52 protein-coding genes and 1 pseudogene (1 of these 53 running past the window's edge) are annotated in these 56,540 nt (G+C 74.7%); 30 read left to right on the top strand and 23 right to left on the bottom strand.

Annotation, left to right across the window (positions count from 1 at the left end):
* Positions 1–193: 193 nt before the first annotated feature.
* Entirely contained in the window at positions 194–541 is a 348-nt protein-coding gene (locus QOZ88_RS20105) for a HesB/IscA family protein (protein ID WP_091931329.1), read from the bottom strand.
* A 150-nt stretch (positions 542–691) separates the two neighbouring features.
* On the opposite strand from QOZ88_RS20105, the gene QOZ88_RS20110 reads away from it, so the two are divergent.
* Genes QOZ88_RS20110 through QOZ88_RS20120 form a run of 3 tightly spaced genes read left to right on the top strand, consistent with a single transcriptional unit; the run spans position 692 to position 3,145 of the window.
* A complete protein-coding gene (locus QOZ88_RS20110; protein WP_306001482.1) occupies positions 692–1,306 on the top strand; it encodes a DUF3043 domain-containing protein in 615 nt (204 codons plus the stop codon).
* Positions 1,307–1,340: 34 nt separating this feature from the next.
* The gene (locus QOZ88_RS20115; RefSeq protein WP_306001483.1) at positions 1,341–2,150 is read left to right on the top strand and encodes an MBL fold metallo-hydrolase; all 810 of its coding nucleotides are present in this window, start codon (positions 1,341–1,343) and stop codon (positions 2,148–2,150) included.
* Positions 2,151–2,161: 11 nt separating this feature from the next.
* The gene (locus QOZ88_RS20120; RefSeq protein ID WP_306001484.1) at positions 2,162–3,145 is read left to right on the top strand and encodes an aldo/keto reductase family protein; all 984 of its coding nucleotides are present in this window, start codon (positions 2,162–2,164) and stop codon (positions 3,143–3,145) included.
* A gap of 37 nt (positions 3,146–3,182) precedes the next feature.
* Here the strand turns inward: QOZ88_RS20120 and QOZ88_RS20125 are convergent, their stop codons facing one another.
* Entirely contained in the window at positions 3,183–3,395 is a 213-nt protein-coding gene (locus tag QOZ88_RS20125; protein WP_091931325.1) for a hypothetical protein, read from the bottom strand.
* A 123-nt stretch (positions 3,396–3,518) separates the two neighbouring features.
* Between QOZ88_RS20125 and QOZ88_RS20130 the strand changes: the two genes are divergently transcribed.
* The 4 genes from QOZ88_RS20130 to QOZ88_RS20145 all read left to right on the top strand — a co-directional run bounded on the left by QOZ88_RS20130 (position 3,519) and on the right by QOZ88_RS20145 (position 5,915).
* Positions 3,519–3,965 (top strand): phage holin family protein, encoded by a 447-nt coding sequence (locus QOZ88_RS20130; protein WP_306001485.1) that lies wholly within the window; start codon positions 3,519–3,521, stop codon positions 3,963–3,965.
* On the top strand, positions 3,962–4,420 hold the full coding sequence (locus tag QOZ88_RS20135; RefSeq protein WP_306001486.1) for a DUF3618 domain-containing protein: 459 nt from the start codon (positions 3,962–3,964) through the stop codon (positions 4,418–4,420). The genes QOZ88_RS20130 and QOZ88_RS20135 overlap by 4 nt, the downstream gene beginning before the upstream one ends.
* Positions 4,417–4,689 carry a DUF4235 domain-containing protein gene (locus QOZ88_RS20140; RefSeq protein ID WP_091931322.1) on the top strand — a complete coding sequence of 91 codons (273 nt, stop codon included), beginning with the start codon at positions 4,417–4,419 and terminating at the stop codon, positions 4,687–4,689. The genes QOZ88_RS20135 and QOZ88_RS20140 overlap by 4 nt, the downstream gene beginning before the upstream one ends.
* 83 nt (positions 4,690–4,772) lie before the next feature.
* Positions 4,773–5,915, top strand: a complete 1,143-nt coding sequence (locus QOZ88_RS20145) for a YihY/virulence factor BrkB family protein (protein ID WP_306001487.1) — start codon at positions 4,773–4,775, stop codon at positions 5,913–5,915.
* Positions 5,916–5,936: 21 nt separating this feature from the next.
* Here the strand turns inward: QOZ88_RS20145 and gcvT are convergent, their stop codons facing one another.
* A complete protein-coding gene (gene gcvT, locus QOZ88_RS20150) occupies positions 5,937–7,055 on the bottom strand; it encodes a glycine cleavage system aminomethyltransferase GcvT (protein ID WP_306001488.1) in 1,119 nt (372 codons plus the stop codon).
* A 208-nt stretch (positions 7,056–7,263) separates the two neighbouring features.
* Between gcvT and QOZ88_RS20155 the strand changes: the two genes are divergently transcribed.
* Complete coding sequence (locus QOZ88_RS20155) at positions 7,264–8,775, top strand: leucyl aminopeptidase (RefSeq protein WP_306001489.1); 1,512 nt, start codon at positions 7,264–7,266, stop codon at positions 8,773–8,775.
* A gap of 123 nt (positions 8,776–8,898) precedes the next feature.
* Here the strand turns inward: QOZ88_RS20155 and QOZ88_RS20160 are convergent, their stop codons facing one another.
* Positions 8,899–9,243 carry an oxidoreductase gene (locus tag QOZ88_RS20160; protein ID WP_306001490.1) on the bottom strand — a complete coding sequence of 115 codons (345 nt, stop codon included), beginning with the start codon at positions 9,241–9,243 and terminating at the stop codon, positions 8,899–8,901.
* Between the two features lie 151 nt (positions 9,244–9,394).
* Here QOZ88_RS20160 and lpdA point away from each other — a divergent pair, with 151 nt between their 5' ends.
* The 3 genes from lpdA to QOZ88_RS20175 all read left to right on the top strand — a co-directional run bounded on the left by lpdA (position 9,395) and on the right by QOZ88_RS20175 (position 13,683).
* Positions 9,395–10,774 (top strand): dihydrolipoyl dehydrogenase, encoded by a 1,380-nt coding sequence (gene lpdA, locus QOZ88_RS20165; RefSeq protein WP_306001491.1) that lies wholly within the window; start codon positions 9,395–9,397, stop codon positions 10,772–10,774.
* A gap of 47 nt (positions 10,775–10,821) precedes the next feature.
* Entirely contained in the window at positions 10,822–12,693 is a 1,872-nt protein-coding gene (gene sucB / locus QOZ88_RS20170; protein WP_306001492.1) for a 2-oxoglutarate dehydrogenase, E2 component, dihydrolipoamide succinyltransferase, read from the top strand.
* Between the two features lie 84 nt (positions 12,694–12,777).
* Entirely contained in the window at positions 12,778–13,683 is a 906-nt protein-coding gene (locus QOZ88_RS20175) for a TIGR01777 family oxidoreductase (protein WP_306001493.1), read from the top strand.
* A 10-nt stretch (positions 13,684–13,693) separates the two neighbouring features.
* Here QOZ88_RS20175 and QOZ88_RS20180 read toward each other — a convergent pair whose 3' ends face one another.
* On the bottom strand, positions 13,694–15,325 hold the full coding sequence (locus tag QOZ88_RS20180) for a serine/threonine-protein kinase (RefSeq protein WP_306001494.1): 1,632 nt from the start codon (positions 15,323–15,325) through the stop codon (positions 13,694–13,696).
* Positions 15,326–15,418: 93 nt separating this feature from the next.
* On the opposite strand from QOZ88_RS20180, the gene QOZ88_RS20185 reads away from it, so the two are divergent.
* From QOZ88_RS20185 to QOZ88_RS20200, 4 genes are read left to right on the top strand one after another with little or no spacing between them, the layout of a single operon-like run.
* A complete protein-coding gene (locus QOZ88_RS20185; RefSeq protein WP_306001495.1) occupies positions 15,419–16,663 on the top strand; it encodes an FAD-dependent oxidoreductase in 1,245 nt (414 codons plus the stop codon).
* Positions 16,650–17,033, top strand: coding sequence for a hypothetical protein (locus QOZ88_RS20190; protein ID WP_306001496.1), 384 nt, complete (start codon positions 16,650–16,652; stop codon positions 17,031–17,033). The genes QOZ88_RS20185 and QOZ88_RS20190 overlap by 14 nt, the downstream gene beginning before the upstream one ends.
* A gap of 21 nt (positions 17,034–17,054) precedes the next feature.
* Entirely contained in the window at positions 17,055–17,759 is a 705-nt protein-coding gene (lipB, locus tag QOZ88_RS20195; RefSeq protein ID WP_306001497.1) for a lipoyl(octanoyl) transferase LipB, read from the top strand.
* A gap of 27 nt (positions 17,760–17,786) precedes the next feature.
* Positions 17,787–18,380, top strand: a complete 594-nt coding sequence (locus QOZ88_RS20200) for a carboxymuconolactone decarboxylase family protein (protein WP_306001498.1) — start codon at positions 17,787–17,789, stop codon at positions 18,378–18,380.
* Between the two features lie 57 nt (positions 18,381–18,437).
* On the opposite strand, the gene leuS is transcribed toward QOZ88_RS20200, so the two are convergent.
* Complete coding sequence (gene leuS, locus QOZ88_RS20205; RefSeq protein WP_306001499.1) at positions 18,438–21,335, bottom strand: leucine--tRNA ligase; 2,898 nt, start codon at positions 21,333–21,335, stop codon at positions 18,438–18,440.
* 301 nt (positions 21,336–21,636) lie between these two features.
* Here leuS and QOZ88_RS20210 point away from each other — a divergent pair, with 301 nt between their 5' ends.
* Positions 21,637–23,958 (top strand): putative bifunctional diguanylate cyclase/phosphodiesterase, encoded by a 2,322-nt coding sequence (locus QOZ88_RS20210; RefSeq protein WP_306001500.1) that lies wholly within the window; start codon positions 21,637–21,639, stop codon positions 23,956–23,958.
* Between the two features lie 60 nt (positions 23,959–24,018).
* Positions 24,019–25,572 (top strand): GGDEF domain-containing protein, encoded by a 1,554-nt coding sequence (locus tag QOZ88_RS20215; protein ID WP_306001501.1) that lies wholly within the window; start codon positions 24,019–24,021, stop codon positions 25,570–25,572.
* 4 nt (positions 25,573–25,576) lie between these two features.
* Here the strand turns inward: QOZ88_RS20215 and QOZ88_RS20220 are convergent, their stop codons facing one another.
* Complete coding sequence (locus tag QOZ88_RS20220; protein WP_306001502.1) at positions 25,577–26,278, bottom strand: winged helix-turn-helix transcriptional regulator; 702 nt, start codon at positions 26,276–26,278, stop codon at positions 25,577–25,579.
* A 182-nt stretch (positions 26,279–26,460) separates the two neighbouring features.
* Here QOZ88_RS20220 and QOZ88_RS20225 point away from each other — a divergent pair, with 182 nt between their 5' ends.
* A complete protein-coding gene (locus QOZ88_RS20225; protein ID WP_306001503.1) occupies positions 26,461–27,528 on the top strand; it encodes a class I SAM-dependent methyltransferase in 1,068 nt (355 codons plus the stop codon).
* Between the two features lie 16 nt (positions 27,529–27,544).
* Here the strand turns inward: QOZ88_RS20225 and QOZ88_RS20230 are convergent, their stop codons facing one another.
* On the bottom strand, positions 27,545–28,474 hold the full coding sequence (locus QOZ88_RS20230; protein WP_306001504.1) for an LLM class F420-dependent oxidoreductase: 930 nt from the start codon (positions 28,472–28,474) through the stop codon (positions 27,545–27,547).
* Positions 28,475–28,589: 115 nt separating this feature from the next.
* On the opposite strand from QOZ88_RS20230, the gene QOZ88_RS20235 reads away from it, so the two are divergent.
* From QOZ88_RS20235 to QOZ88_RS20245, 3 genes are all read left to right on the top strand, one after another.
* Positions 28,590–29,726, top strand: a complete 1,137-nt coding sequence (locus tag QOZ88_RS20235) for a hypothetical protein (RefSeq protein WP_306001505.1) — start codon at positions 28,590–28,592, stop codon at positions 29,724–29,726.
* 84 nt (positions 29,727–29,810) lie between these two features.
* Complete coding sequence (gene lipA / locus QOZ88_RS20240; RefSeq protein WP_306001506.1) at positions 29,811–30,797, top strand: lipoyl synthase; 987 nt, start codon at positions 29,811–29,813, stop codon at positions 30,795–30,797.
* Positions 30,798–30,884: 87 nt separating this feature from the next.
* The gene (locus QOZ88_RS20245) at positions 30,885–31,730 is read left to right on the top strand and encodes a DUF4191 domain-containing protein (protein WP_306001507.1); all 846 of its coding nucleotides are present in this window, start codon (positions 30,885–30,887) and stop codon (positions 31,728–31,730) included.
* A 482-nt stretch (positions 31,731–32,212) separates the two neighbouring features.
* On the opposite strand, the gene QOZ88_RS20250 is transcribed toward QOZ88_RS20245, so the two are convergent.
* Entirely contained in the window at positions 32,213–32,632 is a 420-nt protein-coding gene (locus tag QOZ88_RS20250) for an RDD family protein (RefSeq protein WP_306001508.1), read from the bottom strand.
* A gap of 188 nt (positions 32,633–32,820) precedes the next feature.
* Between QOZ88_RS20250 and glnA (QOZ88_RS20255) the strand changes: the two genes are divergently transcribed.
* Entirely contained in the window at positions 32,821–34,254 is a 1,434-nt protein-coding gene (gene glnA / locus QOZ88_RS20255; protein ID WP_306001509.1) for a type I glutamate--ammonia ligase, read from the top strand.
* A gap of 243 nt (positions 34,255–34,497) precedes the next feature.
* Here glnA (QOZ88_RS20255) and QOZ88_RS20260 read toward each other — a convergent pair.
* Both QOZ88_RS20260 and QOZ88_RS20265 read right to left on the bottom strand, forming a co-directional pair.
* Positions 34,498–34,731 (bottom strand): annotated as a pseudogene (locus QOZ88_RS20260) (OsmC family protein); the annotation flags it as partial.
* A 21-nt stretch (positions 34,732–34,752) separates the two neighbouring features.
* Positions 34,753–34,953, bottom strand: coding sequence for a hypothetical protein (locus QOZ88_RS20265; protein WP_306001510.1), 201 nt, complete (start codon positions 34,951–34,953; stop codon positions 34,753–34,755).
* A 477-nt stretch (positions 34,954–35,430) separates the two neighbouring features.
* On the opposite strand from QOZ88_RS20265, the gene QOZ88_RS20270 reads away from it, so the two are divergent.
* On the top strand, positions 35,431–37,509 hold the full coding sequence (locus QOZ88_RS20270) for a GDSL-type esterase/lipase family protein (RefSeq protein WP_306001511.1): 2,079 nt from the start codon (positions 35,431–35,433) through the stop codon (positions 37,507–37,509).
* 12 nt (positions 37,510–37,521) lie between these two features.
* Here the strand turns inward: QOZ88_RS20270 and QOZ88_RS20275 are convergent, their stop codons facing one another.
* The gene (locus QOZ88_RS20275) at positions 37,522–38,061 is read right to left on the bottom strand and encodes a DUF1353 domain-containing protein (RefSeq protein WP_306001512.1); all 540 of its coding nucleotides are present in this window, start codon (positions 38,059–38,061) and stop codon (positions 37,522–37,524) included.
* A gap of 100 nt (positions 38,062–38,161) precedes the next feature.
* Here QOZ88_RS20275 and QOZ88_RS20280 point away from each other — a divergent pair, with 100 nt between their 5' ends.
* Entirely contained in the window at positions 38,162–39,175 is a 1,014-nt protein-coding gene (locus QOZ88_RS20280) for an iron-containing redox enzyme family protein (protein ID WP_306001513.1), read from the top strand.
* Positions 39,176–39,184: 9 nt separating this feature from the next.
* Here the strand turns inward: QOZ88_RS20280 and QOZ88_RS20285 are convergent, their stop codons facing one another.
* Positions 39,185–40,078 (bottom strand): bile acid:sodium symporter family protein, encoded by an 894-nt coding sequence (locus tag QOZ88_RS20285; RefSeq protein WP_306001514.1) that lies wholly within the window; start codon positions 40,076–40,078, stop codon positions 39,185–39,187.
* 236 nt (positions 40,079–40,314) lie between these two features.
* Between QOZ88_RS20285 and QOZ88_RS20290 the strand changes: the two genes are divergently transcribed.
* Positions 40,315–41,862, top strand: coding sequence for a methyl-accepting chemotaxis protein (locus QOZ88_RS20290; RefSeq protein WP_306001515.1), 1,548 nt, complete (start codon positions 40,315–40,317; stop codon positions 41,860–41,862).
* A gap of 18 nt (positions 41,863–41,880) precedes the next feature.
* On the opposite strand, the gene QOZ88_RS20295 is transcribed toward QOZ88_RS20290, so the two are convergent.
* From QOZ88_RS20295 to QOZ88_RS20320, 6 genes are all read right to left on the bottom strand, one after another.
* Positions 41,881–42,186, bottom strand: a complete 306-nt coding sequence (locus tag QOZ88_RS20295) for a CDGSH iron-sulfur domain-containing protein (protein ID WP_306001516.1) — start codon at positions 42,184–42,186, stop codon at positions 41,881–41,883.
* 75 nt (positions 42,187–42,261) lie between these two features.
* Positions 42,262–43,323: an AMIN-like domain-containing (lipo)protein gene (locus QOZ88_RS20300; RefSeq protein ID WP_306001517.1), complete on the bottom strand. Its 1,062-nt coding sequence runs from the start codon at positions 43,321–43,323 to the stop codon at positions 42,262–42,264.
* A 114-nt stretch (positions 43,324–43,437) separates the two neighbouring features.
* Positions 43,438–46,533, bottom strand: a complete 3,096-nt coding sequence (locus tag QOZ88_RS20305) for a bifunctional [glutamine synthetase] adenylyltransferase/[glutamine synthetase]-adenylyl-L-tyrosine phosphorylase (RefSeq protein ID WP_306001518.1) — start codon at positions 46,531–46,533, stop codon at positions 43,438–43,440.
* Positions 46,530–47,261, bottom strand: a complete 732-nt coding sequence (locus QOZ88_RS20310; RefSeq protein WP_306001519.1) for a type 1 glutamine amidotransferase — start codon at positions 47,259–47,261, stop codon at positions 46,530–46,532. The genes QOZ88_RS20305 and QOZ88_RS20310 overlap by 4 nt, the downstream gene beginning before the upstream one ends.
* 93 nt (positions 47,262–47,354) lie before the next feature.
* Complete coding sequence (gene glnA, locus QOZ88_RS20315) at positions 47,355–48,695, bottom strand: type I glutamate--ammonia ligase (protein ID WP_306001520.1); 1,341 nt, start codon at positions 48,693–48,695, stop codon at positions 47,355–47,357.
* Positions 48,696–48,816: 121 nt separating this feature from the next.
* Entirely contained in the window at positions 48,817–49,248 is a 432-nt protein-coding gene (locus tag QOZ88_RS20320; RefSeq protein WP_306001521.1) for a MarR family winged helix-turn-helix transcriptional regulator, read from the bottom strand.
* A gap of 86 nt (positions 49,249–49,334) precedes the next feature.
* Here QOZ88_RS20320 and QOZ88_RS20325 point away from each other — a divergent pair, with 86 nt between their 5' ends.
* The 3 genes from QOZ88_RS20325 to panB are packed head-to-tail and all read left to right on the top strand — an operon-like array spanning position 49,335 to position 53,015.
* Complete coding sequence (locus tag QOZ88_RS20325; protein ID WP_306001522.1) at positions 49,335–50,303, top strand: universal stress protein; 969 nt, start codon at positions 49,335–49,337, stop codon at positions 50,301–50,303.
* Positions 50,304–50,352: 49 nt separating this feature from the next.
* Positions 50,353–52,188: an NAD+ synthase gene (locus QOZ88_RS20330; RefSeq protein WP_306001523.1), complete on the top strand. Its 1,836-nt coding sequence runs from the start codon at positions 50,353–50,355 to the stop codon at positions 52,186–52,188.
* Positions 52,185–53,015, top strand: a complete 831-nt coding sequence (panB, locus tag QOZ88_RS20335; protein ID WP_306001524.1) for a 3-methyl-2-oxobutanoate hydroxymethyltransferase — start codon at positions 52,185–52,187, stop codon at positions 53,013–53,015. The genes QOZ88_RS20330 and panB overlap by 4 nt, the downstream gene beginning before the upstream one ends.
* Here the strand turns inward: panB and QOZ88_RS20340 are convergent.
* Positions 52,972–53,364 (bottom strand): DUF2784 domain-containing protein, encoded by a 393-nt coding sequence (locus tag QOZ88_RS20340; protein WP_306001525.1) that lies wholly within the window; start codon positions 53,362–53,364, stop codon positions 52,972–52,974. The two genes, panB and QOZ88_RS20340, sit on opposite strands and share 44 nt — an antisense overlap.
* A gap of 63 nt (positions 53,365–53,427) precedes the next feature.
* On the opposite strand from QOZ88_RS20340, the gene QOZ88_RS20345 reads away from it, so the two are divergent.
* A complete protein-coding gene (locus QOZ88_RS20345) occupies positions 53,428–54,033 on the top strand; it encodes a hypothetical protein (RefSeq protein WP_306001526.1) in 606 nt (201 codons plus the stop codon).
* A 7-nt stretch (positions 54,034–54,040) separates the two neighbouring features.
* Here QOZ88_RS20345 and QOZ88_RS20350 read toward each other — a convergent pair whose 3' ends face one another.
* From QOZ88_RS20350 to QOZ88_RS20360, 3 genes are all read right to left on the bottom strand, one after another.
* Positions 54,041–54,730 (bottom strand): helical backbone metal receptor, encoded by a 690-nt coding sequence (locus QOZ88_RS20350; protein ID WP_306001531.1) that lies wholly within the window; start codon positions 54,728–54,730, stop codon positions 54,041–54,043.
* Positions 54,731–54,788: 58 nt separating this feature from the next.
* The gene (npdG, locus tag QOZ88_RS20355) at positions 54,789–55,484 is read right to left on the bottom strand and encodes an NADPH-dependent F420 reductase (protein ID WP_306001527.1); all 696 of its coding nucleotides are present in this window, start codon (positions 55,482–55,484) and stop codon (positions 54,789–54,791) included.
* Positions 55,485–55,554: 70 nt separating this feature from the next.
* Positions 55,555–55,737: a hypothetical protein gene (locus QOZ88_RS20360; RefSeq protein WP_306001528.1), complete on the bottom strand. Its 183-nt coding sequence runs from the start codon at positions 55,735–55,737 to the stop codon at positions 55,555–55,557.
* A gap of 174 nt (positions 55,738–55,911) precedes the next feature.
* Between QOZ88_RS20360 and QOZ88_RS20365 the strand changes: the two genes are divergently transcribed.
* Positions 55,912–56,540, top strand: partial view of a GGDEF domain-containing protein gene (locus tag QOZ88_RS20365; RefSeq protein ID WP_306001529.1) — the 5' portion only. Its footprint extends 493 nt past the window's final position; only the first 629 of its 1,122 coding nucleotides appear in the window; it begins with the start codon at positions 55,912–55,914; its stop codon lies beyond the right edge, outside the window.

Consider the following 56,540-nt stretch of genomic DNA (forward strand, 5'->3'; position numbering starts at 1 on the left):
TGGTGAGTGCAGCGAGCCCCGCAGCGACCGAACCGACAAATCCGGATAAAGACCCGAGGCCAGTCACCTGAAGGGTCAGGAACGGCTGCTGCGGGGCTCGCCTACATCCTCACTGTCACCTGATCATCAGAGAGCCCGCAGACGACCGAGGCCCGGCCCCCCGCGGGGGAACCGGGCCTCGGTCGGCTGGGACTCAGTTGAAGGAGTCACCGCACGCGCAGGAACCCTGCGCGTTGGGGTTGTCGATCGTGAAGCCCTGCTTCTCGATGCTGTCGACGAAGTCGATGACCGCGCCACCGAGATACGGGCCGCTCATCCGGTCCACGATGACCTCGACGCCACCGAAGTCGTAGGTCTGGTCACCGTCGAGGAACCGCTCGTCGAAGAAGAGCTGGTACCGCAGGCCGGAGCAACCACCGGGCTGGACGGCGATGCGCAGCCGCAGGTCGTCCCGACCCTCCTGGTCCAGCAGAGCCTTGACCTTGGCGGCCGCGGGGTCGCTGAGCACGACGCCGGTGGCCGCGGTGTCCTGCACCGTCATATTCCTGTCCTCTCCCTCCGAGGTGTCCGCGCGCACGCGTTCCGTGACGGACCAACGCCGCCGGAACGGCCCCTCTTCCCGTGCGTCCACTGTACGGCTCCCCGCGCGAGGTCCGTGGCCTCGTTGCTCACACACGTAGACTTCCTGGCCGTGAAGCTCCGCCTGCCCGGCCGCCGTGACCCCGCCGAGACGACCACCGCCTCCAGCGAGGACGGCGAGCCGACCGCGCAGCTGGTCAAGTCCGGCGGCAAGGGCCGGCCGACGCCGCGGCGGAACGAGGCGCAGGGCCGGCGCCAGGGCCCTCCCCCGCCGCCGCCGACCACGCGCAAGGAGGCCTACAAGCGCATGCGCGAGCAGCAGGCGCTGCGCCGCGCGGAAGCGCGTCAGGGCATCTCCCGCGGTGATGCGGACTACCTTCCCGCCCGCGACCGCGGGCCGGAGCGCAAGCTCGTGCGCGACCTCGTCGACAGCCGCCGCAACGTCGGCAGCTTCTTCCTCGCCATCGCCGCCCTGGCCCTGATCGGCACGTTCGTGCCCAGCATGGCGGTGAAGAGCTACACGAGCTTCCTGCTCCTCGGCTTCTTCCTGCTGCTGATCATGGATTCGGTGGTGCTTGGGCGGAAGATCAAGAGCACCGTCCGCGCGCGGTTCCCCGACGGGAAGCACAAGATGAAGGGCCTGGTCTGGTACGGCATCAGCCGCTCGACCATGATCCGCCGGTGGCGCTTCCCGAAGCCGGAGATCCCGCTGGGCGCCGACGTCTGACCCGGGGCGCCGGCAGCGATGGCGGGAGCGGCCCGTGCGCATCACCCTGCTCGGCACCGGCGCCGCCGACGGCTGGCCGAACCCCTGGTGCACCTGCGGCTCCTGCACCGAGTCACGCAGCCGGGGTGAGCTCCGCCGGCCGACGTCGGCACTCGTCGACGGCACGCTGCTGCTCGACCTCGCCCCGGCCCCGCCCCCGGACGGCATCTCCCTCGCCGGCGTGCGCACCGTCCTGGTCACCCACGACCACGCCGACCACTGCGCACCGCTCACGCTGCTCGCCCGGCAGTGGGTGCGCCGCGCCGAGCCGCTCACGGTCATCGGCCCCTCCCCCGTCCTGACGACGCTGCGCCCCTGGCTCGGCCCGGACGACCCGGTCGAGCTGGTCGCGGTGGAACCGGGCAGCACGCTGCACCGCGCGGGCTACCGGATCCGGGCGCTGGCCGCCGAGCACGAGGTGCCGACGGTGCTCTACGACGTCACCGGGCTCGACGGCGCCCGGCTCCTCTACGCCACCGACACCGGGCCGCTGCCCGCCGGCACCGTCGAGGCGACCCGCGGCGCCGCGTACGACGTCGTGCTCCTGGAGGAGACGTTCGGCGATGTCCTGGACCACGGCACCGGCCACCTGGACCTGCGAACGTTCCCCGACCAGCTGGCGCGGCTGCGCGCCGCCGGGGGCGTCACCGGGGACACCGACGTCGTCGCCGTCCACCTGGGGCACCACAACCCGCCGGCCGCGGTGCTGGCCGAGCGCCTGGCCGGGCTCGGTGCGCGGCTGGTCGCCGACGGCGCCACCGTGGAGGCCCGGGCCGGGCGGGCGGCGCTCCGCACGGGCGCCTAACGTCGCCCTCCGTGGAATTCAGACGCCTCGGCCGCTCCGGCCTGACCATCTCCGAGATCGCGTACGGCAACTGGCTGACCCACGGCGGCCAGGTGGAGGAGGACGCCGCGCACGCCTGCGTCCGCGCCGCCCTGGACGCCGGCATCACCACGTTCGACACCGCCGACGTCTACGCCGGCACCCGCGCCGAGACCGTGCTCGGCGCCGCGCTCGCGGGTCACCGCCGCGAGTCGATCGAGCTGTTCACGAAGGTCTACTGGCCCACCGGACCGGGCCGGAACGATCGCGGACTGGGCCGCAAGCACGTCATCGAGAGCTGCCACGCCTCGCTGCGCCGGCTGCAGACCGACTACGTCGACCTCTACCAGGCCCACCGCTACGACCCCACCGTGCCGCTCGAGGAGACGATGACCGCCTTCGCGGACCTCGTCCGGGCGGGCAAGGCCCTCTACATCGGCGTCTCGGAGTGGAACGCCGAGCAGATCGCGTCCGGCGCCGCGCTGGCCCGCGAGCTCGGAATCCAGCTGATCAGCAACCAGCCGCAGTACTCGATGCTGTGGCGGGTCATCGAGGCCGAGGTCGTGCCCACGTCGGAGAAGGAAGGGCTGTCCCAGATCGTCTGGTCGCCGCTGGCCCAGGGCATCCTGACCGGCAAGTACCGGCCGGGCGAGCAGCCGCCGGCCGACAGCCGGGCCGGCCACCCCGAGGCCGGCCGGTCGATGCAGGGCTTCATGACCGACGACATCCTCGCCCGGGTGCAGCAGCTGCGGCCGATCGCCGGCGACCTCGGCCTCTCGATGGCGCAGCTCGCGGTGGCCTGGGTGCTGCAGAACGGCAACGTCGCCGCGGCGATCATCGGTGCGACCCGCCCCGAGCAGGTGCACGACAACGTCGCCGCCGCCGGCGTCCGCCTGGACGACGACGTGCTCACGCGGATCGACACGATCCTCGGGGACGTCGTCGAGCGCGATCCCTCGAAGACCGCCCGCGGGTGAGCGTCCCGCCACCTGACCCTCGACCTCGAGTAGAGGGTCAGGTGGCGGCGAGCCCCATGGGCCCGTAGGCCTTCTGGTCGCCGTCGAACAGGGTCACCGTGGCGACGCCGCGGTCGAGCAGCTCCCGCCAGTTCTCGCCCAGCCACGACTCCGCGTCGCCCTGGTTGTCGTGCGCCGGCACCTCCACCCCCACCGCCGCGGGGTCGAGGGTCGATCCGGACGGGTCCTCGAGACGCCAGTGCCAGCTCATGCAGGCAGGTTAGCGGCGGGGTGCACAGCGGGCGCACCGTTCCCCGGCTGTGATCACGGCACCGGTTACGGCCCGGCCGCAGGGGGCATGGACCTCCATCGACGCCGTCCACCCGGAGGACCGATGAGCACACCCCGTCCCGACACCACGGCGGGCGCGACCCGCGCAGCCGTGGGCGCCGAGCCCGAGAACGCATCCACCGGCGAGCTGATCAGCCGGCTCACCGAGCAGCTGAGCACCCTCGTCCGCGACGAGGCCCGGCTCGCCCAGGCCGAGATGACCCAGAAGGCCAAGAAGCTCGGCCTCGGCGCCGGCCTCTTCGGGGCCGCCGGCCTGGTCGCCTTCTTCGGCCTTGCCGCCCTGATCACCACCGCCATCCTCGCCCTGGCGCTGGTGCTGCCCGCCTGGCTCTCCGCGCTGATCGTCACCGTGGTCCTCTTCGCCATCGCGGGCGTCCTCGCCCTCGTCGGGAAGAAGGACGTCCAGCAGGGGGCACCGCCGGTGCCGACCGAGGCCATGGCCGGTGTCAAGACCGACATCGCCACCGTGAAGGAGAGTGCGCGCCGGTGACCACGCCCAAGGACGACGGCCAGGCCTCGAGCGGTCCGACCGACCCCGACGCCATCCGCGCCGAGATCGAGGAGACCCGCGACCAGCTCGGGCGCACCGTCGACGAGCTGAGCCAGCGGCTCGACGTCCCCGCCCGGGCGAAGGAGGGCGCCGCCCGCGCCAAGGACACCGCCGTGGAGACCTACCGCGAGAGCCCACCGGCGTTCGCGGGTGCCGGCGCGGCGCTGGCCGGCCTGGTGGGGCTGGTGCTGTGGCGCCGGCGGCGGGCCCGGCGTCGGGCCAGCACCGAGGAGCTCATCGTCGGGGCGCGCGTGGGCCGCAAGCGCGAGGCCAAGCGGGCGCGCAAGGAGCTGGCCGCCCGGCGGAAGGCCACCCAGAAGGCCGTCAAGGACGTGCGGAAGTCCACCGAGCGGGCCGAGAAGAAGGCCCGGCGCAGCAGGAGGAGGAAGCGTTGAGCAAGGGAGCCAAGCTCGCCTACCGGCCGATCGGCCTGACGGCGGGCATCCTGGCCGGTGCCGTGTCGGGGGCGGTCTTCAAGCAGGTGTGGAAGCGCATCAGCGGCGAGGACGACGCACCTGACGCGCTCCAGACCGAGTACCCGATGTGGGAGATCATGGTCTCCGCCGCACTCCAGGGCGCCATCTTCGCGGCCACGAAGGCAGCCATCGACCGCCTGGGCGCGCAGGGCTTCACCAAGCTCACCGGGGCCTGGCCGGGCGACTGACGCCCGTCCGGTGGCCGGGACGCCGGTCCCGGCCACCGGCACCCCCCGATCCTCAGACGACGGCCCAGCACCAGGGAGACCCCGTGACCGGCACCCGCCCCCGCGAGAGCGCCGCCGACCGCATCCGGCAGCGCGTCGAGGAGAAGGCTGCGCGCCGAGCGGCAGCGGCCCGGGCGGCGGCCGAGGGCGGGCCGGCGCGCGACCCCCACCGGCTCCCCCCGGACGCTCCCGCCCCGGAGCAGCTGCCGGGGATCGGCGCAGGTTCCCCCACGCAGATCCCGGCGCGCGGCTGGAAGCAGGTGCTCAAGCGCGCGTGGGCGGAGAACAACGCCGATAACATGCCGATCATCGCCGGTGGGGTGGCGTTCTTCGGCTTCCTGGCGATCTTCCCGGCGCTGCTGGCGCTGATCTCCATCTACGGCCTCATCGCCTCCCCCGACGAGGCCGCCGCCCAGGTCGAGGAGTTCACCACCGGTCTGCCCGAGACCGCGCAGGCGCTGATCCGCGACCAGGTCACCGCCATCACCGAGAACGCCGGAGGGGCCCTCACCCTCAGCCTGGTGCTCTCGATCCTCGCGGCGCTGTGGAGCGCTTCGGGCGGGGTGAACAACCTGGTCAAAGCGGTGAACATCGCCTACGACGAGGTCGAGACGCGCAACTTCGTCAAGCTCCGGGCGCTCTCCCTGGCCCTGACGCTCGGCGCCATCGTCTTCATCGTCCTGACCATCGGCCTGGTCGCCGTGCTGCCGATCGTCATCGACCTGCTGCCGCTGGGCTCGGTCGGCACCGTGCTCGCCGAGATCGGCCGCTGGGTCGCGCTGCTCGCCGTCGTCGCGGGCTCGCTGGCGGTGCTCTACCGCGTGGCCCCCGACCGGGATGCGCCGAGGATCCGCTGGGTCAGCCTCGGCTCGATCGTCGTCACCGTCGTCTGGGCGCTGGTCAGCCTCGGGTTCACCGTCTACGTGAACAACTTCGGCAGCTACGACAAGACCTACGGCGCGATCGCCGGCGTCATCGTGCTGATGCTGTGGCTGTACCTCACCTGCTACCTGGTCCTCCTCGGGGCGGAGATCAACTCCGAGGCCGAGCACCAGACCGGCCACGACACCACCGACGGCGACCCCCTGCCGATGGGCGAGCGCGACGCCGTGAAGGCGGACACGCTCCCGGCCAAGGCCGAGCCCGAGAAGGGCGACAGCGACCCGACCCGGAAGAACGCGCCCTGACCGGCTCCCCGGCGCGCTGCCTCAGCGCACGTGCGAGGGGACGAAGGGCGGCCGCACGACCTCGACGGGCTCGCGGCGGCCCCGGACGTCGAGCGTCAGCGGAGCACCCTCCTCCACGCCGGCGGCGACGTCGAGCAGCGCCAGGCCGATGCCGGTCCGCAGCGTGGGCGAGAAGGTCCCGCTGGTCACCTCGCCCACCTGTGCGCCGTCGCCGTCCAGGACGGCCATGCCCGGCCGGGGGATGCCGCGGCCGGACGCCCGCAGCCCCCACAGCAGGCGCACCGGCCCGGCCTCCTTCTCCGCCAGGAGCGCCTCGCGCCCCCAGAACGCCGGCTTGCGCCAGCCGACCGCCCAGCCCGCCCGGGCCTGGACGGGGCTGATCTCCCGGGAGAGCTCGTGCCCGTGCAGCGGGTAGCCCATCTCGGTGCGCAGCGTGTCACGGGCGCCCAGCCCGCACGGCCGGATGCCCAGGTCCTGCCCGGCCTCCAGGACGGCGTCCCACATCTCGCCGGCCCGGTCGGCGCCCACCAGCAGCTCGTAGCCGTGCTCGCCGGTGTAGCCGGTGCGGCACACCGTCACCTCGGCGCCGGCTCCCCCGGTCCCCGTCACGAACGACATGTAGCCGATCTCGCCGGGCACCCCCAGCAGCTCCAGGACCTGCAGCGACCGCGGCCCCTGCACGGCGAGGACGGCGACCTCGGTGTGCCGGTCGGCCACCTCGACTCCGGGCGGGGCCGCGTCGGCCAGCCGCGCCAGCACCTCGGCGGCGTTCGCGGCGTTGGGCACCAGCAGGACGTCGTCGGGCCCGTGCAGGTAGACGATCAGGTCGTCGACCACACCCCCGGCACCGGCCTCCCCGTCGGGCAGGCAGCACATCGTGTACTGCGCCTGCCCCGGCCCGATGCGGGAGAGGTCGTTGGTGAGGCAGGAGTCGACGAAGGCGGCTGCCCCGGCGCCCCGGACCGTCCCGGTGCCCAGGTGGGAGACGTCGAACAGGCCCACTCCGTCGCGCACCGCGGCGTGCTCGGCCAGCACGCCACCACCGGCGTACTCGATCGGCATGGACCAGCCGCTGAAGTCGGCGAGCTTGGCCCCGGCCCCGAGGTGCCGGTCGTGGAGGGGCGAGGTGCGCGAGGTCACGCGGCCACGCTAACGGGTCCCGCACCAGGTGGAAGAACCTGCTGGACCGGCCCGCCCGGAGCCCTGCCCCGGCGTGGCGACATCCTGGAACGACCCCGCTGCGGGAGCCCGGCGCGAGCCCGGTGACGTGCTGGAACGGCCCCGTCGCAGGGACCCGCCGCGAGCCTGCGAGCGGTGGGGGGTGACGGGGTCCTTCTAGGATCGTCCGGTGCCGCCGACGATCTCCGCCACCGACCACCCGCTCGAGAAGCTGACCGGCGACGCCGTCGTCGTCGCCGTCGGCAAGGGGCCTGACGGCCCCCTCCCCACCCCCGGCGCGGAGGCCCTCGACCGTCTCCTCGGCGGCCGGCTCCTCCCCGCGCTGACCGACCTCGGCGCCCGCGGGGCCGAGGACGAGGTGACCCGCCTGCCGTCCTTCGGCCAGGGCCCCTTCCCGGTCGTCGCCGTCGTGGGGCTGGGCGTCCCGGAGCCGTCCGGCGGGTACCGCCCCGAGAGCCTGCGGCGCGCCGCGGGGGCCGCCAGCCGCGCGCTCCGCGGCCGCCGCTCCGTGGTCAGCCTGCTCGCCGCCGTGGGCGGCACGCCCGACGCCGAACGGCTGCACGCCGTCGGCGAGGGGTCGCTCCTGGGCGCCTACGAGTTCACGGCCTACAAGTCCCACCTGCCCGCCGACCGCCCGGCCCCCCCGAGCGAGTTCACGATCGTCGTGCCCGGTGCGGGTGCGGCCGAGACGGCCCTGCGCCGGGTGCGGGCGGTCGCCGACGCCGTCGCCCTGGTGCGCGACCTCGTCAACACCCCGCCGAACGACCTCCACCCCGCCGAGTTCGCCGCCCGCGGTGCGGCCGCCGGCGAGAAGCTCGGCCTGACCGCGGAGATCCTCGACGAGGACGCGCTCGCGGCCGGTGGCTACGGCGGCATCCTCGCGGTCGGCGGCGGCTCCACCCGCAAGCCGCGGCTGCTGCGCCTCAGCTACGCCGGCACGGGCGCGCGCAAGAAGGTCGCGCTGGTCGGCAAGGGCATCACCTTCGACAGCGGCGGCATCTCGATCAAGCCCGCCGCGAAGATGGAGGACATGAAGAGCGACATGGCCGGCGCCGCGGCCGTGATCGCCACCGTGTGCCTCGTGGCCCAGCTCGGGCTGCCGGTCGAGGTCGTCGCGACCGTGCCGATGGCCGAGAACCTCCCCAGCGGCACCGCCTACCGGCCGGCCGACGTGGTCACCTTCCGCAACGGCAAGAAGGCGGAGATCACCAACACCGACGCCGAGGGGCGCGTCGTGCTCGCCGACGCCATCGCCCGCGCGGCCGAGGACTCCCCCGACGTGCTGCTGGAGACCTCCACGCTCACCGGCGCCCAGATGGTCGCGCTCGGCGCTCGCACCGCGGGTGTGATGGGCAGCGACGACCTGCGCGACGCCGTGATCGCCGCCGCCGGGCGCAGCGGCGAGCTCATGTGGCCGATGCCGCTGCCCCCCGAGCTGCGCAAGGGGATCGACTCGACGGTCGCGGACTTCGTGAACGCCAACACCGACCGGATGGGCGGGATGCTCGTCGGCGGCCACTTCCTCGCCGAGTTCGTGCCGGCCGGGCTGCCGTGGGCGCACATCGACATCGCCGGGCCGAGCTACAACACCTCGGCGCCGTGGGGCTACACGCCCAAGGGCGGCACCGGCGTCCCCGTGCGCACCCTGCTGGCGACCATCGAGGCCCTCATCGCCGACTAGGTGACCGGACGCCGCCCTGTCGAGCCGAGTGGGCCCCGGAGGGGTCCGCGCAGGCTCGACGGAGCGGCTCCGCTCATCGGGGGGACGGCTCGTGACCGCGGTGCGATCCGGAGGATCGCCATGTCACAGCCGGTTCTGCTTCTGGCGGGCGCTCCAGTCGCGCATCCGCTGGGGGTAGCCGGTCACCTGGGCGTCGTACACCGGGATCGCCAGCTCCTTCGACAGCCGGCGGGCGACGTCGGGGCCGTCGATGCGCCGGCGGGTCCACTCGCCGTCGGCCGCCACCAGCACGATGGTCGCCTCGGTGACCGCCGTGCGGGGCTCCACGAAGCCCTCGACGCCCCGGCGGCTGGCCACGAACTCCTCCAGGTGCTTCAGGTCCCCGCGCTGCGACGCGCGGTCGAGGGTGGGCCGGCCGGCGCGCCCCGAGGGCCCGCGGCGGGCGCGCCACCGTCCGAACAGCCCCATCCACCCTCTCCGTCCTGCCGGGTCGCCTGATCACCACGACGCTCGCGAGAGCAACGGTGGTCCGGGCCAGGTCGTTCCCGGAGTGGCAGGATGGGCAGCAGCCCCCGCCCGCTCGAGCGGGGACGCCGCCCGTCGCATTCGAGGAGCACCCGTGAGCGCACCCACCTCCCCCGCCGACCTGGTCATCCTCGGCGGTGGCTCGGGCGGATATGCCGCGGCGTTCCGCGCCTCCGAGCTGGGCCTGAACGTGGTCCTGATCGAGAAGGACAAGGTCGGGGGCACCTGCCTGCACCGCGGCTGCATCCCCACCAAGGCGCTGCTGCACGCCGGCGAGGTCGCCGACCTGGCCCGCGAGGGCGAGCAGTTCGGCGTCAAGACGTCGCTGGCCGGCATCGACATGGACGGCGTCAACAACTACAAGAACGGCGTCATCTCCAAGCTCTACAAGGGGCTGCAGGGCCTGGTGAAGGCCCGCAAGATCACCTACGTGGAGGGCGAGGGCCGGCTCACGTCCCCGACGACCGTCGAGGTCGACGGCCAGACCTACGAGGGCAAGCACGTGCTGCTGGCCACCGGCTCCTACCCCCGGTCGCTGCCGGGCCTGGAGATCGACGGCACGAAGGTCATCACCAGCGACCACGCGCTCGACCTCGACCGGGTACCCAGCTCCGCGATCATCCTGGGCGGCGGCGTCATCGGCTGCGAGTTCGCCAGCGCGTGGAAGTCCTTCGGCGTCGACGTCACGATCGTCGAGGCGCTGCCGCACCTGGTGCCGCTGGAGGACGAGGCTGCCTCGAAGCTGCTGGAGCGCGCCTTCCGCCGCCGGAAGATCGGCTTCGAGCTGGGCAGCCGCTTCTCCGGCGTGCAGAGCACCGAGAACGGCGTCAAGGTCTCCCTGGAGAACGGCAAGGAGATCGAGGCCGAACTGCTCCTCGTCGCCGTCGGTCGCGGGCCGGTCAGCGCCGGGCTCGGCTACGAGGAGGTGGGGGTCGCCATGGAGCGCGGCTACGTCCTCGTCGACGAGTACATGCGGACCAACATCCCCACGATCTCCGCCGTGGGGGACCTGGTGCCCACCCTGCAGCTGGCCCACGTCGGTTTCGGCGAGGGCATCCTCGTCGCGGAGCGCGTCGCCGGCCTCGAGCCCGCGCCGATCGACTACGCCGGCGTCCCCCGCATCACCTACTCCGACCCCGAGGTCGCGTCGGTCGGGCTCACCGAGGAGCAGGCCAAGGAGCGCTACGGCGAGGTGAAGACCCTCACCTACGACCTGGCGGGCAACGGCCGCAGCCAGATCCTGAAGACGACGGGCGCGGTGAAGCTGGTGCAGGCGCCCGACGGGCCGGTCGTGGGCATCCACATGGTGGGCAGCCGCGTCGGTGAGCTCATCGCCGAGGCCCAGCTGATCTACAACTGGGAGGCCGAGGCCGACGACGTCGCCAGCCTCATCCACCCGCACCCGACGCAGAGCGAGGCCCTCGGCGAGGCGCACCTCGCGCTCGCCGGCAAGCCCCTGCACCTGCACGGCTGATACCGCTCTACCCCCACCCACCCAGCGCCAGAAGGAGCACTGCCCCGATGCCGACGTCCGTCACCATGCCCGCCCTGGGCGAGAGCGTCACCGAGGGCACGGTCACCCGCTGGCTCAAGCAGGAGGGTGACCAGGTCGAGGCCGACGAGCCCCTCCTCGAGGTGTCGACCGACAAGGTCGACACCGAGATCCCCTCCCCGGCCGCCGGTGTGCTCACCAAGATCCTCGTGGCCGAGGACGAGACGGTCGACGTCGGCGCGGAGCTCGCGGTGATCGGCGGTGGCGACGGCGACGAGGGCGCCGGCAGCCCCCCGGCCTCCGCGGAGGACGCCGACACCACGCCGCAGACCCCCGACGAGCAGGTCGACGACGCCGGCGGCGAGCCGGAGCAGCCCGCCGCCGAGCCCGAGCCGCAGCCGGCGCAGGCCACGGAGTCCGGCGACGGGGGCAGCTCCGGCGGCGGCGAGGGCACGCCGGTCACCATGCCGGCGCTCGGCGAGAGCGTCACCGAGGGCACCGTCACCCGCTGGCTGAAGGCCGTCGGCGACGAGGTCACCGCCGACGAACCCCTCCTCGAGGTCTCCACCGACAAGGTCGACACCGAGATCCCGGCGCCGGTCGGCGGCACGCTGCTGGAGATCACGGTGAACGAGGACGAGACCGTCGACGTCGGCGCGCAGCTCGCGGTGATCGGCACCGGCGCAGCGGGTGGCGGCGCCGCCCCGCAGCAGGAAGCCCCGCAGCAGGAAGCCCCGGAGCAGGAGGCGCCGAAGCAGGAAGCGCCGAAGCAGGAGGCGCCGGCCCAGCCCGAGGCCCAGGCGGCCCCGAAGGCCAAGCAGGCCGATGCGGCCAGCGAGCAGCCCGGTGGCGACTACGGCGCGAGCGGGGCCCAGCCCTCGGACTCCCCCACCTCCGCCCCGGCGCCCCAGGTGGCCCCGCAGGCCCCGCCGGCGCAGTCCTCGTCGGGCGACGGCGGTGGCGGGCAGTACGTGACCCCGCTGGTGCGCCGTCTGGCCGCCGAGCACGGCGTGGACCTGAACTCGGTCTCCGGCACAGGGGTCGGCGGGCGGATCCGCAAGCAGGACGTGCTCGCCGCGGCCGAGCAGTCCTCGCGCCCGGCCCAGCCCGCTGCCGCTCCGGCGAGCACGAGTGCCGCACGCACCCCGTCGCCGGCCGCGACCCCGGACAGCTCCGTCCGCGGCCGCACCGAGAGGCTGTCCCGCCTGCGCGGCGTGATCGCCCGCCGCATGGTCGAGTCGCTGCAGGTCAGCGCGCAGCTGACCACGGTGGTCGAGGCCGACGTCACCCGCATCGCGCAGCTGCGGCAGCAGGCGAAGAAGGACTTCGAGGCCCGCGAGGGCGTCAGGCTCTCCTTCCTGCCGTTCTTCGCCAAGGCGGCGGTCGAGGCGCTCAAGCAGCACCCGTCGGTGAACTCCTCGATCGACCTCGAGGCCGGCACGGTGACCTACCACGACAGCGAGAACCTCGGCGTCGCCGTCGACACCGAGCGCGGCCTGCTCGTGCCGGTGATCCACGAGGCCGGTGACCTGAGCCTCGGCGGGATCGCGCGCAAGATCAGCGACCTGGCCGAGCGCACCCGCACCAACAAGGTCACGCCGGACGAGCTCGGCGGCGGGACGTTCACGCTGACCAACACCGGCAGCCGCGGCGCCCTGTTCGACACTCCGATCATCAACCAGCCGCAGGTGGCCATCCTCGGCACGGGCTCGGTCGTGAAGCGGCCGGTCGTGGTGCAGGACGCCGAGCTGGGCGAGGTCATCGCGGTCCGGTCGATAGTCTACCTGGCGCTCACCTACGACCACCGGATCGTCGACGGTGCCGACGCCGCCCGCTTCCTCACCACGGTGCGCGAGCGCCTGGAGGCCGGCCAGTTCCACGGCGAGCTCGGCCTCGCCTGAGACACCAGCGCTCGGGGCCCCGGTGACCACCGGGGCCCCGAGCTCTCTCTGCCGTCAGCACCCGTGCCCGTTGGGGAGCGCCGCATGAAGGTCGCCGTGTCCGGTGCGTCCGGGATGATCGGCAGCGCCCTGCTGCCCGCGCTGCGCGCCGACGGCCACGAGGTCCTCCAACTGGTGCGCCGCACCCCGCGGACGGCCGACGAGCACCGCTGGGACCCGCAGCACCGGCGCATCGACCCGGCGCTGCTCCGGGACGTCGACGCGGTCGTCAACCTCTCCGGCGTCGGCGTGGGTGACCGGCGCTGGAGCGAGCGGCACAAGCAGGCGGTGCTCACCAGCCGGGTGGACAGCACGGCGACGCTGAGCGAGGCGCTGGCCGAGGCCGCCACGGCCGACCCGGACCGACCCCGGGTGCTGCTGAACGGGTCGGCGGTCGGCTGGTACGGCGACACCGGCGACCGCATCGTCGACGAGTCCGAGCCTGCCGGGGACGACTTCCTCGCCCGCGTCTGCGCGGCGTGGGAGGGCGCGACCGCGCCGGCCGCCGACGCGGGGGTGCGGGTGACCAGCCTCCGCACCGGCCTGGTGCTCGGCCGCGGTGGCCTGCTCGCGCGGATGCTGCCGATCGTCCGCGCCGGGCTGGGTGGGCGGCTGGGGTCCGGCCGGCAGTACATCCCCTGGATCAGCCAGGAGGACGAGGTCGGCGCGATCCGGTTCCTGCTCACCCACCCGGTGCCCGGTCCGGTGAACCTGTGCGGGCCCGAGCCCGTCACGAACGCGGAGTTCACGGCGGCGCTGGGCCGCGTCCTCCACCGGCCGACCAAGCTGCCCGTGCCCCGGCCGGCGCTGTGGGTGGTGCTCGGTGAGTTCGCCCAGGTCGGCGTCCTGGCCGGGCAGCGGGCGGTGCCGGCGAAGCTGAGGGAGGCCGGGTTCCGGTTCACGCACAAGGACGTCGAGTCCGCGGTGCGCGCGGCGGTCGCCCGGGACTGACGCCGCCCGGTCAGGCCACCCGTTCCGCGCGGTCGATCCGCCAGCCCTGCGGGGTCCGGGCCAGCACCATGCGCACCTGGGCCTCGGGTCGGCCCGGGACCGTGCGGACCGCCGGCCCGCCCGGGTCCTCGGCGGGCAGCACGCGGTAGCCGGGCCAGCGGTCGGTGAGCAGCAGCTCGGCGCGGTCGGCCGATGCCTCGACGACGGTGACGTCGACCACCACCGGGGCGAAGCCGTCCAGCACCTCGCCGGCCTCGGCCAGGGCGCGCGCGTGCGCCTCGTCGGCCGCCAGGAGCGGGCTGCCGGGCAGGTGCACCGTGCGCAGCCGATCCGGTGACCCGCTGAGCCCCTCGGCGCGCCGGCCGTAGAGGTCGGCGACCAGCGCACGCCACCCGTCCGGGCTGGTGGGCGTTCCGGCCGCGTCGGCTGCTGGTTCCGCGGCCCGGGTCGGGGGGCCGGGGGCCGGGGCCGGGCTCCCGCTCGGGGTCGGGCTCCCGCTCGGGGTCGGGCTGCCGTGCGCCGCCTCGCTCGCGGCGACGGCCACGCCCGGGGCGTCGGTCCCGCCACCCCAGCGGGTACCCAGCCAGGCGGTGACGGCGAGCGCCGCGATCACCAGGGCGGTGACGAGCAGCCCGCGGGCCGGCGGGGCCGAGCCGCTGACCGCACGGGCGGACCACCGCCGCCGCCCCGGCGGCGCCTCGGCCCCCGGCCCGGGCCGGGGGCGGCGCCCCGGTACGACGTGGGTGAGCACCGCACGGTCATCGGGGCGGCCGTGGCCGCCGGCGGGCGGCGCCGCACCCAGCACCACGGGCTCCGCCCGGCAGGCGTGCCGCAGATCGAGCGCGAACTCCGCCGCCGTGCCGCGCGCGTGCGGGTCGGTCGCGAGGCCCCGGGAGATGACCTCGACCAGCCGCGGGGGCGCGCCGGGGGCGAGCTCCGCCAGCGCGGGCAGCTGCCCGGACGCCGCCACCGTCAGCGTGCCGGCGGGCGTCGCGGCGTTCCACGGCGCGATGCCGGTGAGCGCGTGGAAGGCCGCGGCGGCGACGCCGAACACGTCCGAGGCGGGGCCGGGGGCGCCACCCCGGGCGACGGCCGGGTCGACGTAGGCGGGCGTCACCTCCGCCGCCGCCGTCTCCCCCAGCACCCGGGCGACGCCCAGATCGGTGAGCACCGGACGCCCCTCGGCGGTGAACACGATGTTGCCCGGGGCGAGGTCGCCGTGGACGACGCCGTGGTCGTGCGCGTGCGCCAGGGCCGCGGCCACCGGCGCGATCGCCGTGACGACCTCCCCGGGGCGCAACCGGCCGCGGCGGGCCAGCAGCGCGGCGAGGCTGCCACCGGGCAGCAGTTCCAGCACGAGCGCGACTCGGGCGACCCCGCCCCGGCGCGGCTGGTGCACGACGTCGACCAGGCGGACCAGGTGCGGGTGGTCGAGCTGCCCCAGCAGGACCGCCTCGCGCGCCTGCCGTGCGGGATCCCCGGCCACGAGCACCTTCACCGCCACCGGGTCGCCGCCCTCCCTCGGGACCGCCTGCCACACCTCCCCCGAGGCGCCGCGGCCCAGGAGGGCCTGCAGGACGTAGCCCGGCACGGCCGGGGGCGGTGGGGTCCCCGGCGCGGCGGGCGGGACGGCGGTCGGCACGAGGCAGGACGCTAGGCGCACCCGGCTCCCCCGCGCTCCCGCCGTCCACAGGCACCGGCCGCGCGGGCGTCCGGTGCCCGTTACCGTCGGGCGGTGTCCACGTCGACCCGTGCCGAGGTCCTCGTCGTCGGAGCCGGCCTGGCCGGGCTCTCCGCCGCCGTCCGGGTGGCTGCGGCCGGCGTCGACGTGCACGTGCTGGAGGCCGGGGACCACGCCGGCGGCCGGCTGGCCACCGAGCGCATCGACGGCTTCGTCGTCGACCGCGGCTTCCAGGTGTTCAACACCGGCTACCCGCGGGCGGCCGACCTGGACCTCGCGGCCCTGGAGCTCGGGTGGTTCGACCGTGGGGCGGTGATCCGGGTGGAGGGACGCGCGCACCGGGTCGCCGATCCCCGCCGGCAGCCGACCGCCGCCGTCGGCACCGCGGCGGCGCCGCTGGGCTCGGTCCGCGAGAAGGCGGCCCTGGTCGCCTTCTCGCTCCGCGCCGGCTACGCCCCCGTCGGCCGGCTGCTCCGCGCTCCCGAGACGACGGCGGAGAAATCGCTGCGCGCCGCCGGCGTGGGCGAAGCGGCGTTGGAGCGCTTCCTCCGCCCCTTCCTCGCCGGGGTCCTCCTCGAGGAGGAGCTCGCCACCTCCAGCCGCTACGTGGACCTGCTGTGGCGCAGCTTCGTGCGGGGCTCGACCGGGCTGCCGGCCGCCGGGATGCAGGCGATCGGCGAGCAGCTGGCCGGGCGTCTGGACAGCGGGCGGGTGCACCTGCGCACCGCGGTGCGGTCGGTGTCCCCCGGGTCCGCGACCACCGACGAGGGCACCTGGTCGGCCGGCGCCGTCGTCGTCGCGACCGACCCCGCGACGGCGTCGCGGCTGCTGCCCGCCGTCGAGGCGGACGCGCCGCGGGAGGTGACCACCCACCTGCACGTCCTGCCCGCGTCGCCGTGGCCCTCACCGCTGATCGTCCTCGGCCAGCCGCGGGGCCGGCTGGTGAACAGCGCGGTCGTCTCCGACGCCCAGCCCCGGTACAGCCCCGACGGCCGGGCGCTGGTGGCCAGCTCCACGCTGGACCGCAGCCGCGAGGCCGACGTCCGCGACGAGATCGCGGCGGCGCACGGCGTCTCCCCCTCGGAGCTCGAGCACCTGACGACGGTCACCGTGCCGGACGCGCAGCCCGCCGCGCTCCCGCCCCTGCAGCTGCGCCGTCCCGTCGACCTCGGGGACGGGCTGTTCGTCTGCGGCGACCACCGGGACACGCCGTCCATCCAGGGCGCGATGGCCAGCGGCGCACGGGCGGCCCGCGCGGTGCTGCGCCGGTTGCGCCCCGGAGCCGGTGGGGCCGCCTGATGCCCGCGACCGCGCCGACGATCCTGGCCACGAGCATGGGCTTCGCCTCCCGTGGCGGCACGGGGGCGGCACCACCGACTCCTACGGCCCCGAGCTGCGGCCGGTCACGAACGGCCTCGGCCTCATCCCGACGTCCAACGGGGTGCACTACGACTCCGAGGAGCAGCGCCGCCCGCTGTACCACCGGCTGGTGGCCGAGGGCACGCTGCCCGGCGGCCACGCCACCGACGACGGGGCGGGCCTGGTCTACCGGGGCACCGCGCTGGTGGAGGCGGTGAGCGACCGCCCCGGCGCCGCCGCCTACCGCGTGGACCGCGGCCCGGACGGCACCGTCATCGAGACCCGGCTCGAACCGCGACGCCTCGCGTGACGCGGGCATAGGCTGGCGGCCGTGAGCGAGCTGCGGATCATCCGGGCGGGCACCGTTCCCTACGAGGAGGCCTGGGCGCAGCAGCGCGAGCTGCACGCCCGGCGGGTGGCCGGCGAGGCCCCCGACACGCTGCTGCTGCTCGAGCACCCGCCGGTCTACACCGCCGGCAAGCGCACCGAGCCCCACGAGCGCCCGTTCGACGGCACGCCCGTGATCGACGTCGACCGCGGCGGGAAGATCACCTGGCACGGCCCCGGCCAGCTGGTCGGCTACCCGATCGTCGCGCTTCCCGACCCGGTCGACGTGGTCGCCTACGTCCGCCGGCTGGAGGAGGCGCTGATCGAGGTCTGCGCCGGCTTCGGCCTGGCAGCCGGGCAGGTCGAGGGGCGCAGCGGTGTCTGGGTGCCCGCGGACGAGCCGGGTCAGGGGCACCGGCCGGAGCGGAAGGTGGCCGCGATCGGCATCCGCGTCGCCCGCGGCGTCACGATGCACGGCTTCGCGCTCAACTGCGATCCCGATCTGACCGCGTTCGCCAACATGGTCCCGTGCGGCATCCCCGACGCCGGCGTGACCTCGCTGTCGGCCGAACTGGGCCGGGACGTGACGGTGGCCGACGCGCTGCAGCCGGTCGAGGACGCGATGCGCGCCGTCCTCGCCGTCGGGAGCACCGCGGCGCGCTGGCCGTCCGTCACCGATCGCCCCGGAGTTGCCTCAGCGCTAAGGTAAATCTCCTCACCCCGAGGAGGACCCGCCATGCCCAGGATCGAGCCGTTGCCGCGCGAGTCGCTGCCGCAGTACGAGGACACCTTCCGTGCCGTGGAGGGCGCGCTGGGGGTCCTGCCCAACAGCACGCTGACCATGGCCCGGCGGCCCGAGATCATGGAGGCGTTCGCCCGCCTCAACGCGGTGGTCATGGCCGAGGGCACGGTCGGAGGCGTGCTCAAGCAGCTGGTGGCGACCGTCGTCTCCGGTGCCGCAGGCTGCGCGTACTGCCAGGCGCACACCTCGCACGTGGCGGAGCAGCGGGGCGCCGACGCGCGCAAGCTGGCCGCGGTCTGGGAGTTCGAGGACAGTCCGCTCTTCAGCGAGGCCGAACGGGCCGCCCTGCGCGTGGCCCGTGGCGCCGGGCTCACCCCCAACGCCGTGACCGACGACGAGATGGCCGACCTGCGCCGGCACTTCGACGACGACCAGATCGTCGAGATCGTCGCCGTCATCGCCAACTTCGGCTTCCTCAACCGGTGGAACGACACCATGGCCACGCAGCTGGAACGCTCGCCGCTGGCCTGGGCCACCGACCGACTGCAGGACGCGGGGTGGGAAGCCGGCAAGCACGCCGGCTCCTGAGGAGCCCGCCCCGGTGTGCGGGGCGCCCTCGCCGCACTGCACACCGGCCGCGGACCATCAGCCCAGGACGAAGTTGACCAGCCGGCCGGGGACGGCGACGACCCGGCGGATCGTCGCCCCGCCCAGGTAGCCGGCGATCTTCTCGTCGGCCCGCGCGGCGGCCTCGAGCGCAGCCGCGTCGGCGTCCGCGGGAACCTGCACCTGCGACCTCACCTTGCCGTTCACCTGGACGGCGACCTGCACCGTGTCCTCGACCAGCCACCGCTCGTCGGCCACCGGGAACGGTGCCCACGCCGAAGACGATTCGTGGCCCAGCCGGGACCACAGCTCCTCGGCCAGGTGGGGTGCCAGCGGGGCGACCATCAGCACCAGGGGGTCGGCGACCGACCGGGGCACCGGCCGGTCGGCACCGTAGGTCTGCGTGAGGTGATTGGTCAGCTCGGTGATGCGGGCGATGGCGATGTTGAACCGCAGCGTGGCGTAGCCGTCGCGGACGCCGTCGATCGCCCTGTGCAGCGCACGCAGCGTCTCCTCGGCCGGCTCGACGTCGGCAGCCCGGACCGCGCCGGTCTCCTCGTCGACGACGACCCGCCAGATCCGCTGCAGCAGCCGCTGCGAGCCGACGACGGCCTTGGTCTCCCACGGCCGCGACTGCTCCAGCGGCCCGGTCGACATCTCATAGACCCGGAAGGTGTCGGCTCCGTAGGCGCCGATCATCTCGTCCGGCGTCACCATGTTCTTCAGGCTCTTGCCGATCTTCCCGTACTCGCGGTTGACCGGCTTCCCCTCGAACAGGAACTGCCCGTCCCGCTCCACCACCTCGGCCGCGGGCACGTAGAACCCGCGCTCGTCGGTGTAGGCGTAGGCGGAGATGTAGCCCTGGTTCACCAGCCGGCGGAACGGCTCCTCGCTGGAGACGTGGCCCAGGTCGAACAGCACCTTGTGCCAGAAGCGGGCGTACAGCAGGTGCAGGACCGCGTGCTCGACGCCGCCGACGTACAGGTCCACGCCGCCGGTGTCGCCGGGCTCCCGCGGCCCCATCCAGTACCGCTCCAGCTCCGGGTCGACCATGCGCTCGTCGTCGCCCGGGTCCAGGTAGCGCAGGTAGTACCAGCAGGACCCGGCCCAGTTGGGCATCGTGTTGGTCTCGCGGCGGTACTTCTTCGGCCCGTCGCCCAGGTCCAGCTCGACCGTCGTCCACTCCGACGCGCGCGACAGCGGCGGCTCGGGGGCGGAGTCGGCGTCGTCGTCGTCGAACGTCTTGGGCGAGTAGTCGTCGACCTCGGGCAGCAGCACCGGGAGCATCGACCGGGGCACGGCGACGGGGCGGTCGTGCTCGTCGTAGACGATCGGGAACGGTTCGCCCCAGTAGCGCTGGCGGCTGAACAGCCAGTCGCGCAGCTTGTAGGTGGTGGTCGCCTCGCCGGAGCCCTTCGCCACCAGCCACTCGGTGATGCGGGCGATCGCCTCGGCCTTGTCCAGCCCGTCCAGCGAGATCTCGTCGTTGGCGGAGTTGATCATCCGGCCGGGGCCGGTGTACGCGCCGCCCTCGAAGTCCGCGGGCGGCTGCACGGTGCGGACGACGGGCAGCCCGAAGGCCTCGGCGAACTCGAAGTCGCGGGTGTCCTCGCCGGGCACGGCCATGATCGCGCCGGTGCCGTAGCCGGTGAGCACGTAGTCGGCGATGAAGACCGGCAGGTCGCGGCCGTTCACCGGGTTGACCGCGGTGGCGCCCAGCCAGACGCCGGTCTTCTCCCGGCCGGCGTCCTGGCGGTCCAGCTCCGACCGGCGCGAGGCCTGCCGCTGGTACTCCCGCACCGCCTCGGCCGGGGTGGCGGCGCCGCCGGTCCAGCGCGGGTCGGTGCCGTCGGGCCAGGCGTCCGCGGTCAGCTGCCCGACCAGCGGGTGCTCCGGCGCCAGCACCATGTAGGTGGCGCCGAACAGGGTGTCGGGCCGGGTGGTGAAGACCTCGATGGTCTCCTCCCCCACGGCGAAGCGGATGCGCGCACCCGTGGACCGCCCGATCCAGTTGCGCTGCATCAGCTTGAGGGAGTCCGACCAGTCCAGCCGGTCCAGGTCGGCCAGCAGCCGGTCGGCGTAGGCGGTGATCCGCATCATCCACTGCTTGAGCGGACGCCGGAAGACGGGGAAGTTGCCGCGCTCGGACCGCCCGTCCGGCGTGACCTCCTCGTTCGACAGCACGGTGCCCAGGCCGGGGCACCAGTTGACCGGCGCCTCGTGCAGGTAGGCCAGCCGGTGCGCGTCGACGACGACGCCCCGCTGCACCTCGTCCAGCTCGGCCCAGGGGCGGCCGTAGGAATTGGTGCCCTCGCCCGGCTCGCGGGTGCCGGCGTCCAGCTCGGCGACCAGCTCCTCGATGCGCCGCGCCCGGCCCGCGTCCGCGTCGAACCAGGAGCCGAAGATCTGCAGGAAGATCCACTGGGTCCACTTGTAGTAGCCCGGGTCGATCGTCGCGAAGGTGCGGCGCTGGTCGTGGTCGACGCCCAGCCGCCGCAGCTGCGCGCTGATCGCGGCGATGTTGGCCTCGGTGGTGATCCGGGGGTGCTGCCCGGTCTGGACGGCGTACTGCTCCGCCGGCAGGCCGAAGGCGTCGTAGCCCATGGGGTGCAGCACGTTGTCGCCGTCCATGCGGCGGAACCGGCTCGTGACGTCGGTGCCGAGGTAGCCCAGCGGGTGGCCGACGTGCAGGCCCGCGCCCGAGGGGTACGGGAACATGTCCATCGCGAAGAACTTCGGCCGGTCGGCGACCCGCTCGAAGCCCGCGCTCAGCCGACCGACCGGGTTGGGCGTGTGGAAGGTGCCCTCGGCCTCCCACCGGTCCTGCCAGGCCAGCTCGATCTGCTGGGCCAGCGCCGGGGTGTACCGGTGCCGGGGAATGTCCCCGCCCACCCCGCCGCCCGTGGCCTCGGTGCTGCGGCTGTCGGTCTGGCTCATCGTCTCGTGCTCCCGGATCGTCGTGCGCGCGGTGCGGTACCGGTGGTGGGCAACAAAAAACCCCTCACGCAGGAGGGGTCGCCGTGCTGTGAGAGGGATGTCTGGTCAGCACGGCCGGAGAAGCAGGAGCCGCCCGGTCACGCGCCCGAGCGTACCGCCTGGCCGCCCGCGACCGGCCGCGGGCGCCGGTGGGCTCGGCGTCCACCGGGGCGGATGCGGAGTGGCGGGCGTCGTCACCCCTTGGGGCCATACCAGACGGATTCGTCTCGCCGCGCCTCGTCCCGCGACCGATGACCCGACCGTGGACGCCTCCGACGAGCACGCCGGCCGTGGCCGTCCCCGGACGGGTGGGCTGCTGCTCGCCTGCCTGGGCGCCGTGGCCGCCTACGCGACGGGTGAGCTGTGGCGCCCGTCCGCGAACGCGGTCGCGCTCGCCTACGACCTGGTGGTCTACGACGCCGTCTACGTGTTCGGCGCGGCCGTCTGCCGGCGCACCGCGGTGCACCGGCGCGACGACCGGCTGGTCTGGAACGCATTGGCGGTCGCGCTCGTCGCCGTGGCGCTGAGCACGACCCTCTACGCCCTCGTCCTCGAGCCCGCGCTCGGCGTCGTCCCGACGTGGTTGACCGTAGTTCTCTGGGCACCGGCCTACCCGGCGATGGGGGTGGCCCTCGTCGGGGTGGTGCGGTCCCGGGTCGGGAAGCCGCACCCGAGCATGTGGTTCGACGCGCTGACCGGGGCCTGCGGTGCGGTGATCTTCGCCGTCACCCTGCTGCCGTCGATCGCGTCGGCCCCGGCCGACGGCCGGCTCGCGGTGGCGCAGCTGTACCCGGTCGCCGACACCCTCCTCCTGGCCGCTGTCTCCGCCGTCTGCGCCGTCATGGGTTTCCGCCGCGACTGGCCGCTGGTGCTGTTCGTCGCCGGCCTGCTGTGCACCCTCGCGGCCGACGCCCTCATGCTGAAGCGCCTGGTGGACGGGGACGTCGTCGTCGACGGCCCGCTGACGCTCACCTGGCTGGCCGGCGCGGCGTTCACCGCGCTGGCAGCCCACGTCGCCGGGCGCACGCCGGGCATCGAGCCCGCCGACGCGGACCCGGTGGCGCGGTTGAGCTGGCGGGTGGCCTTCGTCCCCCTCGGCGCCAGCGCGATGAGCGTCGTCGTCCTCGTGTCGACCTGGGGTTCGGCCGGCCTGGACGTCGCCGGCTGGGCCGCCGTCATCTGCCTGCTCGCCACCCTCGCGCGCACGGCCATGTCCGTCCAGGAGCTGCGCGGGCTGCACGAGATCCGCGAGCAGGCCCGCACCGACGAGCTGACCGGCCTGCCCAACCGGCGGGCGCTGCTCGAGCACGCCCGGACGGCGCTCACCCCGGGCACCGGCCGGCCGGTCGCCCTGCTGCTGCTCGACCTCGACGGGTTCAAGGAGGTCAACGACAGCCTGGGCCACGCCGCCGGTGACGACCTGCTGCGGCAGATCGGCCCGCGGCTGCGGCCCGCGCTCGGTCCCGGCGAGCTGATCGCCCGCCTCGGCGGCGACGAGTTCGCCGTCCTCCTGCCCGGCACCGGGGTCGACGGCGCCACCGCGCGCGCCGAGCGGCTGCGCGCCCGCCTGCTGGAGCCGTTCGTCGTCCTGGGCGAGCGGCTGCACGTCGGGGTCAGCGTCGGCATCGCCACCGGGCCGGCGCCGGCCGCCACCGTGACCGAGCTGCTGCGCTGCGCCGACGTGGCGATGTACGCGGCGAAGAACGCCCGCGAGGGGGTGCGCTCCTACGTGCCCGATCCCGGCAGCGGCTCCGGCGACCGGCTGCGCACCATGGAGGACCTCCGGACCGCCCTCGACGAGGGGCAGCTGGTCGTGCACCTGCAGCCGCAGGTGGCGCTGGGCGGCGGGGAGGTGGTCGGCGTCGAGGCGCTCGTGCGGTGGGAGCACCCCGTGCGCGGGCTGCTCTCGCCCGCCGTCGTCCTGCCCGCCGCGGAGCAGGCCGGTCTCATGCAGCCGCTCACCGACGCCGTCCTCGGGCTCGCCCTGACCGCGGCGACCCGGTGGTGGCCCGAGCGGGCGGTGCCGGTGTCGGTGAACCTCTCGGCCGCCAACGTGACCGACCCCGATCTCCCGGCCACCGTCTCGCGGCTGCTCCGCGCGCACGGCCTCCCGGCCGAGGCGCTCACCCTCGAACTGGTCGAGGACACGCTCATGGCCGACCCCGACCGCGGCCGCACGGTGCTGGGCGAGCTGCGCCGGCTCGGCGTCCGCACGTCGATCGACGACTACGGCACCGGGTACAGCTCCCTGGCCTACCTGCGCCACCTGCCGGCCGACGAGCTCAAGCTCGACCGCAGCCTCACCGCCGACGTGGGCCGCGACCACCGGGCGACGGCGATCGTCCAGCACACCGTGGCCCTCGCCCACGACCTGGGGCTGACCCTGGTCGCCGAGGGCGTGGAGGACGACGAGACGAAGGTGGTGCTCGCCTCGCTCGGCTGCGACGTCGCCCAGGGCTGGGCGATCGCCCGGCCCATGCCGGTCGAGCAGTTCCTCGACTGGCTGGCCGGCCGCACCCGGACGGGCACGGCCCGCCCGGCGCTCCCCGCCCCCCGTGGGCCGGCGGAACGGACCCGCGCCTGAATGCGCGCGTCGGACCGGGGTTCACCGCGACCGCAGCCGTCGATGTGCCAAGGTGCCCGCGTGCGCGCCGATCGACCGGACACGACGGGAACCGGCTGGTCGGAGGTGGGTTGGCGGCTGGTGGTGGCGGCCACCTTCGTCTGCACGGCCGTCTTCGCCCTGGGCGTGTGGCAGTCCCCGGGGACGCCGGCGGCGGACCTCGTCGACTCGGGTGCGCTCGCCGTCGCGGCCCCGCTGCTGGCGGTCGCGGTCTGCCTGCGGGCGGCCCGGCGGGTGCCCGCGGAGCGGTTCGTCTGGTGGGCCGCCGGCGCCGCCTGGCTCTGCAACCTGGCCGGCGACCTCGTCCACCGGGCGCTGCTGGCCGGGAACCCGGACCCGCCGTTCCCCTCGGCCGCCGACGCCTTGTGGCTCGCCGCCTACCCGGCGCTGTTCGCCACCCCGGTGCTGATGGTGCACGCCCGGCTCGCCCGCCCCCGTCCCGGCACGTGGCTCGACGGCCTGGTCGGCGCCCTGGGTGCCACCGCGGTCGCCGTCGCGGTCCTCGACCCGGGCGTCGGGGCCGCGGACATGTCCGCACTCGGCGTGGCCGTGAACCTGGCCTACCCGGTCGCCGACGTGCTGCTGCTGGCGCTCGTCGGCGCGGTCCTGGCGATGATCGGGCACCGGGCCGACCTCGTCCTCACCACCGTCTGCGTCATCGTGGCCGTGAAGTTCGCCGGCGACCTTCTGCTGGCCCGGGAGCAGGCAGCCGGCGGATACGTCCCGGGCGGACCGCTGGACCTCCTCTGGATGGTCAACGCCAGCCTGACCGCTGCGGGCGCGTGGCTGACCCGGCCCCGCCGGCGCGCCCCGGACGTGCCGGAGCACCGCGTCCGCTGGCGGTCGTTGGCGATCCCCCTGGGGTGCGCGGTGGGCTCGCTGGCGGTGCTCGGCGCCCGGTGGGGCGACGGCCGCACCGGGCCCGACGAGATCTGCGCCCTGGCCTGCCTGGCGGCCTTCCTCGTGCGCAGCGCGGTGACCTTCGCGGAGGGCCGGGCCCTGCACGAGGCCGGCCGCCAGGCCGGCACCGACGACCTGACCGGTCTGCCCAACCGCCGGTCCCTGATGCGCCGCCTGGAGGCGGACCTGGGCGCCGCCCGGCCCACCGGCGTGCTGCTGCTCGACCTCGACGGGTTCAAGGCGGTCAACGACGGCCTGGGGCACGAGGCCGGCGACGAGTTGCTGCGCCGGTTGAGCCAGCGTCTGCAGGCGGCGCTGCGGCCCACCGACCTGGTCGCCCGCCTGGGCGGCGACGAGTTCGTGGTGGTGCTCGACACCACGGACCCCGACGTCGCCCCCGAGTGCGCCGAGCGGCTGGCCGAGGTCGTGCGCCGCCCCGTGACCGTCGCCGGCGTACCGGTGCGGGTGGGCGTGAGCATCGGCCTCGCCCTCGCCCCCCGGGACGCCGCCGAGCCCGCCGCGCTGCTGCGGTGCGCGGACGTGGCCATGTACGCCGCGAAGGGCGCCGGCGGCGGGGTGCGGCACCACGCCCCGGGGACAGGCGACCAGGTGCCGTCACCTCGGTCCCCGGCCACGTCGCCGGCCGCCGGGGCCGACGTCGCACCCTCCGGCTGAGAGGTCACCGGGCGGCGACCGGTTGCGGGCTGCCGCCCGGCCGTGGCGTCAGGGCGACCGAGGACAGCCGCAGCCACCGCGGGAGCGCCCGGCAGGCCTGCGGTTCACCGCGCAGCAGCACGGCCCCGGAGCCGAGCGCCTCGGACCACGCGAGGTCACCGCGCCACACGCGCGTGAGGGTCCGCAGGTCGGCCTGCACGGTCACCCGCACCGGGAAGCCGGGGTCGACGTCGCAGACGTCGACCCCGTCCGCGGCGATCACCAGCCACCAGCGCCGCGCGGTCGCCCGTTCGGGGAACGAGAAGACGATCACCGTGCGGCCGTCGGGCACCGCCTCGGTGTCGACGTTGCGGTGGATGTCCCACAACAGGAGGTGCGGGTCGAGGTCGGCGTCGCCGAGCTCGGGGATCCACCGGATGCCCCAGCGGCCCAGCGCGTCCACGATCGGCTCGAGCTCGCGGCCGGACTCGGTGAGCCGGTAGGTGACCCGGTTGCCGTCCTCCCACCGCTCCACCACGCCGGCGCGGACCAGCGTGTGCAGCCGCTTCGAGAGCAGCGCGGGCGACATCCGGGGCAGGCCCCGGCGCAGGGCGTTGAAGTGCCGGCTGCCGAGCATCAGCTCGCGGACGACGAGCAGCGTCCACCGTTCATCGAGCAGCTCCATGGCCTTGGCCACCGGGCAGAACTGGCCGTACTGCGAGGGCATGGCGGGATCCCTCCCGACGTCCCCGTGCGACACGAACGGTAGGACCGCCCGCCGCTTCCCGGAAGGGCCGCGGGCCGCGGTACAGACCGAGTACCGGTGCGGTTCACATCCAGCACTGGAGCCGGGGAGCGGGACGGCGGGACGGTGACGGGGCCACCGTCCCCATCCCCCAGGAGGCCACCATGACCACCACCGCGCCGAGCCCGGCGACCCCGGCGACCCCGACCGCCGCCGCTCCGGGCCCCAGCCTGGCCGACACCGCCCCGACCGTCCTGTCGCTGATCGCCGGCTACGTGGGGCACCGCACCGTGGCGATCGGGCTGCGTGCGGGCCTGCTGGGCAGGCTCGCCGAGCACCCGGGTGCCACCGCCGACGAGCTCGCCGGGGCCCTGGACCTCGATCCCTTCTACGTCTCCGTCTGGTGCCGCGCCGCCGTGGGGGCGGGGATCCTGGACCGCGCGGGCACCGGCTTCCGGCTCGCGCCGCACATGGCCACGCTCCTGCTCGACAGCACCTCTCCGGCCTACGTCGGCGGGGTCTTCGGCGTGCTGGAGGCGCACGAGGTCTTCGGCCGGTTCGAGCAGGCCTTCGCCAGCGGCGAACGCATGTGGTGGGAGGACACCAGCCCGGCGTGGATCGCCGCGGTCTCGGGCACCGGGACGCCCTTCTACACCCGGCTGGTACCCGGCGGGCTCGAGCGCGTGCCGGGCCTCGCCGAGGCGCTGGCGGCGGGCTGCCGGGTGGTCGACACGGCGTGCGGCGCGGGTGCCGGTCTGGTGCGGCTGGCCACCACCTACCCGCGCTGCGCGGTCGTCGGCGTCGACGGCGACCGGCACTCGCTCGACCTCGCCCGGGCCCGCGTGGACGACGCAGGGCTGGGCGGCCGGGTGGAGCTGGTGCACAGCGCCCTGGAGGACATGGCGCTGGAGACCCCGGCGCGCGTCGTCGTCAACAACATCTCGATGCACGAGTGCCGCGACATCGACCGGGTGGCCGAGAACGTGCAGGCCGCCCTGGAGCCGGGGGGCTGGTTCGTGATCTCCGACTTCCCGTTCCCCGACACCGACGAGGGCCTGCGCACGGTCCCCGGCCGGATCATGAGCGGCATCCAGTTCTTCGAGGCGCAGATCGATGACCAGCTGCTCCCCCGCGCGGCCTACGACGAGCTACTCACCCGCCACGGGTTCACCGACCTGGGGTCGGTGCAGCTGACACCGATGCACGCGCTGACGTACGGCCGCCGTCCGTAGGCGGGCGGGTGGCGCCTCAGGGGAGCTGGGGCGCCACCTCGCTCGCCACCAGGTCGAGGTGGTCGAGGTCGGAGAGGTCGAGGACCTGCAGGTACACGCGCTCGGCCCCCGCCTCGGCGTAGCGGCCCAGCACCTCGACCGCCTCCGCCGGGGTGCCGGCGACGCCGTGCTCGCGGAGCTCGTCGACGTCGCGCCCGATGGCCGCGGCGCGGCGGGCGAGCTCGGCCTCGTCCCTGCCGACGCAGAGCACCAGCGCCGAGCTGAACACCATGGACGACGGGTCGCGACCGGCCTCCTCGCAGGCCTCCCGCACCCCGGCGAACAGGCGGGCGTTCTCGTCGGCGGGCATGAACGGCACGTTGAACTCGTGCGCGTACCGGGCCGCCAGCCGCGGGGTGCGCCGCTTCCCCCTGCCGCCGACGAGGACCGGCACGCCGCCGTCCTGCACCGGCTTGGGCAGCGCCGGCGAACCGGAGAGCCGGTAGTGCCGCCCGTCGAAGTCGAAGGTCTCGCCCACGGGCGTGGCCCACAGCCCGGTGATGACGGCGAGCTGCTCCTCGTACCGGTCGAACCGCTCCCCCAGCGCCGGGAACGGGATGCCGTAGGCGGTGTGCTCGGCCTCGAACCAACCGGAGCCGATCCCGAGCTCCACCCGTCCACCGCTCATCGCGTCGACCTGCGCGACCGATATCGCCAGCGGGCCGGGGAGCCGGAACGTGCCCGCGGTCATGAGCGTGCCCAGCCGGATGCGGCTGGTCTCCCGGGCGAGCCCGGCCAGCGTGATCCAGGCGTCGGTGGGCCCGGGCAGGCCGTCGCCCCCCATGGTCAGGTAGTGGTCGGAACGGAAGAAGGCGTCGAAGCCCGTCTCCTCCGTGCGCCGGGCGACGGCCAGCAGGTCGTCGTACGTGGCGCCCATCTGCGGCTCGGTGAAGATGCGCAACTGCACCGCCGGACCGTAACCAGCACCACGTCCGGGTGTTCATCCGGCTGCCCCCTCGGGGTGTGCGCGACGGCCGGACCGGGCAGGATGATCGCCAGACGTCAACTCGGAGGTGCAGCACGTGTTCCGGAAGAAGACGCGCGGCGAAGTCATCAGCGCCGAAGTGCAGGAGGGCCTGGCCCACCTGGGGACGGCGGTGACCGAAGCAGGTCGCGCCGCCGCCGAACAACTCGCTCCACGCGTGGAGGCAGCCCAGCGCGCCGTGGCACCGAAGGTGGCCGCCGCGGCCGCCGTCGCCGCCCCGGCCGTCGCCTCCGCGCGCGACACGCTCGGGCCGCGGGTGGACGCGGCACGGGATGCCTTCGGGCCCCGCGTGGACGCGGCCCGCGAGGCCCTCGGGCCCCGCGTGGACGCGGCGCGGGAAGCCCTCGGGCCCCGCGTGGACGCGGCCCGCGAGGCAGCGGCGCCCCGGGTCGCCGCCTCCCTCGCCGCGGCCCAGCTGGCGGCCAACCGGGCCGCGACCGACCTCGCCCCACGGGTGGAGGCCGCCCAGAAGGCCCTCCGGGAGGACGTCGGCCCGCGCCTCACCGCCGCGCAGGCCGCGGCGCTGGCCTACGCCACCCCGCGGGTGGTCGCGGCCCGCGAGGCGGTGTCGCCGGCGCTGGAGAGCGCTCGCGGCACGCTCGCCGCCGGGGTGGACAGCGCCCGCAGCGAGCTCGACGCGCGCCGCGCCGAGCTGGCCGCCGCGGCCGCCGAGTCCACGCGGAAGGCGCGCAAGAACGCGAAGAAGGCGCGCAAGAACGCCGCGAAGAAGCGCCGCGAGTTCGAGACGGCGGCGCTCGCCAGCGCCACCGCCGTCAAGCGCCGGGCGGGCGTGGAGCCCGAGCCGCGCCGCTGGCCGTGGGTGTTGGCGCTGCTGGCCGCGGGTACCGCCGCCTTCGTCCTCCTCCGGCGCAGCAAGCAGGAGTCGTGGACGCCCGCTCCGGCCGGCGACGGCCCGGTGCCCAGCTACCGAGAGGACCCCGTGCCCAGCTCCCCGAGTTCCAGCGAGTCCGGCAAGACGGTCTCCGACGCGCAGTTCACCGCCGGTGACTCCTCGCCGAACGAGTCGGACATGGGCGTCCGCGACGCCCAGTTCGTCGACGGCGACGGCGCCGACAGCGCCAGCGAGGACATCAAGAACACGCCGGAGCCCTTCTCCTCCGGGGGCGGCGCCCAGGAGGGCCCGACCGCCGGGCCCGACGACAAGCAGGTCTGACCGCTCGACGCCGGTCTCCCACCGCAGCCCCCGCCGCCTCGCGCGACGGGGGCTGCGGTGTCTGTCGCGAGTACGGTGGGGATCATGAGCGAGGCACCGGCGAGGAACCCTGAGCAGCCCCCCGTCCAGGACTCCCGGATCGAGCCCGCCGGCCGCAAGCTGCTGCGCCTCGAGGTGCGCAACAGCCAGGTGCCCATCGAGCGCAAGCCGGACTGGATCAAGACCCGGCTCAAGACCGGCCCGGAGTACACCGAGCTGAAGTCCCTGGTCCGGCGCGAGGGCCTGCACACGGTCTGCGAGGAGGCCGGCTGCCCCAACATCTACGAGTGCTGGGAGGACCGGGAGGCGACGTTCCTCATCGGTGGCGACCAGTGCACCCGCCGCTGCGACTTCTGCCAGATCGACACCGGCAAGCCCGCGGACTTCGACGCCGACGAGCCCCGCCGCGTGGCCGAGAGCGTCGCCACGATGGGCCTGCGGTACGCCACTGTCACCGGCGTGGCCCGCGACGACCTGCCCGACGGCGGCGCGTGGCTGTACGCCGAGACGGTGCGCCAGATCCACGCCCAGCTCCCCGGCTGCGGGGTCGAGCTGCTGATCCCCGACTTCAACGCCGACCCCGAGCAGCTGGCCGAGGTGTTCTCCTCCCGGCCCGAGGTGCTCGCCCACAACGTCGAGACCGTGCCGCGGATCTTCAAGCGCATCCGCCCCGGCTTCCGGTTCGAGCGTTCGCTGTCGGTCCTCACCGCCGCGCGGGAGGCCGGGCTGGTCACCAAGTCCAACCTCATCCTCGGGATGGGCGAGGAGCCGCACGAGGTCGTCGAGACGATGCAGGCCCTGCACGACGCCGGCTGCGACCTGCTGACCATCACGCAGTACCTGCGCCCCTCGCCCCGGCACCACCCCGTCGTCCGCTGGGTCAAGCCCGACGAGTTCGTGCAGTTCCAGAAGGACGCCGAGGCGATCGGCTTCCCGGGCGTGCTGGCCGGGCCGCTGGTGCGCAGCTCCTACCGCGCCGGGCGGCTGTACCAGCAGGCGATCGAGGCGCGAGGTCTGACGCCGACGGTGTGACCTCGCCACCCCCGGTTCTCCGGCAGGGTCCCGACGCGAGCGAGCGAGCCTCGGGGGTCAGGAGGGGCCTTCTTCTATCCTGGGGACATGGCGCGCAGCAAGTCCTCTGACCCCACCGCTCCGGGCGGCGATGCCGGACGCACCCCGAAGGACGGTGGCCGAAGCTCGGGCGCGACCGCCACGGGCTCGGGCAAGGCCGGCAGGACCGGCAAGGCCCCCAAGCTCGACAAGAACGGCCAGCCGAAGGTCGGCCGTCTGAAGAAGATGCGCAGCCAGGGCAGCATGATCAAGCAGGCCTACGGCCTGACGCGGCGCAACGACCCAAAGCTCCCCTGGATCATGCTGATCTGGTTCGTCGCGGCCGCCGCCGTGGTCGAGCTGATCGGCATCCTGCTCGGCGCGCCGTTCCTCTTCATCCCGCTCGCGCTGCTCTTCGGCGCTCTCGCGGCGCTCATCGTCTTCGGGCGCCGCGCCCAGCGCTCGGCCTACACCCAGGTCGAGGGCCAGCCGGGCGCGGCCGCCTGGGTGCTGGAGGGCATGCGCGGCGACTGGCGGGTCACCTCCGGCGTCGCCGGCACGCCGCAACTGGACGCCGTCCACCGGGTGCTCGGCCGCCCGGGCATCGTCCTCGTCGGTGAGGGCTCCCCCGGCCGGGTGCGCGGCCTCATCGCGCAGGAGAAGAAGAAGATCGCCCGCGTCGTCGGCGACACCCCCATCTACGACGTCACCATCGGCGACGCCGAGGGGCAGGTGCCCCTGAAGAAGCTGAGCACCCACGTGATGAAGCTGCCGCGCAACCTCAGCGCCGCCGAGGTCAACGCCCTCGGCCGGCGGATGAGCGCGCTGGGCGGTCCGCGCATGCCGGTGCCCGGTGGCCCGCTCCCGGGCGGCCGGCAGATGTCGGTCAGCCAGCGCCAGGTCCGCCGCCGCTGAGAGGACCTCCCTGCCCCAGCGCTCGCACGTCCGCGGCGGGTCCCTGCAGGGAGGCCGTCACGCGCGGTCGAAGGGGGCGGCGTAGCGGAAGGTGCCCTCGACCGGAGGACCGGCCAATCGTCGGGCCTGGAAGTGCTCGCCCCACGCGGGGTCGGGCGGGGTGACACCCAGGTCGGTCGATGGCCGGAACCCGGTTCTCCCGTCCCGGTCATCGGAGGTCCACCGGGTTCCGCGGCTCCAGTCGAGGATGGTTCGGCAGCGGGGTGATCCCCGGCGGGGAGGCCCCTGGGGTTGAGCCGCGCCGCCGGATGTCAGGCCGCACCGTTGCGCGGCTCAACGTCCGGTGGTGCGGCTGGACGTGCCCTTCTGGGCAGCCGGGCTGGGCAGGAAGGGCACGCGCGTGGAGAACATGGCGAGACTCGGCCCGACCGGGGTCCGGGGCGCGATGTCTTCCCCACCCCTACGTCACCGTGCTGCCGAATTCAGTCGAGGACGACGGCGGTGCCGGTGAGCCGGTCGTGCAGCCCGCGGCCGTCGGCGTCGACCAGCAGCGCCGGCACCAGGAGCATGAGCAGGGCGGTCCGGGCGACGGCCCGCCACGGCGCGAGCCGGGCCCCCGGCGTCGGGTGCGCCAAGCGCATGCCGAGCACCCGTTGCCCCGGGGTCTGGCCGAACAGGACCAGCGTGACGACGGTGAGGACGCCGAACACCAGCAGGCTCCAGTTGCCCGGGCCCGCGGGCGCGGTGAAGGCCCAGGCGATCAGCGCGGAGGCGACGGCGTCGACGAGGTAGCCGCCGACCCGCCGGGTGAACGGTGCCAGCGAACCCGGACCGCTGGACGGCAACCCCAGGGAGGCGCCGCGGGCGGGGGCCTGAGAGGGTTGTCCGGCATCACTGACCATGACCGCCAGCGTAGTTACAGGACCCCCTGCTCCCCGCCACTCACCGGCTCGCGGCCGGCCCTGCAGGGGGCCGCACCGCCTGCGACACGCCCAGCGCGTTGTTACCGCCCCGAAACACTCGGGACACGGCGGGGCAACTCCCCGCTCGTAGCGTGCCGTCCGGCAGTCCGCCCACACCCGGAGGATCGATGTTCACCAGTCCCGACGAGGTCGCCGCCTACATCCGCGACAACGACGTCGAGTTCGTCGACGTCCGCTTCTGCGACCTGCCCGGCGTCATGCAGCACTTCACCATCCCGGCGTCGACGTTCGGCGAGGACACGTTCAGCGAGGGCCTCGGCTTCGACGGCTCCTCGATCCGCGGGTTCCAGGCGATCAACGAGTCGGACATGCTGCTCCTGCCGGACGCCAACAGCGCGTTCGTCGACCCGTTCCGCAAGCACAAGACGCTGAACGTCAACTTCTTCATCCACGACCCGATCACGCGCGAGGCCTACAGCCGCGACCCGCGCAACGTGGCGAAGAAGGCGGAGGCCTACCTGGCCGCCAGCGGCATCGCCGACACCGCGTTCTTCGGCCCCGAGGCGGAGTTCTACGTCTTCGACTCGGTCCGGTACGACACCTCGATCAACGAGGGCTACTACCACATCGACTCGGAGGAGGGCTCCTGGCGCAGCGGGGCCCGCACCGAGCTCGACGGCAGCCCGAACCGGGGCTACAAGGCCCGCGCCAAGGGCGGCTACTTCCCGGTCGAGCCCTACGACCAGCAGAGCGACCTGCGCGCCGACATGATGAAGAACCTCATCGGCGTCGGCCTCGAACTCGAGCGCGGGCACCACGAGGTGGGCACCGGCGGCCAGGCCGAGATCAACTACAAGTTCGACACGCTGCTGCGGTCGGCCGACAGCCTCATGCTGTTCAAGTACGTCATCAAGAACACCGCCTGGGCCCACGGCAAGACCGCCACGTTCATGCCCAAGCCGCTGTTCGGCGACAACGGCTCCGGCATGCACTGCCACCAGAGCCTCTGGAAGGACGGGCAGCCGCTCTTCCACGCCGAGACCGGGTACGCCGGGCTGTCCGACATGGCCCGCCACTACATCGGCGGCCTGCTGGCCCACGCCCCGTCGCTGCTGGCGTTCACCAACCCGACGGTGAACAGCTACCACCGCCTGGTGCCCGGCTACGAGGCCCCGATCAACCTCGTCTACTCGGCCCGCAACCGCTCGGCCTGCCTGCGCATCCCGATCTCCGGGGACAGCCCGAAGGCCAAGCGCATCGAGTTCCGCGTGCCCGACCCGTCGGCCAACCCCTACCTCGCCTTCTCGGCGATGCTGATGGCCGGTCTCGACGGCGTGAAGAACAAGATCGAGCCGCCGGCCCCGGTGGACAAGGACCTCTACGAGCTGCCGCCCGAGGAGGCCCTGGGCATCGAGAAGGTGCCCGCGTCGCTGGACGCCGCGCTGGACAACCTCGAGACCGACCACGAGTACCTGATCGACGGCGGGGTGTTCACCCCCGACCTGATCGAGACGTGGATCGACTACAAGCGGGCCAACGAAATCGACCCGATCCGACTCCGCCCCCACCCGCACGAGTTCGCGATGTACTACGACATCTGAGTCGAGGGGGCGGCACCGCCTCTGACCTGCACGTCCGCGCGGCCCCCGCCAGGTTTTCCCCGGGTCCCCCTGGCGGGGGCTGTGCTGCGCCCGGCGCCGTCCCTGCACACCCCCGTGACGGGCGCGACGGACTGGCCACGGCCTGGATCGACCGCGCAGGCACCCCTACCCGCAGCCGTCCAGGTCACCGGCGTTGCGCGCCGGTGACCTGGACGAACTCGCCAGCAGCTGGGCTGACCCGGGTCAGCCCAGCTGCGTGGTGATCTCGATCGCCCCCTCGAGGCTCCGCGCGACCGGGCAGCTCTTGGCATGGACCGCCAGCACCCGTTCGACCTTCTCGGCGTCCTCGTCCGCGACGCTCAGCCCGCGGTAGGTGACCGCGATCCGTCTGATCACGAGCACCTTGCCGTCCAGTTCGACCTCACCTCGGGCGTGCCCCACCAGACCGGTGGGGTCGATCCGCCGAGCCGCCAGGGCTCCGGCGAACGTCCCGGTGAGCTAACCGAGCGCCGCGCCCACCAGGTGGTCGATCGTCGCCGCATGGCTCTCGAACTGCCCGGGCTGGGCGCCGTAGTGCTCGGCGATCGCACCGTGCATGCCGTAGATCGTCGGCTGCTCCTCGCCCGGCAGGTACGCCGCCCGCAGCGACCCCCCGATGCGTTCGACCCTCACCTCGGATACGTACGCGATGTCACCCATGAATCCTCCTTGCTGCTCGCCGGCCATGCCGCTTTCCACCATCCCGCTCGGCACGGGTGCCCGCGAGGCGGGATGCCGTCGGCCGTGGTGCCGGGTCGGGCCGGCGGATGACCGGACGGCGTGGCTCCGGTGCTCGGCAGCGGACCTTCCGGTCCTCCGCCGTCCGGTGCGGGTCCGGTGCACGATGCCGAGGCAGTCGGCGGGGCTGCTGTGTTCTCACCTCGACCTCCGGGTGGACGCAGCGCACCATGTGGCAACGCCCCGGGCCGATGTGCAGGACCTGCGACGGCGATGCCGCCCGGCTGCTCGCCTCGGGCGGGCGGAACGCCAGCAGTCCGGCAGCCCCAGGTCTCCTCGTTTCCGGGACCGTAGCCCGGGGCCGCGCCGCGGCGTACCGTCCGCAGCCTCAGGCGGATGCGCACCCGGCGGCCCTCGCCCGCCGCACGCTGCCCATCCCGGTCACGGGGGGAGCCTGTCGTGGGCCTTGCACGCCGGAGCGCGCTGACGGCCGTGGGGGTCGTCGCGCTGCTCACCTCGTCCGCCGTCGTCACGCTGGCCGCCGGTTCGGCGGCCGACGACTGCCCGGACGTCGTGGTCGTGGGGGCACGCGGCTCCACGGATCCGGTCACGACGACCAACCGCGGCATGGGCACGAACGCCGACTACTTCGCCGACTCGCTCGAGCGCGAACTGACGGCCCGGTACGGCGGCACGCTGGTGGTGCAGAGCCTGGCCGTCGCGCACTCCCCCACCTCGATCGGCGTGCTGACGCCGTCGCGGAGCGAGCTGACCGCGCTGGCCGATCCCGCCCGGCGGGACGCGGCGATGGAGCGCTACCGGACCGGGAACCTGGCGACCTACACCCGCAGCGTCGACCAGGGCGTGGTCTCCGCCGTCGAGCAGATGTCCGCGCTGCACGCCCGCTGCGCCGGCGCGAGCTTCGTCCTGGCCGGCTACTCGCAGGGCGCCATGGTGCTGCACGGGGCGCTCGCCCGGCTGGCGGACGACGGTCGCGCCGGCCTGCTCGCGCGCGTCGCCGCCACCGTGCTCGTGGCCGACGGCGACCGGGTGGCGCAGACCGCCGCCACCCGCCGCGGAACCGCGCCGGCGGCCGCCCAGGGGGTGCGCACCGCGCTGCTGCCGGGCGGGCGGGACGTGGCGGCGGCGCCACCGGTCCTCGACCTCTGCCTCGCCCGGGACGTCGCGTGCGACTTCGACCCCGTGCGCCTGCTCCAGCGCGGCGTCAGCCCGTCCCTGTCGGCGCTGAAGGAGGCGTCGCGGATCCACGCCGGCACCGGCTACCGCTCCCTGCTCCTGCAGGCGGCGCGGGAGATCGCCGCCTCGCCGGCCCTCGCACCCGCGCCGACCACCACGGCACCGACCACGACCACCCCCGCGCCCACCACCACGACGGCACCCACCACCACGGCACCCACCACCACCCCGACCACGACCACTTCCGCGCCCACCACCACGACGGCACCGACCACCACGACCGCACCGACCACCACGCCGCCGCCGGCCGGTACCGCGGCGCTGGCCGCCTACCGCGCCGCCCGCGCCGACAGCGCCGCCGGCCGCGGCCCGCTCGACGTCGTCGTCGTCGGCGACTCGGTCACCGAGGGCCGCGACGTGGGCAAGGGCAACCGGTGGGTGGACGGGTTGCTGCGCCTGCTGCGCGACCGGTACCAGCCGGCCGGCGTCCTCGGTGGCGAGGGCTACGTGCCGGCGTACTACGCCGCCGGTGGCATGGCCGATCGCTTCACCTTCGGCGGGACGCCCACGCTGGGCTCCCAGTACGGCTTCGGCATGCGCGCCAACCACATGCCCTCCGGAGCCGGCAACTCCATGACCACCACGTTCACCGGCACGTCGTTCGAGCTGCACTACGCCGGCAGCCTCAACACCGGGGCGATCACCGTCTCCGTCGACGGCGGGCCGGGCATCCCGGTGGCGACCAACGGCGGGGGCTGGACCCCGAGCGACGGCGGCAGCTGGACCTCGCCCCCGCTCCCCCGCGGGACGCACACGGTCACCCTCACCAACACCAGCGGCCGCACCGTCCTGGTCGAGGGCATCAGCGTGTACGACGGCGACGAGGCCGCCGGCGTCCGCCTGTGGGAGGCCGGCCACTCCGGCTGGCAGGCCGAGGACTACGCCCACCGCCCCACGGCGCCGCAGCACGGCCAGGCCGTCGCCGCCGCCGCACCGCACCTCGTCGTGGTGGCGCTCGGCTACAACGACGTCGTCGCCGGCTTCAGCGCCGCCCAGTTCCGCGAGTACCTGACCGCGACGATCGCGCACCTCCTCGGCCCGGACGCCGGCCCCGACCCGTCGGTCGTGATCGTCGGCTACCCGCCGCGCAGCGACGCCCCCGCCGCCGCGTGGCAGGCCTACCTCGACGCCATGGCCGGCGTCGCGGCCGAGCAGGGGTACGCCTTCGCCGACCTCTCCGCGATCCCGGACTTCGGCATGTCCGGCGACGGGGTGCACCCGACCGCGGCCGGCCACGCGCAGATCGCCGCGGCGCTCGACCGGTTCCTGGCCGCCGGCTGAGGTGGGCCGGCCTCAGGTCCGCATCGAGCCGGCGTCCTCCGGCGGGCGGCCGGTGACCAGCCCCACGGCGGTCTCGGCCAGGCCGTAGACCGTCAGCGCCACCGCGATGAGCACGGCCGGCGGCACCACCACCGGCGCCGCGAGCACCGAGATGCCGAGCACGCCCGGCGCGCTGCGCCACCACCCCTCGCCCCGGACCGGGTCGCCGAGGGCGCCCCACCGCACGGCGCACCACATGAGCCAGCGGCGCACCACCGGCACCCCGCTCTCCCGCAGCACCCGCCGGAAGATGCCGTCGGCCTCCCGGGCGTTCACCGCGCCGCTGGTGATGCCCGCGGTGACCAGCCAGTCGTGCAGGATCGCGGCGGCCGTGTACCGCCCGAAGCGCGGCACCAGCCACACCACCACGCGCGGCACCGTCGCGAAATCGGTGGGGAAGCCGGCCGGGACGACGAACCGGTCGCGCTTCCCCCGGTAGACCAGCGGCTCGACGACCGTCCAGCGGACGTCGTCCAGCCGCCGCACGACGACGTCGTCGGACTCGAACGGCACTGCTCCCCCTCCGTCGGCACCCCGGCGTCCTCGTGGCCGGCCGGGTGACATCACACCCACCGGTGCATCGAACCGGCCCCCGGTGGGCATGCTGGCGATCATGCGCCTGCCCGAACCACGGGGGCCCCTCGGGGACGCCCTCGCCCGCGACCTCACCACGCGCTCCGACCTCTCGGTGGCGACGCGGGAGTGCGCCGAGCGGCTGGACGCCGGACCCGCCGGGGCGCTCACCGACGACGACCTGCAGCTGAGCCTCGCCGTCTGCTACGAGCTCCACTACCGCGGCTTCGAGGGCGTGCCGGAGGACTGGGAGTGGAACCCCGAGCTGCTCCGGCTGCGCGCCGGTCTGGAGCGGGCCCACCTCACCGCGCTGCGCGAACTCGTGGGCGAGGTCGCCGTCACCGGTGACCCGATCGACCAGCAGCTGACCGCCCTCATCGCCGCTGACGACGGCCCCTCGCTCTCGGCGTACATGGCCAAGCAGGGCACGCTCGAGCAGTGGCGGGAGTACCTCGTCCTCCGGTCGGTCTACCACCTCAAGGAGGCCGACCCGCACACGTTCGCCGTCCCCCGGCTCTCCGGGCGCGCGAAGGCGGCCATGGTGGAGATCCAGGCCGACGAGTACGGCGGCGGCTCGGCCGAGCGGATGCACAGCGAGCTGTTCGCCGGGCTCATGCGCGACCTGGGGTTGGACGCCGGCTACGGGGCCCTGTGGGACGACGCGCCCGCGGTGGCGTTCGCGTCGGTCAACACGATGTCGCTGTTCGGGCTGCACCGCCGCTGGCGGGGGGCGGCGCTGGGGCACCTGGCGGCGGTGGAGATGACCTCCTCCGAGCCCAGCCGGCGGTACTCGGCCGGGCTGCGCCGGTTGGGCTTCGGCGAGCGGACCACCGTCTTCTACGACGAGCACGTGGAGGCCGACGCGGTGCACGAGCAGATCGCCTCGGTGGACATGTGCGGCTCGCTCGTCGCGGACGAGCCGGAACTGGTGCCCGACGTGCTGTTCGGGGCCGCCAGCTCGCTGGCCATGGACGGCCTGGCGGCCCACCACCTGCTGGGCGCGTGGGGGGCCGGCGCCTCGGGGCTGCGCCGTCGGCCCGCCCTCGCGGCCTGAGCGCGCCGGCTACCCGGCCGGCACCGCCTCGTCGCGCTCCGCGGCGACGGTGCGGTTGCGCGTGATGAGCCAGCCGAAGGACGCGGCCACGGGGAACATCAGCACGCCGTAGACCGCGGCGGGCACGGCCAGCTCGACGCTGTCCAGCACGCTGATGGCGACGGCGATCGCCAGGGTGCTGTTGTGGATGCCGATCTCGAAGGAGCTGGCGATCGCCTGCCGCTGCCCGATGCCGAGCAGCCGGGGCACCGTGTACCCGACCGCCAGGCTGGCGAGGCAGAAGGCGAGCGCCGGCAGGCCGACGTCGCGCAGGTAGCCCCCGACGTTCTCCCGCTCGGCCACCATGGTCCCGACGATCACCAGGGCCAGGACCACCGCCGACAGGATGCGCACCGGCTTGTCCGAGCGGTCGGCGAACCCCGGCGCCGACCGGCGCACCAGCATGCCGAGCGCCACGGGGACGAGCACGATCGCGAAGACCTGCAGCGTCTTGCCGAACTGCAGCCCCAGGCTGCCGGCGCCCGGCGGCTCGAACCACCCGATCGCCAGGTTGGTGACCACCGGCAGCGTGACGACGGCGATGACGGAGTTCAGCGCGGTGAGGCTGATGTTGAGCGCCACGTCCCCCCGGTAGAGGTGGCTGAACAGGTTGGCGGTGGTGCCGCCGGGCGAGGCCGCCAGCAGCAGCATGCCGACCGCCAGCAGCGGCGGCAGGTCGAACAGCAGCACCAGCCCGAAGCAGATCACCGGCAGGACGAGCAGCTGCAGCGCCAGGGCGATCACGACCGCCTTGGGCTGCCGGGCGATGCGGGTGAAGTCGCCGGTGGTGAGCGAGAGGCCCAGCCCGAACATGACGACGGCCAGCGCCAGCGGCAGCGCGACGGCGGTGAGCGCGGAATCCATGGATCCTCCGATCGGGCACCGGCCGTCGAGCCCGCCGGGCAGGGCGTCCTGCGCATCCTGTGCGATGCGGGTCGCATCGGGCAACCGACCCGCCCGGAGCCTCACCCCCGGGGCGGAGCGGCCTTCCGTGCCCGGTTCGTCTCGGATACGGCTCAACAACCGCGGTCACGAACCGAAACCTCCGCTGCGATCGGACCGTGCCCCATCAGGGTGCGGCGGGGGCCACGGGAGGGTTCATGCGCAGGCGGGAGACGCGTCGGACGGCGGAGCCGGCGGAGCAGCCGCGCGACGTCGAGGCGCTGGAGCGCGTCATCGCCGCGCTCGAGGGCGACGTGGCCGGCGAGCTCGACGCCCACCGGCGGGTCATGACCGCACTCGTCGACGTCCTCCAGCTGAGCTACGGCGCCGCCTGGCTGCCCGACGGGAACGGCGGCTTCGTCCTGCGGGTGTCCGAGGGCTCGGCCGCCGGCGCCATGGCCACCGGGTGGCCCACCGGTGAGGTCATGGTGGCGGGAGCCGGTTACGGCGGCGAGGCCCTGCGCCGGCGCATCCCGGTCCTCATGGACGGGAGCACGCCCACCGGCACGTGCCCGCGGTGGGCCACCGCCCACGCGGCCGGCGCCCGCCAGGGCTGCTTCCTGCCCGTCGTCGAGGGCAACCAGGTGACCGCCGTCCTGGAGTACTACAGCGAGTGCGAGCTGCCGTTCTTCGGCGGACGCGGGGAGAAGTGGCAGGCCCTGGGCCGGCTGGTCGCCCACGCCCGGCGCAGCGCGCTCGCCACCGCCCAGCTCCGCGAGACCCTCGACGACCGGGAGGCGGTCACCACCGTCGTCGCCCGGGTCGGCGAGGCGGGCGACGAGGCGACCGCACTGCGGGTCGCTCTCGAGACCGTCCGCACCGCGTTCGGCTGGGCCTACGGCTCCTTCTGGGCGCTCGACGAGGAGCAGCGCGTGCTCCGCTTCGCCGTCGAGTCCGGCTCGGCGGGCGAGGAGTTCCGGCAGGTCACCCTGGGCGCCAGCTTCGCCGAGGGCGTGGGCCTGTCCGGGCGGGCGTGGCGCTCCCGCGACCTGGTCTTCGTCCGCGACCTCGCGCAGGTCACCGACTGCGTCCGCGCACCCGCCGCGCAGCGGGCCGGGGTGCGCTCCGGCGTCTGCTTCCCCATCACCTGCGACGGGCGCGTCGTCGGGACGATGGACTTCTTCGTGACCGAGACCATCGACCTGTCCGAGTCACGCGCCGCGGCGCTGCGCAACGTGCAGGAGCTGGTCTCCCAGCGCCTGGACATCCTCCGCCGCGCCGAGGCCGACCGGGCCAACTCCCGGGAGCTGCTGGAGACGGTGTCGCGGCTGCGCGAGGCGGCGGACGACGCCGGGCGGGTCGCCGAGAACGCCGTCGCCGAGGCCTCGGCGATGACCACGCAGGTGGAGGCCCTGGCCAGCGCCTCGTCCGCCGTCGGCGACGTCATCCGGATCATCTCCGCCATCGCCGACCAGACCAACCTGCTCGCGCTCAACGCCACGATCGAGGCCGCCCGCGCCGGGGAGTCCGGCAAGGGCTTCGCCGTGGTGGCCAACGAGGTCAAGGAACTCGCCCGGGAGACCGCCCAGGCGACCAGCCGGGTCTCCGAGCAGGTCGCCGGCATCCAGGCCGGCACCGAGTCGGTCACCACCGGCATCAACGCCACGAGCGCGGTCATCGGGCAGCTGGATGCCGTGCAGGCCCGCATCGCCGAGATCCTCGAGGAGCAGGTCCGCATGGCGCGGGCGTTCGAGGCCGCCCGCTGAACCGGGACGGGCGCCGGGTCAGCTCTCCCGGCGCCCGTCCCGCAGGATCTGCGCGGCCGGCCGGGGCCGGCTCGGTGCGCTCGACGCCGAGAACCCGGACCGCTTGTGCGAGCCGTCGCAGAACGGCTTGATGCCCGACTTGCCGCACCGGCACAGCGCGATGGTGTCGCGCCCCGGGTCGATCTCGACCCCGTCCTGGTCCTGCAGGCGGAAGCTGCCGCGCACGATGAGCGGTCCGTCGCGGTAGGGCGTGATCGTGGCGCCGTCCGCCCGCTCCTCACCGGGGTCGGTCCCGGCGGCGGGCTCCTCGGACGGCTCGGGCACGGCCGACGGTGATGGCGACACGCCCCCAGCATGCCCCGCCGCTCCCGCGGCGAACCCGGCGGTCGCCGCAGGGGGTCAGCTGCCGCCCGGGAAGGTCAGCGTCGCCACCATGCGGTCCAGGACGTCGACGTTGCGCGGGTAGTCGAACCGCGGGAGCCCCACCGTGTCGAGGACGAGCGTCCGGGGCTCGCCGTCCTCGGCCGCGAGGTCGACGACGTAGCTGGTGATCGGGACCCCTCCGGGCCAGAGCCCCTCCCCCGCGGTCACCTGCTCGATGCGCACGGCGGGCCGGCCGTCGATCGTGGTCTCGCCCCGGCTCAGCACCTCACCGCTCCCCGTCGTGGCCACCCGGTCGAACGGGATGCCCTCCACCCGCACGCTCACCGGTGCCACCCGGGCGTCCGAGGCCGGCGGCACGGTGAACGAGTCGGGCGCGAAGCGGGTGCAGGCCGGCACCTCCGTCCCCGCGTTCACCGACCACGCCTCCGGATAGGAGACGGCGAAGCCCGCCGGGCTCTCGCAGCGCTCCGCGAGGGCCTCCGGTTCCACCGGCTCCTCGGCGAGGAGGTCGACCACGATGCGCTGCGGTTCGTCGAGAGCGGCGACGGCGAACGGCCGCCGCGCGTCCAGCCCGGCGAAGAAGGTGTAGCGCCCCTCGAACAGGGTGTCCTCGACCAGGGCGTCCAGCACCGCGGCGTCGGCGACCGTCAGCCGCGAGGCCCCCTCCCACGCCGCCACGTCCTGCGGTGCGTCGCCCGGGAGCGCGATGTTGGTCAGCGTGATGCCCAGGACCGCGTCCCCGGGGACCTCGACCGGTGCCCCGGAACCCTGTGCCCGCGGATCCCCGGTATAGGCCACCCGCCAGCCGGCCTCGCCCTCGCCGGCCAGCTCGAACACGACCCGGTCGAACTCCCCGTGGGCAGCCAGCCGCACGTCGGTCAGGGTCACCGGCGGCCCGTCGCCCGCCGCGACGGACTCGTCGGCGCTGCCCTCCCCGACGGGCTCCACCGCCTCCTCGACATCAGGCGCGGTCGTGGTCGCCGACGTCGTGGACCCGGCGCCGGCGGGCGGGGCCTCGTCGGTCCCGCACGCGGTGAGGAGCACGGCCGCGCAGAGCCCGATGGGGAGGAGGCGCATCGAAGATCCTGACTGGGTCTCTGGGACGTCGGGCCCCCGTCCCCATTGCCAGCACCGCCCGGGCCGAACCCTCCGGGCCGTGTGATGCCACCCGATCGTCATGCGCTCGGCGGCTCAGCCCGGGGCCGGCTGCCCGTAGAAGACCTGCTCGACGACCGTGCGCGCGTGCCGGGTGGTGCGCCGGTAGTCGTCGAGGAACCGGCCGGGTTCGTCGTCGGCGCCGTACCCGCAGGCGCGGGCGACCCCGCCCAGCTCCAGGCCCGGCCGGGGCAGCTGGTCGCTGGGGCGCCCGCGCACGAGGAAGATCGCGTTGCGCGACCGGGTGGCCAGCTCCCACGCCGCGGTGAGGGCCTCGGCCTGGTCCCCGTGCAGCAGGCCCTCCTCGGCGAGCGCGGCCAGCGCCTCCACGGTGGAGGGGACGCGCAGCGCCGGCACCCGCGCGGCGTGCTGCAGCTGGAGCAGCTGGGCGGTCCACTCGACGTCGGCCAGCCCGCCGCGGCCGAGCTTGGTGTGGGTGGCGGGGTCGGCCCCGCGCGGCAGCCGCTCGCGCTCCACCCGTGCCTTGATCCGGCGGATCTCGGCGACCTGCTCCGCGGAGAGCCCGTCGGCCGGGTAGCGGACCGGGTCGACGAGTGCCACGAACTCCGCGCCCAGCTGCTCGTCGCCGGCGACGGGGACGGCGCGCAGCAGCGCCTGCACCTCCCACACCGACACCCAGCGCTGGTAGTACTCCCGGAAGGCGGGGAGGCTGCGCACCAGGGCGCCCTGCCGGCCCTCGGGCCGCAGATCGGCGTCGATCTCGAACGCCGGGTCGGGGGCCGGTTCCGCGAGCAGCCGCCGCAGGGTGTGGGCGACGGCGTTCGCCGCCGCCGAGGCCTTCGCCTCCTCCGCACCGGCACGGGCCCGGTGGACGAAGAGCACGTCGGCGTCGGAGCCGAACCCGAGTTCCCCGCCCCCGAGGCGCCCCATGCCGATGACGGCGAGGTCCATCGGCAGGTCGTCGACGCCGACGCGGGCCTCCTGCGCGTGCGCCCGCAGGGCGGCATCGAGCCCGGCTCGCAGCGTGGCGGCGGCGACGTCGGTGAGCGCCCGGCCCACCCGGTGCACGTCGAGCCGGCCGAGCAGGTCCGCGGCGGCGATGCGCAGCAGCTCCTGCCGGCGCAGGCCGCGGATGACCCGCACCCCGGCCTGCGGATCGGGCGCACGGCCGGCCGCCTGCCGCCACGCCTTGGCCAGGGTGTCCGCCGACCGCGGCTCCAGCTCGGCGTCGTCGGCGAGCAGGCGCAGGGCCTCCGGCGTGCGGGTGAGCAGCGAGGCGACGTACTGGCTGGACCCCAGCAGCTGCGCCAGCCGCTCGGCGACCTGCCCCTCGTCGCGCAGCAGGCGGAGGTACCACTGGTTCCCGCCGAGCGCCTCGCTCACCTGCCGGTAGGCCAGCAGCCCGGCATCGGGGTCGGGGCAGGAGGCGAAGGTCTGCAGCAGCACCGGCAGCAGGTACTTCTGCATCGACGCCGACCGGGAGACGCCGCCCGTGAGGGCCGCCAGGTGCCGCAGCGCCCCCTCCGGGTCGGCGAAGCCGAGGGCCCGCAGCCAGTCACCGGCCGCCTTCGAGCCCAGGTGCAGGCGCTCCCCGGGCACGCGGGCGACGGCGGAGAGCAGCGGCCGGTAGAACAGCTTCTCGTGCAGCCGCCGCACCTCGCGGGTGTGCAGCGCGAGCTCGGCCCGCAGCACGTCGACGGCGTCACCCCGGTGGTCGGGCTTGTACCCCAGCGAGCGGGCCAGCCAGCGCAGCTGCTGCTCGTCGGTGGGCAGCAGGTGGGTGCGCCGCAGCCGCAGCAGCTGGAGCCGGTGCTCGACGGTGCGCAGGAAGCGGTAGGAGGCGATCAGCGTGGCGGCGTCCTCCCGGCCGACGTAGCCCCCGGCCGACAGCGCCAGCAGCGCCGGCAGGGTGCCCCCGACCCGCAGGGTCGGATCGGCCCGGCCGTGCACCAGCTGCAGCAGCTGGACGGCGAACTCGACGTCGCGCAGCCCCCCGCGGCCGAGCTTCAGCTCGCGCTCGGCCTGGGCCGGCGGGATGTTGGCCTCCACCCGGCGGCGCATCGCCTGCACCTGGCCGACGAACCCGGGGCGGTCACCGGCCTTCCACACCAGCGGCCACAGCGCCTCGACGTAGCCGCGCCCCAGGTGCGGGTCCCCGGCGATCGGGCGCATCTTCAGCAGCGCCTGGAACTCCCAGGTGTCGGCCCACTGCTCGTAGTAGGCGGCGTGCCCGGCCACCGTGCGCACCAGCGCGCCGGCCTTGCCCTCGGGGCGCAGCGCCGCATCGACCTCCCAGGCCGCCTCCCGGCAGATGCGCATGAGCGACGCGGCGACCCGGGTGGCGCCGGCCAGCGCCGGCGGCTCGGGGTCACCGGGGTCGACCGGTTCGGCCACGAAGACGACGTCGACGTCGCTGACGTAGTTCAGCTCCCGCCCGCCGGTCTTGCCCAGGGCGACGACCGACAGCCGGCAGGCGGCCGTGTCTTCCGGCTGCTCGGCGACGGCGAGCGCCAGCCCGGCGGTGAGCACGGCGGCGGCGATGTCGGCGAGCTCGGCGGCGGCCTCCTCGGCCGGCACGCCGTCGGCCAGGTCGCGCCCGGCGAGGGACAGGATCGCCCGGCGGTAGGCGTGCCGGAGGGCGGCGATCCGCGAGGGCCCGGCGTCGGGCGCGGCGGAGCCCAGCCGGACGCCCCACGGCGGGTCGTCGGGGTCGGCGCCGACCGCCGCGAGCAGCTGCCGCTCCAGCGCGTGCGGGGTGGGCCGGCTCGGCCCGTTCGCGTCGTCGAGCACATCCCAGTCCAGCGGGTAGGCGGCGAGGTGGTCGGCCAGCCCCGAGCTCGCGCCCAGGACGGCGAGCAGCCGGGCGCGCAGGGGACCGGAGCCGCGCAGCCGGGCCAGCAGCGTGGCGGCCGCGCCACCGGTGTCGTCCTCGGCGTCCAGCGCCTCGACCAGCCGGTGCAGCGAGCGGACGGCGAGATCGGGGTCCCCCGCCCGCGCCAGCGCGGCGACCACCGGCCCCGCCTCGGGATCGGCCGGTTCGTTGCGGTCGAGGTCCCAGAGCCCCAGCGACGGGTCCGACAGCAGCCGGGCCGCGCGCTCGCCGTCCTCGAAGCCGAACCGGACGAGGCGGACCACCGCCCGCCGCGGGACCTCCGCCTGCGGCAGGCTCACGCGCGCACCTGCGCCCGCGACCGGACCAGGTCGGCGAACCGCCCGGCGAACGGCCGCCACACCTCGGCGAGGTCGTCGTGGGCCGCATCGGCCCGGGCGCACAGCGTCTCGACGTCCAGCGGGCTCGCCGCCACGCCGACGGGGTCGCTCGCGGCCCAGGCCCGCACCATCTCCGGCGTCGTCTCGATGTGGAACTGCAGCCCGTAGACGGCGGCGCCCATCCGGTAGGCCTGGTGCGGGTAGTGCGGGTTGCCGGCCAGCAGGGTGGCCCCGGCCGGCAGCTCGGAGATCTCGTCGTGGTGCCACTGGATCACGTCGGGAGACAGCGGCAACGGCCGGAACACGGGGTCGGCGTCGGCGGCGTCCCGCTTGGCGACCAGCGTCGCGCCGACCTCGGGCCCCTCCGCGCCGACCCGCGTGCGGCCCCCGCCGACCTGGGCCAGCAGCTGGGCGCCCAGGCATACGGCCAGCGTGGGCAGGTCCGCGGCGAGCGCCTGCCGGAGCAGCTCCCGCACGCCGACGAGCTCGGGGCTGGTCGCCTCGTCGTCCAGCGACGACTGCGGCCCGCCCAGCACGAGCAGCCCGTCGTACCCCTCCAGGGTGGCGGGCAGCTCGGCACCGAAGCCCAGCCGGCGCTCGTCAAGCTCCAGGCCCGCCGCGCGCAGCCACTCCCCCAGCCGGGCCGGCGGATCGGTCTCGCTGGGGACGACGACGAGCAGGCGGGTCACCCGGCCGAGCCTAGTTCCCGGTGAGGTGCTGGAACGGCCTCGTCGCAGGGACCCGCGCCGAGCCTGCAAGGCGTGGGGGGCGACGAGGTCCTTTCAGAGCCCGGGGAGGTAGCGGCGCAGCTCGAACGGCGTGACGTTCTGCCGGTAGGAGTTGAACTCCTCCCACTTGTTGCGGAGGAAGAACTCGAAGACGTGCTCCCCGAGCGTCTCGGCGACCAGCTCGCTGCCCTGCATCGCGGCGAGCGCCTCGCCGAGGCTGACCGGCAGGTCCTCGTACCCGGCCGCGCGCCGCTCGGTGTCGGTGAGCGACCAGACGTCGTCCTCGGCCTCCGGCGGCAGCTCGTACCCCTTCTCGATGCCGCGCAGCCCGGCGGCCAGCAGCACCGCGAAGGTGAGGTAGGGGTTGCAGGCGGAGTCCGGCGAGCGCACCTCGACCCGGGCCGACTGCGCCTTGCTGGGCTTGTAGCTCGGCAGGCGGACCAGCGCCGAGCGGTTGGCCCGGCCCCAGGTCGCCGCCGTCGGGGCCTCGGTGCCGGCCAGCAGCCGCCGGTAGGAGTTCACCGTCTGGTTGGTGACGGCGGTGACCTCGCGGGCGTGGGTCAGCAGGCCCGCGATGAACTGCTTGCCGGTCGTCGACAGCCGCATCGGCTCGGCCGGGTCGTGGAAGGCGTTGCGGTCGCCCTCGAACAGCGACAGGTGGGTGTGCATCGCCGAGCCGGCGAGCTCGGTGAACGGCTTGGGCATGAACGTCGCGTGCACGCCCTGGGCCAGCGCCACCTCCCGGACGACGTGCCGCAGCGTCATGATGTTGTCGGCCATGGAGAGCGCGTCGGCGTAGCGCAGGTCGATCTCCTGCTGCCCCGGGGCCACCTCGTGGTGGCTGAACTCCACCGAGATGCCCATCGCCTCCAGCGCGAAGACCGCCTCGCGCCGGAAGTCGTGCGCCACGTTGTGGGTCGACAGGTCGAAGTAGCCGCCGGTGTCGGCCGGCTGCGGCGGGGTGCCGTCGGTGGGCAGGTCCTTGAGCAGGAAGAACTCGATCTCGGGGTGCGTGTAGAAGGTGAACCCCATGTCGCCGGCCTTGGCCAGCGCCCGGCGCAGCACGTGGCGCGGGTCGGCCCACGACGGCGAGCCGTCGGGCAACGTGATGTCGCAGAACATCCGCGCGGTGTCGCTGGGACGGCCCTCGCGGGCCGGCATCACCTGGAACGTGCCCGGGTCGGGCTTGGCCAGCATGTCGGACTCGTAGACCCGGGCGAAGCCCTCGATCGCCGAGCCGTCGAAGCCGATGCCCTCGGCGAACGCCGCCTCGATCTCCGCCGGGGCCACCGCGACGGCCTTGAGGTAGCCGGAGACGTCGGTGAACCACAGCCGCACGAAGCGGATGTCGCGCTCTTCCAGGGTCCGCAGGACGAACTCCTGCTGTCGGTCCATGCCGGCCATGATCCAGTCCGCTCGTTTCGGGGGTGTGACGTCGACGCAAGCCTGCCCCGTCCGGGCGATCCGCACACCGTCCCGCGCCCCATGACGACGTGTCGCGGGAGACCGCGACCGGTCAGCCGGGCGAGTGCCACTCCGGCGGGCTCAGCACGGCGGCCATCCGGCCGAGCTCGGCCCGGTGCAGCGAGGCGAGCCGGCCCAGGACCTCCTCCCCCGCGGCGGTGAGGACCACCCGCACCGCGCGGGCGTCGTCGGGGTGCGGCGCCCGCCCCACCAGGTCCTGCTTCTGCGCGCGGTCGACGAGCTCCACCACGCTGTGGTGGCGCAGCTGCAGCCGGTCGGCCAGCTCCCGGACCGTGGCCCACTCCCGCTCCGGGAAGCCCTTGAGCGCCAGGAGCAGCTGGTACTGCTGGGGGGTGAGCCCGTGTCGGCGCACGATCTCCTCGCTGAAGCGCAGGTAGCGCCGGATGCCGAACCGGAAGCGGGCCAGCGCCTCGAAGTCCTGCTTGTCCAGCGGCGCTGCGGCCTGGTCGTCGGGCGGTGCCACCGCCACATCCCACCACGGCGCGCGGAGTTCCCGTCCGCGATGTATCGCACTACGATACGACGACGGACCGTCCCGAGGAGGGGCTCGTGCTCAGCGACGCCGAACACCGCACCATCGAGGCCCTCGAGGCCGGCCTGCTCGCCGACCGGCACTTCTCCCGCGCGGTCGACCTCGTCGCGCGGCGCCTGCGGCCCCGGGCCGCACCCGTGGTGCTCGGTGTGGGCGCCGCGATCCCCACCGGTGCGCTGGTCTGGGCGGCCGCCGAAGCGCAGCGGCGGCGGTGCCCGCTGCAGGTCGTGCACGCGGTCCGCCCTTCCCTCACCGGGGCGGCGGTCCTGGACCGGGCGGTCGCCCTGGCCGAGACGCTGGCACCGGATGTCGACGTGAGCGCGCACCCGGCGCCCGGCCCGGTGGACCAGGTCCTCCTGCAGGCCGGCCGCACCGCCCGCCTCCTCGTCCTCGGCACGCGGGAGCACGCGCCGCGACCAGGGCTCGGGCAGGCGCTCTGGCGCAGGCCGCTGGCCTGGCGGGTGGCAGCGGCCGCGCACTGCCCGGTCGCCGTCGTCCGCACGCGACCCGGTGGCGGGGCCGCGGACGCGGGCTGCGGCATCGTGGTCGGCGTCGACGGCGGGCCGGGTTCGGAAGCCGCCCTCCTCTTCGCCCTGCGGTGTGCGCAGGAGCGCCGGACGAGCCTCACCGCGGTCCACGCCTGGACCGCCGACCGCCCGGCCGACCTCGAGGGGATGGCCGCCCCGGTCGCCACCTCCGAGGCCCACGCCCACCGGCGCGCGGCGCTCGCGGTGGAACGCTGGCGCGCCCTCTGCCCCGACGTGCCGGTCGTGGTCGACACCGTGCGGGGGGACCCGGCCGCCGCGCTGGTGGAGAGCGCGGCGGGGGCGGCGCTGGTGGTGGTCGGGGCCCGCCGTCGCGGACCGACCCGCGCCGCGGTCCTCGGATCGGTGAGCCGGGACCTGATCCAGCGGGGAACCGCACCGGTCGCCGTCGTCCCACCGGCCCCGGTCGCGGGCCGCACCCACCTCGCCGCCCGGAGGTAGCTCCACCCCCACCTGGCCGTCGCAGCCGGCGGACGACGAGACTGGCGGCGTGAGCGATCAGCAGCCGGTGCAGATGCGGGTGTCCCTGGCCCAGGTCGACACGCGGGTCGGCGACCTCGCGGGCAACAGCGACCTCGTCGTCCACCGGGCGGCGGAGGCGGCCGCGGCGGGGGCCCACCTCGTCGTCTTCCCCGAGATGACGCTGACCGGCTACCCGCCGGAGGACCTGGTGCTCCGGGAGTCCTTCGCCCGCGCCAGCGAGCAGGCGCTGGTCGACCTCGCCGCGCGGCTGGCCGCAGAGGGGCTGGGCGGGCTGGCCGTCGTCGTCGGGTACCTGGCGCACACCGAGGGCAGCGGGCCGGCCCCGGTCGACGAGCCGCCCACGGACGACGACCGGCCCAGCGACGCCAACCCCCGCCGGGGCGCCCCGCGCAACGCCGCGGCCCTGCTGCACGGTGGCGACGTCGTCGTCCGCTACTACAAGCGGCACCTGCCCAACTACGGCGTCTTCGACGAGGCCCGGTACTTCGTGCCCGGCACCGAGCTGCCCGTGGTCCGCCTGCACGGCGTCGACGTCGCGCTGACGGTCTGCGAGGACCTCTGGGTCGAGGGCGGGCCGTGCGGGGTCGCCGGCCAGGCCGGGGTGGACCTCGTCGTCTCCCCCAACGCCTCCCCGTACGAACGCGCCAAGGACGACCTCCGGCTGCCGCTCGTGCGGCGCCGCGCCGCCGAGGCGCGGGCGGCGATCCTCTACTGCAACCAGGTCGGCGGCCAGGACGAGCTGGTGTTCGACGGCGACTCGATGGTCGTCGCCCCCACCGGCGAGCTCCTGGCCCGGGCGCCGCAGTTCGTGGAGCACCTGCTCACCGTCGACCTGGCGCTCGACCCGTCGGCGGTGCCGGAGCGGCGCGACGGCCGCATCGGCCCGATGACCGTCACCCGCCACGTGCTGTCCGACGAGCCGGTCGACGCCTACGAGGCGCGGCCGGCCACGGTCGCCGAGCCGCTCGGCGACTGCGAGGAGGTCTGGCGGGCGCTGGTGCTGGGCCTGCGCGACTTCATCGACAAGAACGGCATGCCCTCGGTGGTGCTGGGCCTGTCCGGCGGCATCGACTCGGCGGTCTGCGCCGCCCTCGCCGTCGACGCACTCGGCGCCGACCGGGTGCACGGCGTCGGGCTGCCGTCGAAGTGGTCCAGCGAGCACTCGCTCGCCGACGCCGAGGACCTCGCGCGCCGCACCGGGCTGCAGTACTCGGTCGTGCCGATCGCGCCGATGGTCGACGCGTTCGAGACCTCGGTGGAGCTCTCCGGCGTCGCCGCGGAGAACCTGCAGGCGCGGGTGCGCGGCACCCTGCTCATGGCGCTGTCCAACCAGCACGGGCACCTGCTGCTGACGACGGGCAACAAGAGCGAGGTCGCCGTCGGCTACTCGACCCTGTACGGCGACTCGGCCGGCGGCTTCGCCCCGATCAAGGACGTGCCCAAGACCCTGGTGTGGGAGCTGGCCCGCTGGCGCAACGCGCACGCCGCCGAGCGGGGGGAGACCGAGCCGATCCCGCGGAACTCCATCGACAAGCCGCCGTCGGCCGAGCTGGCGCCGGGCCAGGTGGACAGCGACTCGCTGCCGTCCTACGAGGAGCTGGACGCGGTGATCGCCGACTACGTCGACCGCGACCTCGGCCTGGCGCAGCTGCTCGAGCGGGGGCACGACGCCGACGTGGTGGCCCGCGTCCTCCGACTGGTGGACAGCGCCGAGTTCAAGCGCCGCCAGTCGGCGCCCGGCACCAAGATCAGCCTCAAGGCGTTCGGCCGCGACCGGCGGCTGCCCGTCACCAACCGGTGGCGGGAGACCGTGCCCACCGTCGTCGAGGGAGCCCAGGCATGACGGAGTCACCGCTGTACGGAGGTACCTCCACCGCGCGGGTGCGCATCCACCACCTGCAGCAGGCCAAGCAGCGCGGCGAGAAGTGGGCGATGCTCACCGCCTACGACACCTACAGTGCGGCCGTCTTCGAGGAGGCCGGCATCCCGGTGATGCTGGTGGGCGACTCCTCCGGCAACGTCGTCCTCGGGCACACCAGCACCGTGCCGGTGACCGTCGACGACATCCTGCTGATGACCAAGGCGGTCACCCGCTCCACCTCGCGGGCGCTGATCGTCGCCGACCTGCCTTTCGGCAGCTACGAGTCCGGCCCGCAGCAGGCGTTCGGGACCGCCGTCCGCATGATGAAGGAGGGCGGGGCCCAGGCGGTCAAGCTCGAGGGCGGGCTGCGGGTGGCGCCGCAGATCAGGCTGCTGCACGACGCCGGTATCCCGGTGATGGCGCACATCGGCTTCACGCCGCAGAGCGAGCACGCGCTCGGCGGGTTCCGGGTGCAGGGCCGCGGCGCGGGGGCCGAGCAGCTCCTGACCGACGCGCACGCCGTCCAGGAGGCCGGCGCGTTCGCCGTCGTCCTGGAGATGGTGCCGGCCACGATCGCCGCGCAGGTGACGAAGGAGCTCGCCATCCCGACCATCGGCATCGGGGCCGGGGTCGACTGCGACGCCCAGGTGCTGGTGTGGCCGGACATGGCCGGGCTCAACGGCGGCCGGGTGCCGAAGTTCGTCAAGAAGTACGCCGACCTGCGGGGTGAGCTGCTGCGGGCGGCGCAGGAGTTCGCCGACGACGTCAGGGGCGGGACCTTCCCGGGGCCGGAGCACTCGTTCGACTGACGGCGTACCGGAGGGCCAGCAACCCGTAGCCGAGCGCGTTGACGCCGGACGCGGTCACGTAGATGCCGAGCTGGGTGCCGGTCGCGTCGACGTCCAGCCCGAGCGGGTCGAACAGGTAGTGGCCCAGGAAACCACCCTCGTAGGCCGGCGCGCCGGCGCGCTCCCGCAGCCAGAGCTCGAGGTCGGTGAGCGGGCAGTCGGCGCCGGCCAGGTTGACGCCCAGGATCACCAGGGCGACGGGGGCGTGCAGCAGCACCAGCCGGGGCCACCGGAGGGCGAGCAGGGCGCCGACCAGCATGAACAGGACGGCGGCGGCGTGCACGAGCGCCACCGCGTGCGCGAGCAGCACTCCCCCACTGTGCCACCCGGTCCCGGGTTGAGCGGTGCACCCGGCCGGCCTAGGGTCCCGGCGGTGATCATCTCGGCCGGCACCGTCGAGCTGCGCCCGTCGCTGCGCACGATGGGGCGGGCCTTCGTCGCGCCCACCCAGCTCCTGCTCATGGCGCTGCTGGCTGTCAACGGAGCCTTGCTGGCGGCCGACGGCGATGCGGTCGTGCTCTGGGTGCCGGCCGCCGCGCTCGGGCTCGCGGTCTTGGTGGTCGCGGTCTGGCGGCTCGTGGGCCGGCTCCAGGTCACCGGCCAGGAGCTGCGCTGCCGGAACCTCCTCTGCACCCGGGCCGTGCCGCGGTCGCGGGTGGCCGAGTCGGTGCTGCTCCCCGCGTTCCGAGATGGTGCCGGCGCACGCCCGTCCGGCTTGCTGGTCGTCCTGGACGGCGCCCGGCGCCCGCTGCTGCGGCTGGACGGGCTGTGGTGGGGCCGGGACCGGCTGGCCGCCATCGCCGAGGCCGTCGGCGCCCCGGTGCGGCTCGTCCCCGAGGAGCTCACCCCCGCCGACCTGGCCTGGCGCAACGTCTACGAGCTGCCGTGGCGGCACCGCCACCCGTACCTGGTGCAGGTCCTGACGACGATCGCGATCCTCGTCGGCGCCGTCGCCGCCGCCCGGCTGGCCGGGAGCTGAGCGCCGGTCAGCCCGCGAGCTGGGACAGCAGCACCCCGGGCGCCTCGGCGAGCGAGGGGCCGTACCAGGTGAGGTGCCGCCCGCTCACGAACGCCGGCCGCGCCTGGGGCCACGCCTCCGGCCCGTCCTCCGGCGTGAACGCGTAGGGCTCGTCGGGGAGGACGACGAGCTCCGCCGGCACCGTCGCGGGCTCGTCCCGGCCGAGCTTCGGGTACCGGTCGGCGTGGCCCGCGAAGACGTTGCGGACGCCGAGCCGGGCCAGCACGTCGCCGGCGAAGGTGTCGCGGCCCAGCACCATCCAGGGGCGGCGCCAGATCGGGATCACCGCGGCGACGTCCGGCAACCGCGCCGGCGACGCCCAGGCCGCCCGGGCGTCGGCCAGCCAGGCCGGGTCCGCGTGGCCGAGCACGGCGCAGAGCCGGGTGAGCGAGTCGAGCGCCTGCTCGACGGTGGCCGGGGCGGTCACCCACACCGGCACGCCGGCGGCGCGCAGCGCGGCGACGTCCTCGTCCCGGTTCTCCTCGGCGTTGGCGACCACCAGGTCCGGGGCGAGGTCGAGCACCCGGCCGACGTCGGGCCACTTAGTGCCGCCCACCCGCGGGAGGTCGAGCCCCGCCGGGTGGGTGCACCAGTCGGTCGCCCCGGCCAGCAACCCGGCGTCGGTCGCGGCGATCGCCTCGGTGAGCGAGGGCACCAGCGAGACGACCCGCCGCGGCGGCGGCCCCGCGTAGGGCCGCCGCTGGTCGTCGCGCGACTCAGACGTCGGTGATCCGGACGCCCGCGTGGACCTTGTACCGGCGGTTGACCGACACCAGGTTGATCGTCAGCGCCTCGACCTGGCGGGCGTTGCGCAGCCGGCCGGCGTAGATGCCGCGCATCCCCGGGAGCCGGCCGGCGAGCGCCTGCACGGTGTCCATGGACGCCCGGTCGTCGCCGACCACCATGACGTCGCCGTCGATGGTGGGCTGGGAGAGGTCCTCGAGCAGCTTGGCCGAGAGGTGGTGGAAGGCGCCGACCACGTGCGAGTCGGGCAGCAGGGCGGCCGCCTGCTGGGCGGCGCTCCCCTCCTCGACGTCGAGCACGTAGGCCCCGAGCTCGTCGAAGCCCATGGGCACGACGCAGTCGACGACGATCTTCCCGGCCAGCGGGGTCGCCAGCTCGGCGAGCGTCGCGGCGTGCCCGGCGAAGGGGACGGCGACGATGACCAGGTCCGCCGCGCCCGCGACGTCGACGTTCGAGCCGCCGGTGACCGAGACCTCCACCCCGCCGGCCACCGTGGCTGCGCGCTCGGCGACCTCGGCGGCCACCTCGGCCGCGCGCTCGGCATCCCGGGAGCCCAGCAGCACCCGCTGCCCCTGGGCGGCCAGCCGCACGGCCAGCCCGCGCCCCTGCGGACCGGTGCCGCCCAGCACACCCACGACCAGTTCCTCGACCGCGCGACCGTCCGTCACGTCCACCCCTTCCGCGGCGCCGGACGACCCGGCGGCTGGCACCGATCATGCCTGGCCACCGGGACGGAGCTCAGCGCTCGTCCCACTCGCGGTCCTCCGCGTCGAGCTCCTCGTTGCGCTCGGCGACGGAGGCGAGCGCGTGCTCGGCCTCCTCGCGGGTCTCGTACGGGCCGAGCCGGTGCCGCTCGGCGCACCCCTCGCGCGGCTCGACGGTGTTGTGCCTGAGGCAGTAGAACCAGGGCCCCTCGCTCATGCGCGACCTCCTTCGCTCGTCGGACGCGCCTAGCCTTCCACCGGTCACGCGGACCCGCTCGGACGGCGGCGGCGCCTGCTCCAGCCCTCTGCTCTCACCCGGAAGGGGCGCCGGTCGGTGACCGGTGAGGCACAGGGGGTGTCGGATCACCGGTTCGTGCTGCATCCTGCAGCGGTGACCGGCCCGGACGTGCGAGCCCCTGACCTGGCCACCGCCACCCCGGAGCCGGCGACCGCGCACGGCCAGGAGCACCGCGTCGCCGCCCTGACCCTCGCGGTGCTGCTGGCCACGGGCGCCCTGATGGGCTCGGTCAACCTCGTCGTGGACGGCGTGCTGCGCGAGGGCGCGGCCCGGTGGGCCTACGCCGGCACGATGCTGCTGCTCCTCGCCCTCGCCGCCTCGCTGGTCGCACGGGGCCGGCTCGGGCCGGGGCACACGCTCGCCCTGGTCCTGCTGGGTGACCTGATCTACCTCGTCGTGGTCCTCTGCATCGAAGACCCCCTGCGGTACGCCACCCCGCTCATGCTGCTGTTCCCCGCCCTCGCGGCCGCCTGGTTCCTGGAGGCGCGGGCGCTCACCGTGCACATGGCCGTGACGACCGCCGTCTGCCTGGCCGCGCTGTGGCCGAGCTACGACAGCGCCCTCGCCCTCGGTGTCCAGGTCGGGGTGAGCGCCTGCACGCTGAACGGCGCGGCGACCTCGGTGTTCCTGCTGCGCCGGCGGGTGCAGCGCCTGCTGGTGGCGACCGAGACGCTCACCCAGATCGACCCGCTCACCGGGCTGCACAACCGCCGCTACCTCGT

It is taken from the genome of Blastococcus carthaginiensis, assembly GCF_030731085.1.
In the GTDB taxonomy this organism is placed as follows: Bacteria; Actinomycetota; Actinomycetes; order Mycobacteriales; family Geodermatophilaceae; genus Blastococcus; species Blastococcus carthaginiensis.

Excerpts from the sequence above, each read along its gene's own strand:
- QOZ88_RS20105 (WP_091931329.1), bottom strand. The coding sequence starts at position 541 with ATGACGGTGCAGGACACCGCGGCCACCGGCGTCGTGCTCAGCGACCCC.
- QOZ88_RS20125 (WP_091931325.1), bottom strand. The coding sequence starts at position 3,395 with ATGAGCTGGCACTGGCGTCTCGAGGACCCGTCCGGATCGACCCTCGAC.
- QOZ88_RS20130 (WP_306001485.1), top strand. The coding sequence starts at position 3,519 with ATGAGCACACCCCGTCCCGACACCACGGCGGGCGCGACCCGCGCAGCC.
- QOZ88_RS20160 (WP_306001490.1), bottom strand. The coding sequence starts at position 9,243 with ATGGGGCTGTTCGGACGGTGGCGCGCCCGCCGCGGGCCCTCGGGGCGC.
- sucB (WP_306001492.1), top strand. The coding sequence starts at position 10,822 with ATGCCGACGTCCGTCACCATGCCCGCCCTGGGCGAGAGCGTCACCGAG.
- QOZ88_RS20175 (WP_306001493.1), top strand. The coding sequence starts at position 12,778 with ATGAAGGTCGCCGTGTCCGGTGCGTCCGGGATGATCGGCAGCGCCCTG.
- QOZ88_RS20200 (WP_306001498.1), top strand. The coding sequence starts at position 17,787 with ATGCCCAGGATCGAGCCGTTGCCGCGCGAGTCGCTGCCGCAGTACGAG.
- leuS (WP_306001499.1), bottom strand. The coding sequence starts at position 21,335 with ATGAGCCAGACCGACAGCCGCAGCACCGAGGCCACGGGCGGCGGGGTG.
- QOZ88_RS20220 (WP_306001502.1), bottom strand. The coding sequence starts at position 26,278 with ATGCCCTCGCAGTACGGCCAGTTCTGCCCGGTGGCCAAGGCCATGGAG.
- QOZ88_RS20225 (WP_306001503.1), top strand. The coding sequence starts at position 26,461 with ATGACCACCACCGCGCCGAGCCCGGCGACCCCGGCGACCCCGACCGCC.
- lipA (WP_306001506.1), top strand. The coding sequence starts at position 29,811 with ATGAGCGAGGCACCGGCGAGGAACCCTGAGCAGCCCCCCGTCCAGGAC.
- QOZ88_RS20245 (WP_306001507.1), top strand. The coding sequence starts at position 30,885 with ATGGCGCGCAGCAAGTCCTCTGACCCCACCGCTCCGGGCGGCGATGCC.
- QOZ88_RS20250 (WP_306001508.1), bottom strand. The coding sequence starts at position 32,632 with ATGGTCAGTGATGCCGGACAACCCTCTCAGGCCCCCGCCCGCGGCGCC.
- glnA (WP_306001509.1), top strand. The coding sequence starts at position 32,821 with ATGTTCACCAGTCCCGACGAGGTCGCCGCCTACATCCGCGACAACGAC.
- QOZ88_RS20265 (WP_306001510.1), bottom strand. The coding sequence starts at position 34,953 with ATGGGTGACATCGCGTACGTATCCGAGGTGAGGGTCGAACGCATCGGG.
- QOZ88_RS20280 (WP_306001513.1), top strand. The coding sequence starts at position 38,162 with ATGCGCCTGCCCGAACCACGGGGGCCCCTCGGGGACGCCCTCGCCCGC.
- QOZ88_RS20285 (WP_306001514.1), bottom strand. The coding sequence starts at position 40,078 with ATGGATTCCGCGCTCACCGCCGTCGCGCTGCCGCTGGCGCTGGCCGTC.
- QOZ88_RS20290 (WP_306001515.1), top strand. The coding sequence starts at position 40,315 with ATGCGCAGGCGGGAGACGCGTCGGACGGCGGAGCCGGCGGAGCAGCCG.
- QOZ88_RS20300 (WP_306001517.1), bottom strand. The coding sequence starts at position 43,323 with ATGCGCCTCCTCCCCATCGGGCTCTGCGCGGCCGTGCTCCTCACCGCG.
- glnA (WP_306001520.1), bottom strand. The coding sequence starts at position 48,695 with ATGGACCGACAGCAGGAGTTCGTCCTGCGGACCCTGGAAGAGCGCGAC.
- panB (WP_306001524.1), top strand. The coding sequence starts at position 52,185 with ATGACGGAGTCACCGCTGTACGGAGGTACCTCCACCGCGCGGGTGCGC.
- QOZ88_RS20360 (WP_306001528.1), bottom strand. The coding sequence starts at position 55,737 with ATGAGCGAGGGGCCCTGGTTCTACTGCCTCAGGCACAACACCGTCGAG.